This window comes from Ruegeria sp. R14_0 (assembly GCF_017743975.1).
In the GTDB taxonomy this organism is placed as follows: Bacteria; Pseudomonadota; Alphaproteobacteria; order Rhodobacterales; family Rhodobacteraceae; genus Ruegeria.
In genome coordinates, this window is sequence record NZ_JAGHRC010000003.1 from 226,577 (window position 1) to 284,247 (window position 57,671).

Here is a 57,671-nt window from a genome sequence, read left to right on the forward strand (position 1 = left end):
TCCTACATGCTGTCGGTCACGTTCAACGCGCCAAAAGAAGCGTTCGACGATACGTCCGAGCCGTTCTTTGCCGGCGGCAGCGTCGATGACCTGTTGCGACCGATGCATCTGAACGCAAAGTTCTTTGCCATGCAGCCCTTGCCGACTTTTGCAGCGTTTGATGTTATGAAGAACCCCGAGATCGAGGCGGATTTTGCCCGATTTGACGCGCATCTGAAAACCACATTTGCCGAGGTCGAACATGTCCCAGCCTGATATCCATCTTTATACCGCCGGAACGATGAACGGTTACAAACCGGTCATCTTTTTGGAAGAGGCAGGCGTGCCGTACGACCTGACTCATATCAACTTTTCCAAACAAGAGCAGAAAGCGCCGGACTATCTGGCGCTGAACCCCAACGGTAAAATCCCGACCATTGAGGACCGCGCTGAAGGGCGCGCGATCTTTGAATCCGGCGCGATCCTGTGGCATCTGGCCGAGAAATACGGGCAGTTTCTGCCATCGGACCCGGTTAAGCGTTCCGAGGTGATGCAGTGGATGTTGTTTCAGGTCGGCCATGTGGGACCGATGATGGGACAGGCCATGTATTTCCAGCATATCGCCGCGCCCAATGGCCATGACGAGCCATTCTCGATCCGTCGTTATGTGGACGAAAGCCGTCGGTTGATGGAGGTGATGAACACGCACCTTGAGGGGCGCGAATGGGTCGCCGCGGACGAATACACCATCGCCGACATGATGCTGTACCCCTGGGCACGTGCCTATGTCTGGGCGCGGGTTGATGTGTCGGACCTGCCGCATTTGAATGCCTGGTTCGACCGCATTGACGCCCGGCCCGCCGTACAGCGGGCGCTGACCATTCCCAAGGCCAACCCTCAGTTCTGGGATGCCAATGCGGATGCCAGTGCCTTCGCCAAAGAAAACGCCGCGCGCTTTTCCAGCGACGTGAAAGGAAGCTGACCGTGCAGGATCCCCTCCCTATCCGCGTCGATATCATATCAGACGTCGTCTGCCCTTGGTGCGTCATTGGTTATCGGCAACTGGCCAAGGCGGCACAGAACACTGGAAGCGAACTTGATATCCACTGGCATCCGTTCGAGTTGAACCCTCAGATGGCCGAAGGTGGAGAGAACCTGCGCGAACACCTGGCGGCCAAATATGGAACGACTTTGGAAGGGTCGATTAAGGCACGGGAGCGCCTTACGGACATGGGGGCCGCGCTTGGGTTTACCTTCAACTATGCGGACGACATGCGGATGTACAACACGTTTCGTGCGCATCAGTTGATCGACTGGGCCTCAGAGCAGGGCAAGGGGCACGACATGAAACAGGCGCTCTTTGCGACGTTCTTTACGCGACGCGAGGACGTTTCGGATATGCAGGTTCTGGCCGACTCAGCAGCCAGCATCGGGTTGGATCGCAACGATGCACTGACCATGTTGCAGAGCGGTGAGAGGGCTGACATCGTGCGCCAGAAGCAACAGTTCTGGATCCGCCAAGGCATTCAGGGCGTCCCCGCAATGGTGTTCAACCAGCGCCATCTTGTGACCGGCGCGCAAGGCGAAGACAATTACGCGCGAATCCTGCAACACCTGCAAGACAATCAGGCCGCGTGACGCCAACAGAGCGCGCGGGCTCAATCGTCCCATGGCGGACACGCGGATGCCCGGCATTCCCGTGCCGAACCATCGTCATGGGGGTTGCATGGTGCGGGTCTGCACGACAACCTTGGATTAGCACCAAAGTCAAACACAAGGTGGCCGCTTGTCGGCCACTTCTCCTTCTATCACTTTCAAGAGTTCATTCTTTATGGCCCTTCACGAACACCCCATGTGGCGAAAGCCCCAGCACCACCAAGATCTTGACCACGCGCATGACCACGTCCACTGGGCCGAGTTGTTCTATGACCTGATCCACGTTGTGACAATCTTCCTGCTGGGCAACTACCTGTCGCACCACCTTGATTTCCATGGGTTTCTTGTTTTCGCGGGAGTCTTTATCACGCTCTGGTATGCGTGGGGCGAGCTCAGTATTTTCAACTCGATCTATGTCAGCACGGATTTCTGGCACCGCCTTATCATGTCAGTGATGATTTGTACGGTGATGTTCATGGCCGCAGCGATTCCGGCCATAGATGGCAAGGGCTGGGTTTTCTTCGCATTGGGATTTGCCGCGAACCGGGCAATGATTGCCGCGTTGTATTATCGCGCCCGACGGGTCAACTCATCGGGCCAGTCGATGTCATCCGCGCAAATCCGCAACTTCTCGGTCTTTGCCGTGATTTTTGCGATTACCGCGTTCCTGCCGACACCGCTGGCCTACTGGGTGTTTGCCGCCGCAATGGTCGCCACGCAGGCGATGTATATGATCCCCGGCGTCACAGTTCTGCGCTTTGACCGGTTCGTTCCGCGCCTTGGTCATATGGCCGAACGGTTCGCCCTGCTGACATTGATCGTACTGGGCGAAGGGTTCTTCAAGCTGGTCGTCACCCTGTCGGAAAAAGGCATCTACAAAGTGTCGCCCGACGTGCTGGTCAACTTCGTCATCGGCGGGGTTTCGATGTTCGTCATGTGCTGGATCTATTTCGACTTTGTCGGCAATGCCAAACCCAAGGACAAGAAGGTGTCCACGCTGGTCACCTGGTGGCTTGCGCATCTGGTCCTGATGTTGTGCGGCGTCATGGTTGGCGTCGCACTGGCCGCCGAGGTCAAGGTCGGTTTTTGGGAGCCCTACCCCACCGAATACGCCGCCGTCGGCTGTTTCGGCCTTGCTGGCTACATCGCCATGCTTTGGGTCCTGCAGAACGTGATCGAACACCGGTTGGCTACGGATTTCGGTCGTTGGGACGTGCGCGTGTTCGGAATCGTGTTGGCAATTGCCTGCTTCTTCATCGTCCCCCACGTCCCGGCATTGGTCGGTAACATGATCTGGGGCACCGCACTGCTCTCGCAAATCGTGGTTCCTGTGGCACGTGCGTGGTCGAAGTTCCGGCATGATTAATACGATGACCGATCGGAACGAATTGCGAAAAAAAGTCTATTGGTGGCTCGAACGTCCGGACCGGGCCGCCACAGGCCCATGGTTGCTGGAAATTGCCCTGATCCTGCTGATCACGCTGAACGTCGCCGCAGTCATTTTGGAAACCGTCGATTCCATCTATGAACGCTGGGGCGCAGCGCTGCTTGTGTTCGAAGGTCTATCCCTTTTTGTTTTCGTGGTCGAATACGCGTCTCGGCTGTGGGTCGCGCCGGAAAACCCTGACTATGAGTCTCGTGCGAAATGGGCGACCTCGCCGATTGCCGTGATCGACCTGCTGGCGATACTGCCGGCGCTGCTTTATCTGTTCTTTCCGGTCGATCTGCGGTTGCTGCGCACCTTCCGCATGTTGCGGTTGCTCAAACTCACGCGCTATTCACCCGCGCTTGGCATGTTGCTGGCCGTGTTCGAGGAAGAGGCCGGAGCCTTCTTTGCCGGGTTCTTCATCCTGATGGTCATGCTCATATTTGCCGCCAGCGGCGCGTGGCTGGCCGAGCACGAGGCGCAACCCGAAGCATTCGGCTCAATCCCTGCAGCGATGTGGTGGGCGATGGCGACGCTGACAACTGTCGGCTATGGCGACGTGACCCCAATTACGGTGGCTGGCAAGATCTTCGGCGCCGCGATCACAGTGATTGGCATCGGTATGGCTGCGCTGCCCGCTGGTATCATCGCCAGCGGCTTGAACGACCAGTTGCACCGACGACGCGCAAGCCTTGAACGCGAGTTCAGAAAAGCGCTGGAGGACGGTGACATCTGCGAGGCCGACGAGGCCGACATCGAGGCCCTGCGCAAGCAACTGGGCCTGTCGCGCCGTGCCGCCGACCATATCCGCGTCCGGGTTCATGCCGAGACGGACCCGAATAAGGCACGCTGCCCGACTTGTGGTCAGCCAACCGAAAAACGACAGCCCTGACTCCATAGCGGGTCCGGGGGCCGGGGGGATTACGTCCGCGACGCCTCAAATGTGGCCCAGGCGGTTTCGAAGGCTTCGAAATCAAAACCTGGCTCGCGGGCTGGCGCGAGGATCAGCTTTTCGGTTTCCAAGAGCTTGTTGATGGCTTGCTCTAACCCATCCACAACCTCGGGCGGGATCACCAAAGCGCCGTGCCGGTCGGCGTGCACAAGATCGCCATCCTTGATCGACAGGCCAAAGATATTCACGGACGTCCCGATTTCTTTTACATGCACGAAACCATGGCTTGGGCCAACGGACCCGGCCACAACCGGAAACCCATCCGGCAAATCGCCCAGATCGCGCATCACGCCATTGGTCAGCGCACCGCTGACACCAAATCCTTTGTGAACGGTCGTGTTGATCTCGCCCCAATAGGCCCCGATGCAATGCGGGTAGTCCACGTCTTCAACAACGGTGACCGTCGGGCCTGTGCCCGTTGCCATGTGGCGATAGTAGTCCATTCGACGTTTGCGGATGACCTCGGGAGGTTCTTCAGGCGGGTTCACGGCGGCGATCTTGGCCGTTCTGGCATAGCCGACCATCGCGCCAGCGTCCGGGTCCGAACACAGCATCGTGCCTCGGGTAAAAGCATTGAACCCGCGCTTGCCTTGGGCGACCTCAATCGCATTGCACACTGTCGGGGTGTCAACGGACTTCAGAAGGTCCAGCAGGGATTGTTTCATATCGCCTCCAACCAGCGGCGCAGAGCCGCTGTTGTCTTTTCAGGTTGTTCCAGGGTGGGCAGGTGTCCGGCCTGCTCGATGATCTCAAGCCGGCTGTCAGGCACCAGTTCATGCATCAATTCGTGCCGCGAAACAGGACACAGCGCGTCATCGCGACCGCACAGAATCAGCGTCTTGCGGGTATAGTTGCGCAGTGTTTCGCTTTGATCGGGACGGTCGCGCAACGCAATGGATTGGTTGACAAATACGTCCGCCCCCAGACCCATCGCCATATCCATACACAAGTCCAGAATGGTGGCGCGATTGGGACCGTCGGTCAGGTAATTCGGCTTCATCTCCTCCGCCATCACCGTCCGCAAGCCACCTTTCTTCGCCGCCTGAATCTGCGGGGTGCGACGGGCTTTGACCTCATCCAGTTCGGCCAGAGGGTTCGTGTCCAGCAGCGCCAAGCCCGAGACACGCTCTGCCGCTTGGCGCAGGATTTCCATCGCAACGATCCCGCCCATGGACAATCCCGCCAAAGCAAACCGAGGCGGCGCATGGGCCAGCACCTCGTTCGCCAGAGCGGTCATCGTGTCGTGCCCCCCAATCGGTGCGCACAGGATCGGATAGCTGCCCGACAATGCCGCGATCTGAGGGCCGTACAGCCGCGCATCGCACATCATGCCGGGCAGAAGAACAAGCGGCGTCATTTGACCAGAGCAGCCCCTTCGGCCAGCGCGCCCAGTTTGGCATATGCGATATCGGGATCAACTGACCCGAACCCCGCAAACGTGCCAAATCCACAATCGGACCCGGCAATCACCCGATCCGCACCCACAATTCCGGTAAACCGCTCAATGCGTTGCGAAACCAGTTCGGGGTGTTCGATAAAGTTCGTTGTCGTGTCGACGACACCGGGAACCAAGACCTTGTCGTCCGGGATTTCCGCCTTGCGATCGCGGAACACAGTCCATTCATGCGCATGGCGTGGGTTTGAGGTCTCGAACAACAAGTAACGCGCCTTGGTCGACATCAGGGTGGAAAACACCTTGTCCATACCGATATCGCAGCAATGCGGCCCCTCGTAGTTGCCCCAGCAGATGTGCACGCGCACCTTGTCAGATGGCACGTTTTCCAACGCGTGATTCAGCGCTTCGACATGCATGTCTGCGACCTTCACGAAGTCTTCGTCCGACAGGTCGGTGAACAGCATGTGGCGCGACAAGGCCAGATCCGGGCAGTCCAACTGCAATTCCAGCCCTGCACCCACGATCGTCTCGTATTCCTGCTTCATCGCGTCTGCGAGCGCTTCCAAATAAGCCTCGCGCGACGCATAGAAATCGTTCTGCAGGAACAGTGAAATAACCCCCGGACTCGCGGCATTCATAAACCCGCGTTCGACCCCATGCGCGGCCATGGCAGCTTTAAGATTGTCGATGTCTTTCTGCAGCTCTCCCTGCCCCTTTGATCGAACTTCACCCACGCACATCGGGCGCGCGTATTGCGGCGTACCGCCGTCATCAGCCAGCCGTTTTAGAAAGCCTGGGAACATCTTCAGATCCGCCGGAGCATTGCGCGGGCTGTCCCCGTCAAAACCGGTGTAGCGGTCTTTGACGTAGGTCGCGTACGAGATTTTCGACGTCTCGCCATCCGACACGACATCGACCCCCGCCTCAACCTGCTTGCGAACGGTCTCGGAAACCGCCGAGGTCATGCAGGCGTCAAATGCGGCTTGGTCAAAAGGCTCCTCCCGCTCGCGTGCGAAGATGAAATCGACTACCTCCTGCGTGCGCGGAAGGCTTCCTACATGCGTGGTCGAAATGCGGGTCATATCGTGTCTCTTACCAAGTTATTTGAAGCGCCGCCCACAAAAGGCGGCGCAAATGCTTTAGCTGCCAGTCCAGGTCGGACCGGCGGGGTCGTCGGTTGCGGTAATCCGGTACAGGCCCGCATCGCCGGTCATGGACGGCGCGGCGCTGTAGCTTTCGCCCGGCAGAACCAGCGCGGTGTCTCCGTTGGACAGCGTGACTTCAACGTCATCAATCGCAATGCGCCAATGACCGCTGGCGGGCATCAGAACCACTGGCTTGTCTGCCTTCACAGGATCAATCACGCTGGAACCGCGCCCAAGGAAATCGACCTCGAACCCAGGCTTGTCCTTGATCAGGCCGTTTTCACCGATGACCGCAGCGGGCTTGTTCGACGACAGCGCCATCAGGTCCCAATAGCGGGCCACGTATTTGCCAATGACATTCTCAACGGGCACTTCTGGATAGGCCTTCAACTCTTCTTCGGTCAGCAGAGGCATCGGCTGTACATTGTGCGGAAGTTCCTGGCCTTTCTTGCTGTCATAGAGCACACCGTTGTTGCCCAGCATCAAGCCATGGGCTTGCGCGTCCTCGATGACCTGAGGTGCCCAGGTGACCCCTCCGCCTGCGTCGTCGCCGCCAAGGATCGACATGATCATGCCGTAGTCCTGACCAACGTTTTCGAAGCCGCGGAAGATACCCGTCGGGATGTTAAAGATATCGCCTTCTTCGGCAATGACCTCACCCGCGGTGCCATAGCGGCCCCAGAAGAACCGCCACCGGCCCTTGGCCACAAAAAATACCTCGGCCGTTGTGTGGCTGTGCAGCGAGTTGCGGCATTTCGGAGGTTGACCGGCTGCGCCGATGTTGAAACCGATCTTGTCGGTGATGTGGACGTGCTGATCAGGGCTTTCCGAAACGCCGCCACCGACAATGGTAAAGTTCTCTTTCTGATCCGAACCCGGCGTGTGTGCGTCGATGAACGCGGTTTTACAGGGTTGCAATTCGCCATAACGGACGATGCGGCTTTGGATTGTGCTCATATCTGTTTTCCTTCTGATTGGGATTTGATTGGTTCAAACCCCAAACCCCGGAGGACGATTGTTCAGCCGCCGGGCGCGCAGGCTGGCGCGATGGGCATGAAACCGCCGCGCCCCCTGCCCCGCATCCAGATTTGTAACCCGGCGCGGCATTCTACAGATCGCCGGACTTCAGCAGGATCTGCTTCCAGACCGAAGTTTCGTCGAACAGAGTGTATTCGCGGCGCAGCTGCGGCTGACCACCGATCAACTCACCGAATTCACCATGGCTTATGCCCAGCACATAGACCTGAGCGCCGGTCGGAACGCCAAAAGCACCCCAGCCTTCATGCTTGCCCCACAGGCTCCAGCGTACAGCTGCGCGCGGGGCCATGTTCGGGTCGTCACGGCCGATCTGGTGTTCGATCGTGAACTCGGCATTCGGGAAGCTGGCGCGCAGTCCCATCCAGAACCGGTCAACGGCATCCCAGCCATGCCCCGTCACGCCACCCACGTATTCGGATTGAACGGCACGGTCATACTCGGCTTCGATCGCGCCCATATCGGCACCCATGATGCGGGTCAGAATATCGGCATAGCGCTGACCCCATTCATTATCGTTGCCGGTGCCCTTGTAGGGGCCGGGCTGGTCGGTGTCAGGTGTCAGCGGTTTGACGCACTTGTCCGGCCCGCCCTCACGCGCGATCAGATCAGCCGCATAATCTTTGGGGTCCCACCCCATCTGGCGGACGATCGCGCCCTGATCGCGGATCAACCATTCATCGTTGATCTGATTGTCGATGGCATGACAGTCGGCCAGAATCCGATAGCGCAGCTTGGTCCCCGTCGCCTTGCCATAGACGCCATCCGACTGATGCGTTGCCGTCGAGATGATGCGGTGCGAGCTCAACATGCCCTCTTCCGGCGTGCCGGACCAGATCACATCCTCGCCCAGCAATTGCCGGTCAGGAAACTCGGCCAGCGTCGCCATGGTTGCGCCGATGACGTTCTGGTTGCCCAACACCACCGATGCGGGCGAACGCACGACAATGTCCGGCGAATAGTAGTGATGCAGCGTTGAGATACCGCGGTCTTCCCAGATCTCTTTGGTAATCCCGATAATATAGTCGGGAAAGTCTTTGAATTTGGGATCAAATCCCTTCATGTCTTCCATCCTTCAGGTATGCGGGCCGAGCCGCGAACGATCAGCGGCCCGTCGATCTCTAACCGGCGCGGACCAACGTCCGGGCCTTCGATTTTGCTCAGTAGAATGTCTACAGTTTCGGCAACCATACGGTTGGCAGGCTGGCGCACTGTGGTCAGGTCATAGGTGGGCCAAGCAGCCACGGCCACGTCATCATATCCGACAACAGAAACATCGTTGGGTACGTTCAGGCCCAACTCGAATCTCAGAGCGTCCATCACCGCAATTGCCATGTGATCGTTGGCCACAAAGACGGCGTCCGGCGGGTCAGCGGCAAACATTTCGCGTGTCGCCTCGCGCGACTTTTCACTGGAAAAGTCACCAACCCCGCGCGCGTGCAGCGCGACGCCCGCGTCTTTCAACGCAGCCCTAAATCCCGCTTCACGGTCCCGCTGGGTCGAGGCCCCCTCCCAGCCCGCGATGTACCCGATTTTCTTGTGACCGCCGGCTAGGAGAAACTCCGCCACCTTGCGGCCTCCGGCAATATTGTCGGACGACACAGCTGACATCCCCGGATCATCCTGTGCGCGGTTGAACAGCACCACCGGAATACCGGCTGCCTGACACCGGTCAGACAGATCCGACGACAAGGCCACCGACGCGGCAATGATCCCATCCACTTGGAAATCAAGAATTTCCTCGACAACCTTGTCGATGTTCTGCGCCGAGTTCGATGCCATGAAGACCAGCACGTGATAGCCGCGTTCCTGCAGCGCGTTCGTCAGCTTTTCTAGCGCTTCGGGGTAGAACTGGTTGTTCAGATACGCCACGACCAGACCAATGATCCGACTTTTGCCGGAAACAACCGCGCGGGCTAAAACGTTGGGTCGGTACCCCAGCTGATCCGCCGCCTTGCGCACTTTCTCAGCTGTTTTCTTTGACGCGGATGCGCCGGGCGTGAAAACCCGGCTGACCGCAGATTGACTGACCCCGGCCAGACGAGCAACGTCCAAAGATGTGATCTTTTGCCCAGGCATCAGTCTGCTGTCCACCCCCCGTCAATCATCATCGCGGTCCCGGTAACAAGCGCCGAGGCATCTGACGCGAGATAGACAACTGCCCCCATGATGTCTTCGATTTCGCCGGGGCGACCCAGCTTGATCTTGTCCAGAATCCAGGCACGTTTGTCCGGGTCATCGAAGGTCGCGCGCGTCAGGTCCGTCAGGATAAAGGTCGGGCAAATGGTATTGACCCGGATCTTTGCCGGACCGAACTCTAGCGCCATCGCCTTTGTGAACCCTTCGACCGCGAATTTCGAGGCGCAATACACCGCCCTTTCCCGCCCGCCGACATGCCCCATCTGGCTGGAGATGTTGATCAACGATCCGGCCCGTCCGGTCTGCAACAAGCCTTTGGCCACCGCTTGGGTCAGGAAATACGCGCCGCGAACATTGACATCCATCACGGCGTCAAAATCTTCTGTTGCCGTTTCGACCGCCTTGCCATGCCGCGCCAGACCGGCGGAGTTCAGCAAGATGTCGAACGGCCCGTTCTCTGCGACAGCAGCAGCCGTTTTGTCGACGTCCGAGACGTCGAGCTCAAGCGTATTGGCCGCCCACCCCCGCGCCTTCATCTCATCCGCGATATCCTGCAGTGCGCCAATGCGGCGCGCTGCCAAAGTCACCTCAGCACCGTGTTCGGCCAACGCAACAGCACAGGCCATACCGATGCCGGAGGATGCTCCGGCTATCAACGCGCGCTTGCCGCTGAGTTGGAAACTTGGGGTGCTGGGGAATTGGGGCATATCAGACCTCGCCGACCGGGAATGGAATTTCGCCCATTACACGAGCCTTGTTGAACTCGCGCAGACGGGCGAAGACATCTACGCCCAGTTGCCGGTACGCGTCCAGCAGGTCAACCATCACCCAGTTTTCGCGGATCAAGCCGTTTTCGAGCCGCCAGAAATCCAGCGACCGCATGGTGATCCGCTGAGCAGAGGGGGCAATTCCCATCCAGCCGTCATGGGTGACAGTCTGGATCATGTTAGGCCAACCGGTTACCGCCGCGTATTCGGCATCACCGAAGAAATGATAGGTGATGTCGTCCACGTATTTGCCGCGATCCGGCATGCCATTTAGAAACGGGATCTGGTGCCAATTGCGGAACCCGGCGATACCTCGACCGGTTCCGATACCCGCGGGCCCGTACCAGTTCATGCGCGGATGCCAGAACTTGTCCATCTCCATCACCTCTGGCCCACCCTGGCTGGGGTGCTTTTTGAGGTGATTGAGCATCTCGACAATGTGGTCGCACGAGGCTTGGGATTTGGCCTCGTCCCATGGACCGGGCACGATACCGTCCAGCGTCGCAGGGCCGGGAATGCAGAATTCCAGCCCCAAGGACGGGGCCATCGGCCAGGCATTCGCCTGCATCATGACCTCGGGGATGTCCCAAAGCGTCTGGATCTCGACGATCTGGCCGTCCTCGATGCGGTAGAACTCATGGAACCGCATGTGGGTCAGATGCCCGGTCGGCGGAATGTCCAGCCATGGCGCGACAAATGTACCGATGTAGTGCCCACCACATCCGATCCAATCGCCGCCATGTTCGGTGCGTCCGCCCATGACGATCCAGTCGCGACGTTCAAGATCAGGCATGGCCTTCAACAGCGGCGCGTAACACGTATCGTACAGTTCCTGCGGACCGGTCAGATCGCCAAACGGATGCGGCATGTGCACCACGGCATCCGAGGCGATGGCCCCCTTCAGCGCAGCCTGCACACGGACCGCATCAAAGTCATACATCGCGGCCCTAAGCGGCGCGATCAGCGCCTTGTTGGCCGTATGGACGTCGCTCATTCTGCGGCCTCTCGATATGGGGCACCTTCGCCGTAGGGAACATTGATACCGCCATAGCGACGGACCCGGACGTTGCACTGTTCGGCGTGCCCAACAAACCCTTCGAGCATACACAGGCGCGAGCCATATTCGCCGATCACGGTCGCGGCTTCGTCGGTCAGAACTTTCTGATAGCTGTGGGTTTTCAGAAACTTACCAACCCATAGACCACCGGTGTACCGCCCGGCCTTTTTGGTCGGCAACGTGTGGTTCGTACCGATCACCTTATCGCCGTTGGCAACGTTGGTGCGCGGACCAAGGAACAACGCGCCATAACACGTCATGTTTTCCAGGAACCAGTCGTCGCGATCCGTCATCACCTGCACATGCTCCGAGGCGATATCATCGGCCACCTCAAGCATTTCGTCATAGGTATCGCAGACGATGACCTCGCCGTATTCTTCCCAGCTGACTTTAGCAGTGTCAGCAGTCGGCAAAATACCCAGAATGCGGTCGACCTCGTCCAGAGTGGCCTCGGCCAGTTTGCGCGAGTTGGTCAGCAGAACGCAGGGGCTGTTATACCCATGCTCAGCCTGCCCCAGCAGGTCAGTGGCGCACAGCTCGGCGTCAGCGGCGGTTTCATCCGCGATCACCATGGTCTCGGTTGGACCTGCGAACAAATCAATGCCGACGCGTCCAAACAATTGACGCTTGGCTTCGGCGACGAATGCGTTGCCGGGGCCGACCAGCATATGAACCGGTTTGATGGATTCCGTGCCAATCGCCATTGCGCCGACAGCCTGAATGCCACCCATGACGTAGATTTCATGCGCGCCACCCAGATGCATCGCAGCGATCACCGCAGCATTGGGCTTGCCCTGAAATGGAGGTGTACACGCAATGATGCGGGGAACACCCGCCACTTTGGCCGTGGCAACGGACATATGAGCCGAGGCTACCATCGGGAACTTACCGCCCGGAACATAGCAGCCGACGGATTGTACGGGGACGTTTTTATGGCCAAGGATCACACCGGGTTGCGTCTCGACTTCGATATCCAGCATCGAGTCGCGCTGTGCCTGCGCGAAATTCATCACCTGCGCTTGCGCGAACTTGATGTCAGCCAGCTCCCGGTCGCTCAGCGAGGCGATCAGGTCGTCGATCTCTTGCTGGCTCAGACGGAAGCTCTCGGGCGAATAGTTGTCGAATTTCTCCGACAACTCTCGTACAGCCGCATCGCCGCGCGCCTCGATATCCTTCAGCGTCGCCTCGACGACGGCGCGGGTTTTGGCATCATCCTCGGCCCTGTCGGCCTCGGGTTTACCGCGTTTAAGATATTCGATTGCCATTGTCTTATTCCTCAGTTGTCGGGCCGGGGCGGTGTTTTTTCGCCCCGGTCAAATGCTTCCCAGCCTTCGCCGTTGAACACGTCCACGCCCAATTGCGCAGCGACGTGGGCGAAATCGACGTTCACCCAGTTGTCGACGATCTTGCCGTCAACGACCTTCCAGAAGTCCATGTACCGGATCTCAACCCGTTTGCCGGTCGGTGCGATCCCCAGAAACTCGCCCGAATGGGTTGCCTCTTGCCGGCCAAAGGCCGCGGCCCATTCGCCCATGTAAAGGCGCGCTTCATCAATGCAGGTCTTGTCGGAAAACGCAGCCTGAAACGGGCGCTGCCAGTTGTTCTGAAACTCTTCCAACCCGGTCTTTGTTCCACAGCCTTGGTTGCCCAGCCAGCGAAACCCTTGCGAGAAGAACTCGCCAATGTCGTCGATGCGGTGGTCGTTCAATCCGTCGACCATCCCTTCGATAACCGCTCGGGTTTCTTCGGTTTTGCTCATGTCCGTGTCTTTGGTCAGCACGGCCTGTTCGGGGCGTGAACCCTTCATGATTTTCGTCCTTGTTCTGATGCATTAGGAATTTTCTGATTTTCCGAGCGGTTTAAATCTCAGACAGAAAATCCCTCGGCATCCGGTTGAGCGCCGGGTGGCGCCCAATGGCATTATGTCGTGCAGAGGCGCTCATCAGCCTTTCACCGCCCCTGCAGTCAGACCGCTGACAATCTGGCGCTGGAAGAACAGAATCAGCACGAACAGCGGCGCGGTGGTCGAGACCACGGCGGCAACCGCGTACATCACCTTGCCTTCGACCTGGGTGGTGCCCATGAAACTGTTGATTGCCGGAATGATGGTTTCGTTGTCTGCACTCAGCAGCATCGCCGTAACGGCAAAGTCGTTATAGGCCAGCAAAAAGCTGAACAGGCCGGTGGTAATCACGCCCGGCCACATAACCGGAACGATCACATGCCAGAACGCCTGAAACCGGGTACAGCCGTCGACCATTGCGCTTTCATCCATGTCTTTCGGGATATTCTTGAAGAACGAATGCAGCATCCACAGGGTGAAGGGTTGGTTGATTGCGACCAACACAATGATCGTGGTCGGCAGAATGCCCCAGACATTCCACTCGAAGAACGGCAACAGGTAACCTGAAACCAGGGTGATATGCGGCATGGCACGGAACACCAGAGCAGCCATCAAAATCCAGAAGGCATAGCGGAAGCCGGATCTTGCGAGCGCATAACCACCGAGTGTCCCGAAGGTCAGCGAGATGACAACGGTAAAGAACACCACAATCCCGGTGTTTCTGAAATTGAACCAGAAATCCTCAAGCACCCAAGCGCCATAGTAACCCGCTCCGGTGAAGGCGCTGCCGGTTTGTTCGATTGTGTTTGTGCCCCGCAGCGCGTTCATCCAGTCGGCCTTGGACAGAAAGTCAGCCTGAACTTTAAAGCTGCCCCAAAACGTCCAGAAGAAAGGGAACGCCGCGATAATGAGCCAGACTGCAACAAAGCCATAAGAGAACAGCTTGAGCGGAGTCATGCGGGATTGTGCTTTGGTCGCCATGTCGTGTCCTCAGTGAGATTTGCGGGTGAAGTCGCGCCATGTGCGTATCAGCACGGGCGTCATCAGGATGACCACAAGGATGATCGTGATCAGCGAGGTCGCGCCCGCAGATGCGTAGAGCGGATTGCCGCTTTCGCGCAGGTCGTTGTAGATGATCCAGCTGAGCGACTGGGCATGCGCCTCGGCCTTGAAGCTGACGATCGGCTCGAACACGCGGAAGTTGTCCATGATCAGCATCAGTGTCACGAACGATACCAACGGCATCAGATGCGGAACAACAACGTGGATCATGCGCTGCCATTTGCTGGCACCGTCGATCTGGGCGGCTTCCATCGTGTCTTCCGGCACGGTCTGAAGACCAGCGTAGAAGGTGATGAAGCTGAACGGCAGGGTGTGCCAGACGCCATACACCATCAGCATTGTCCAGGTCAGCGCGGTCGAAGCCTTTAGGCTGAGGGATGGATCATTGAATATACGTTGAATGGTGGCGCCAATTACACCATCGCTGTCGACCATCCAGAACAGGATCAACGAACCGACAAGCGGGGTGACAAGAAAGGGCAAAAGCGAAACAAAGATCGCCAACCCCTTGAGCATACCTGGCAAGTTGTTGACGCCAACCGCGATGGCCATACCAAGGATCAGAACCAGCGGTGTGACGACGGCGGTGTAGGCCAGTGTGAATGCCAGCGCGCTGTAGAAGGGCAGGTTGTAGACATTGCTCCAGAACTCACCGAACGAAGCGGAACTGGACCATGCCTCACCTACCTCGGAAAAGGCCAGATGCGAACGGTTGGTATATGTCCCAAGCCCGTTGAATTGGCCAAGCGGCTGATCAGCGCGCAACTTTTCGGTGGCCTCGACATCCACCGCAGTGGCTTCAGTACACCCAAAAGGGCCGCAGTTTTCGGTTACGACCAAAACCTGCTCATGCTCGACAAACAGCGATTGAACAAAGACCGAGACAATGGGCAGCGCGATAAACAGGATCATCGCGGTGAGCGTCGGCAGAATGAACCAGAAAAAGGTACGGTGCTTCATAGCGTATGTCCCGGTCTAAATCCGAAAAGAGAGGGGGCCAGATACAGCCCCCTCAGTCGGGGAGAGTTACTGAAGGAACCCGGCTTCTTTGGCCGAGGTTCTGTATGCAGATTCAACATCCGCCAGCGCCTGTTCGGCACTCTCGTCGCCTTTGATAAAGTCCGACAGTTCGGTACCCAGCGCCGCGTGCAACAGTCCCATTTGCGGGATCATCGGGTAAGGTTTCGCCCCACCCTGCGCGGTCTGGGCAACACCTGCCGCAGCCGGTCCGGGTGTAAAGCCATCCAGCAACCAAACGGCGTCATCGTTGTTCGCTGAAACCATTTCGGGTGTCAGGGCACTGACGAGGGCCGCAAAAGTCGCCTCAGCTTCTTCATCCGATACGTTAGTGGCAATCGAGATGCCATCCCACCAAAGGGTTGCGGATGGGATCGAACCGCCTCCTACAGTCGGCGCGCCGGACAAGACGGTGTTCGATGTCACTTCTTCGGTCGAACCTTCGTCGTCCAAGATCGGCGAACCGCGCGAACCCCACATGACGCCCAGAGCAGCCTGGCCGGATTCCCACAGGCCCTGCGTTTCGTTTGACGCATGTGTCAGGTGGTCGGGATGCGCATATTCAGCAATCGCCTTCATGGTTTCCAGCGTGGCCAGACCTTTTTCGTTGTTGATCGAAGGTTCCGCCGATCCGGGCTCGAAGAACTCGCCGCCATGGCCGAGGTAGATCATGTTGAAGACTTCGGCGAGGTTCCAACCGGTCTGCATGTTGATAACGATCGGATGCTCCATGATGCCCGCCTCGCGGATCATTTTTGCAGCCTCGATCACTTCCTCGTAGGTCGCGGGGATACCCTCGAAACCAGCTTGCTCAAGGATGTCCTTGCGCGAGAAGAGATGCTGAGAGTTCGCCATGAACGCCACAGCCATAATGTTGCCGTCGATGGTGATCAGAAGGTTCGGCGAGATGTTTTCGCCATACTTCTCAACCAGATCGTTCAGCGGGCGGACCAGACCGTCATTCATCAGCTGGGTCAGGGTCGCGTTGGCCAGAATAACCGAGGAGTACTCGGACGGGTTCGGCGTCAGAGCCGCATTCATAATCGAACGCGCTTCGGTCGTGTGGTTTGTTGCAAAGTCAGACGCGCCGCTTGCACAATTGGCTTCCGCCGCGCCCGCGACGGCGTGGATCGCCGGGAAGTCGCTGGCCAGAATGCGGATGGATTGACCTTCCGGCCCACAATTGGCGGCATAAGCGGCCGAGCCCATCAGACCCACAAAGGTCGTTACGGTTGCTAGCTTTCTCAGAAACATTTCAGTCTCCCTGTTTCTTTGAGTTTTGGTTGCGTGCCCCTTACACGCAGTGGGTTTGATCCCGGGGCTTTTCCCCGGTGATTGAGCGGGGGTAATGTCAGATCCGTTGCCCGGTCTGACCGTCAAACAGATGACAAATCTCACTGGGAACCGAGATCGACACCATGTCGTCAATTTCGGCGCGATAGTTTTTGTCGGCCTTCACGGACACCAGCGCCCCGCCCACGCGGACGGAAATCATGGTCGCATCGCCCAGCAATTCCTGGGTGTAGATCGGCGCGTTGATCTGACCCTGACCGTCAGTGGCCAGTGTGGCATCTTCGGCGCGGAAGCCGAGGGTCATGGGGCCGTCAGGTGCATTGACACCGGAAATCTCGACATTCTTCGCGGTGAAGGTGCCGCCCCGCACTTCGCCTTCCATCAGGTTCATCGCAGGGTTGCCGATAAAGCTAGCGACAAAGGTGTTGGCGGGCGTGTCATAAATCTCGGTCGGGCTGCCAACCTGCTGCACAACACCGCTTTTCATCACGACCACACGGTCGGCCAAAGTCATCGCTTCGATCTGGTCGTGGGTCACGTAGATCGTAGTGACGGCCAGCTCATGGCTTAGATTCTTGATCTGGGCGCGTGTCGAAACGCGCAGCTTGGCGTCGAGGTTCGACAGCGGTTCATCCATCAAAAAGACGTTTGGTTCGCGAACGATTGCGCGCGCCAGTGCAACCCGCTGACGCTGACCGCCCGACAATTCGGCCGGTTTGCGGTGCAGGAAGTCATCCAGTTCAACCATGGCCGAGGCGCGACGGACCTTATCGTCATGCGTCGAAGGGTCAATGCCCCGCACTTTCAGCGGGAACCGGATGTTTTCGTAGACATTCATGTTCGGGTACAGCGCGTAAGACTGGAACACCATCGCCACATCGCGGTCTTTGGGTTCCATGTCGTTGACGCGCTGACCGTCAATCAGGATGTCGCCTTCGCTGGCATCCTCGAGCCCCGCGATCATGCGCATCGTGGTGGTCTTGCCACAGCCGGACGGGCCAAGAAGCACCAGAAACTCTTTGTCAGAAATTGTAAGATCGAAATTGTCGACCCCAACAAACGAGCCCCAACGCTTTCCAACATTGCGAAGTTGAATCTCGGCCATTCTGTCCTCCCTGCCGCATGCACGGTGCATACGTTTGCAAAAGCATAGACATCTTAAGGAACATCTGGCAAGAATTTTTTGCATGCGCATGCAAGCCGCCTGGATCCTTCTTGCACAGCACTGCACCTAACCGGTTAATGCACTGAAAGAAAAACAAAATGTCCTATGAAGCCGAAAAGCAGGTCGTCCTCGATTTCTATGACGCAATCGACAAGGCACAAGAATCGTCCATCGTCAGTGCAATCGCCGACCATTGCGCGCCAGACTTTTTGTGGCGCGGTTTTCATCCCTTTGACGAGCAGCACGGCGCAGAGGCCGTAGCGCAGAATTTCTGGACCCCGCTCAGAAAAAGCCTGACCCGTCAGCAACGCCGCATGGATGTATTCATGGCCGGCGCCAACGAAATGGATGGCTTCGATTCGGTCTGGGTGGCGTCGATGGGTCACCTGATGGGTCTGTTTGACACCCCCTGGCTTGGGATCGCGCCAACGGGCAAACTGGCCTTTCTGCGGTATTGCGAATTCCACAAGGTCGAGAACGGCAAAATCACTGAAACCGCAATGTATTTCGATATTCCGCATCTCATGATGCAGGCCGGTCTGCAGCCCTTCCCTCCGCAAACCGCGGCACAGCTGGTTCAACCAGGGCCCATGACCCATGACGGGCTGATGTTCACGCCTCAGCCCGCTGATGAGGCCGATCGGACGCTGGCTGCGATCAACGCGATGATTTCGGACCTGGGTCAGTGGAACAGCGGCCTGAGCCTTGAGGATGAATTGCGGCGCACCTGGCACGAGGACATGCTCTGGTGGGGGCCGACGGGTATCGGCGCGACCTACACGATCGAACGTTACGCCAAACAACACGCTGGCCCGTTCCGTGCCTCGTTCGCCGATCGGTCGAAAACCGGGCATATCTGCCGTATGGCCGAGGGGCACTATGGCGGCTTTTTTGGTTGGCCCAACTTCACCGCCCGCCCGACCGGCGGTTTCATGGGCATGCCCGCAACCAACAAACTCGGCGAGTTTCGCGTGATCGATATCTACCGCCGCGACGGCGACAAGCTGGCCGAAAACTGGATCTTCATCGACCTGCTGCATTTCTGGAAACAGCAGGGCGTCGATATTCTGGCGCGCATGGCCGAGGTGCCTAAGACATGACACACTGGATCGACGCCCATCACCATCTTTGGGACCTGAACGCCTTAAACTATCCCTGGCTGATGGCGCGCGGGGTCGAGCGGTTCTTTGGTGATCCTACTCCGATTCAGCGAGACTATCTGCTGGATGAGTTCCGGTCCGAGGCCGAGCCGTGCGGTGTTCGCGCCTCGGTGCATATTCAGGTTGGGGCCGAAAGCGGCCTGGACGAAGCCCGCTGGGTCCAGTCTGTCGCCGATGCCAACCGTGATTGGCCGATGGCACAGGTTGTGTTCTGCGATCTGACCTCGGCGGACCTTTCTACACAGTTGGACACGTTCCAGACCCTGAAAACCGTGCGAGGCCTGCGCCAGATTGTCGGGCGCGCGCCCGGAGAGGACGCGCAGACGGGGACAAACACACTTCTCGACAACGCCGCGTTTGTGACGGGCCTGCAAGAGGCCGGTCGTCGCGGCCTCAGCTTTGATCTGCAGCTCATCCCCGAACTGATGGAAAAAACCGCCCGCGTTCTGGCGCAAGCCCCCGAGACGGAGATCGCCCTATGTCATGCCGGATCGCCCCATGACCGCAGCCCCGAAGGGCTTAAAGACTGGGCTCAGCACCTGCGTACACTGTCCGCCCTGCCCCACGTGACTTGCAAACTGTCCGGGTTGGGTATGTTCGACCACACATGGACGCCAGACAGCATCCGCCCGATCATCGAAACCTGCCTTGATCAATTTGGCCCGGACCGGGTCATGTTCGGATCAAATTTCCCGGTCGATAAGCTGTATGGCGACTACGCCACTCTGGCGAACGCATATCGCGATCTGATCCCGGCCGAGGCGCACCAAGCTGTGTTCCAAGACTCTGCAGCGCGGTTCTATGCTTTGCAGCAACCGCAGGCAGACTAGAGAGGCTGTTTGATAACATCCGCCTTGACCTGAGCGTTATCTAGGCCACGTGATGCGAACGATGGCGAAACGTTTGGCGATAGTCTCAAGTGGAGTGGCTAGCCCGCTCAGCAGCGCATTGGAATTTGCCAAGCGCGCTCAGTCGCTTGGGTACGAGGTGGGTGTGTTCGCGCATCACGCCGCGCGCGAGTTGATTTTGCATTGCGACCTGCAACATATCGAAATCCCCGAGCCGCGCGTCGACGCTTTTGCACCGCTCCTGACGCGGGAAGAGATGAAGGGCCTGACCGCACAACAGCGGAAAGATGCAGCCGTGGACGCGCTGGAAGCAAAGGCATTCGCCGATGCGCTGGCTGGATTTCGACCCGACGCCCTTTTTGTCGATTGCGAGCTTCATGCGCAAATTCTTGTTGGGCTGTCCCAGGATATTCCCGTGGTCCAGTTCAGCAACATGTTCCTGTCTCCCCCCGGCCTTCGCGCCCCACCACTGAACAAACGCGCCCAACCGGGGACGGGCCTGCTCGGCAGTCGCATCGGTGTTTCGCTGATTTGGGCCAGCTTCCTTCTATGGAAGCTCAAGAAACGCCTGCGCAACAGAATCAGGTATGGCGGGGCGGAATACGGCACTGCTCTGATAGAATTGGCCGGACGCCTTGGCGTACCGCTCGCGCAGAAGCGCAGGCTGATCTGCTGGCAAATGCCCTGGACCTACCGCATTCCCACCGCGCTGTTACTGCCCAAAGCCCTGGACCTGCCCACGCGGCTGTATCCGAGTTTCACGTATCTTGGCGCGATGATCCTGCAGGATCGGCCGGAAAAACCTCATGACCCGGAATCCGCTGCGAGGTTTTGTGCACCTACAGACGGCAAAAAACGAATATTCGTTGGCTTCGGCACGATGATGCACCCCAAAAGTCGGCTTCTGTCCAACCTTTGGGCCGTTGCCCGCAAACACCCCGAATGGCAATTCCTTTTCGCGGCCGGTCGGACATGGGATGAAAGGTCTTTATTGGACCTGCCTCCCAATGTTGAAATGGTGGCCTGGGTTCCCCAGCAATCACTGCTGCACTATGCGGATCTGGCCATCATGCATGGCGGCACAGGCGGTTTTGTCGAAGCAGTTGGGGCCGCAACCCCTGTTTTACTCTATCCTCATGTTAACGATCAGCAGGGCAGCGCAACCAGGGCCGTTTTCCACGGGATCGGCCGCGCAGGACAGCAAACGGATTCGCCGGATCAGATCGAAGCGGACATTCAAGCTCTGCTCAGTGATGCTCGTTACAAAGAAAACTGTGGCGCATTGCAGGCGGCGTACCGCAAAGAGCATGATGAGGCGAGCCTGGCTGAATATTTGCGGAGTATCACCGTTTCCTAAACTTCAAAATCATTTAAAAACAAATCACTAAACTAAGAATCTGAACACACGACCACGCTGTTCAAATCGCCTTTTTTATGCGAAACGAGTGGCACCGCGGTCACGCGCGCAGCTACGCCTGACGCGCAAGACGCATCGGTCCCTCTGAATATAGTGATCCGCGCCCGTTGTGATTGCGTAACAATTACATGCGCAATTGAATACGTACGACAGTGGACCAGAAGACAAGACATAATGATCGCGACCGCAGCGGGGATGTCCGGATATTTGCGGAAACCATCCGTGATACCTCGCCCGACACCCTACGCGACCTTTGGAAGTCGGCGGGTAAAAATGGCGTGTTTCGCCATTTGGTGCCGTCCGCAGACGGGGGATCGGGCGACAATGCCCGTGCACTTGTTGAAGACATGCTTACGTTTGGGGCGCACTGCCTGGATGGCGGATTCGGGATGGCTGTTCTTTCCCAGATCCTGACCATTCAGAAACCGCTGCTTCGGTTCGCAAGCCCTGAGGCCCGCCAGCACTATATTCCGCGCCTGTTGGCCGGCGACCTGATCGGAGCCTTTGCCCTGACCGAACCCTCCTCTGGATCTGATGCATTGTCTCTGACCACCACGGCCACACCCAAAGATGGCGGGTATGTTCTGAACGGCCATAAGGCGTTTGTCGGGATGGGACCGATATGTGATTTTGCGATCGTTTTCGCGCAGACCGCACCGGACAAGGGCCGTTGGGGGTTGTCGGCCTTCATAGTGCATTCCGACGATTCGGGCTTCTTTCGGCGTGATCGGCAGGAAAAGCTGGGTCTGAATACATCCCCAATCGGCGAGCTGGAGTTCCGCGACTGCTGGATCCCCGAAACGCGCCGGATCGGGCCAGAGGGCGCAGGAGCGACCATCATTCAAACAACGCTCGACTGGGAGCGTTGCTTTATCCTGACCGCTCATGTGGGTGCGATGCGTCGTCAATTGGCAGAATGTGTTGAGTTCGCGGCATCCCGGCACCAGTTTGGCAAACCCATCTCGGCGTTTCAGTCAGTTTCAAACCGCCTTGCGGACATGCGTGTTCGCCTGGAAACCTGCGAACTCATGCTGGCGCGCGCGGCCCAGCTGTACGATTCCGGTCAACCGCTTAGTCAGTTTGCCGCCATGGCGAACCTCCACATTGCCGAGGCCTACCTGAGCTCTAGCCTCGATGCGATGCGTACCTTTGGTGGGCGTGGATACCTGAAGGGATCGAATGCGGGCGCTGACGTGACCGACGCCTTGGGCGGTGTGATCTACTCCGGCACCTCGGACATTCAGCGCGAGATCATTGCAAAGATGGAGCTTGGGCAAAGGTCCCAACCCAATAAAGTGGGAGACGGGACCAATGGCAGTAACTGAACGCGAGGCCATGGCGCGCCCAGCGCCTTGCAGCACACCTAAAACACTGGGCCTGGCAGCACTGTTTCTCTGGCTTGGCGCTTTCTTATTGACGGCCCTTGCCACTCCGGCACACGCCCACAGGGTCAACGAAACTTACGTCTATTTCGACGTAACCGAAAACACGTTGAGCGGCCGTATCGAGGTCACACTGACTGACTTAGCCCGCATTCAACAAGGTCTACCGCAGGTCGAAAGCGCACTTTCCGAGGATGAAGTGCGCGCGACACGAACCGCGTTCTTCGACTACTTCAAAGACCGGCTGAAACTGTCGGCAAACGACCAGCCCTTCCAGTTTGAATTTGACGAGATCACCTTTTTTGGCTCGTCCATCGACACATTCGCACAGTTTCATTTCAATGTGGTTGGCGTCGACAAAACACCGACCACAATCCAGATGTCCTATGACGGCTTGCTGGATGTCGATCCCGGCCATCGCGGCTTTGCGCTGATCGGCAGTAACAGCCGAAATGGGATGGATGAAAACGAGGCTTATATCTCGCTGGTGTTTGCGCCCGGGGATGGCAAGAAAGACCTGTACCTTAATGATGAACCGATCAAGGATATTGCGCGCTTATTCTTTGAAAATGGCGTTTGGCATATTTGGCTGGGGTTCGACCATCTTCTGTTTTTGATTACGCTTCTTCTGTGCGCGGTTATGCGGATCGAAAATGACCATTGGGTGCCTTCGGACAGCATCCGTGACAGCCTGTGGCCAGCCGTCAAAATCGTGACGCTCTTTACAATCGCCAATACCATCGCGCTGAGCCTTGCGACCTACGGGATCATCACCCTTCCCGTGACGCTGGTCGAAGCTGTGATCGCTTTCTCCATCGCCGCGGTGGCATTGGGCAATCTTATCCCTCGATTTCACGCAAGCGTCTGGAAGCTGGCCGTTCTGTTCGGCATCTTCCATGGGTTCGGCTTTGCCAGTGTGCTTGAACCTCTGGGTCTGGACGCCTCACGCAAGGCAACTGGATTGGCCACTTTCAACATCGGAATCGAGATCGGGCAGCTCGCCGTTGTCATGGTCCTATTCCCGATCTTCTTTATCCTGCGCCGTTTGACCGCGTACCGCGTCGTCTTTCTGCAATTTGGATCGATGGCCCTGATCGCATTTGCGATCTTATGGTTCTTTGAGCGGACCCTCGGCTGGTTCCCACAAGTCGCAGCCACCGCTTCCTCGGTGATCCAGTGATGGAGATGGACGTGTACCTGGACGATGCGCTAAAGCGTTTTGCGAAGGTGACACCCGACGCTGCCGCGATCCGGATTTTGGGTCGCGTTACGACCTACGCGGAATTCGACAACCACGTCGCCCAGATCGCCCGTGCTATGACAGATCGCGGCGTTGGCCCAAGGGACCGTGTGGTCATCTGTTCGGTCAAAAGCGTCGAAACAATCGCCTCGATCTATGCGATCCTTCGCGTTGGAGGGATTTATGTGCCCATTGACCCTGCGGCCCCGGCCGAGCGTGTCTCAGCCCAACTGTCCGCCGCTTCGCCCAAGATGATCCTGGCTGATACGGCCCGACTGCCAAAGTTCACTGACGCAGCACCCAAGGATCAACTGCTAGACATCTCGCAACCTTTGCCCAGCGATCCACGCGATTTGCCGGTCGTGAAACGAAACCCAGAGGACCCGGCTTATATCCTGATGACGTCCGGCACGACCGGAACACCAAAGGGCATCGTTCATACTCACAAAAGCGGCTTGGCTTACGCGAAGATGGCCGCCGATTTATGCGGGTTGCGCCCCTCAGACCGGGTCAGTCATCACACGCCTGTGCATTTCGATATGTCGATTTTCGACATTTTCAGTACGGCCCAAGCCGGCGCCTGCGCAGTGGTCATCCCCGAAATGCACGCAAAACTGCCAGCAAGCCTTTCCGAGCTTACCGAACAAGAGAAGATCACCGTTTGGTATTCAGTGCCATATGCCCTGATCCAAATGGCTGAACGCGGCGTGCTGGACAGCCGCGACCTTAGCGCCTTGCGGGTCGTGATGTTCGCCGGCGAGAAAATGCCTCCTGCGGCGCTGAAGGCGTTTTCTCAGCACACTCCGAATGCCACCTTCTTGAATGCCTACGGCCCGACCGAAACCAATCATTGCACCACGGCAAAGCTGACGCATGCAGATCTGGACGGGACAAGCCCAATTCCAATCGGCCGCCCCGACGCTGGTGTAACCGCGCGCATCGGCACCGAAGCAGAGGATGCCGAAACCGGCGAGCTCTTGATCGCCGCAGATCAGGTCATGCTGGAGTACTGGCGCGCGCAAACCCTGACTGACGTGTCGTTTTGCACCCTTCCTGACGAGCATGGGATCACCCGCAAGTTCTACCGGACTGGCGATATCGTGCGCCGATTGCCTGAAAAGGGGTTGCTTTTGATTGGCCGCAAAGACCGTCAGATCAAGCTCAGAGGCTTCCGGATCGAGCTTGACGAAATCGAACTGGCGCTGGTGAACACGCCCACGGTAACCGAAGCGGTCGCTGCCGTGGTCGATGACGAAATCCACGCCTTTGTGACAGGCGGCACGTCCGAGGATGTCGCGGACGTACGGTCCCACATCGAAGGCGTCCTGCCCCGCTATGCCGTGCCGCAACACATCACATGGCTTGCAGATATGCCGCGCACATCGACCGGCAAAATAGATCGGGCAAAGCTGACAGGGAAAGACGATGCACAACACGCAGCATGAAACACAACGGCAGGCTGTGCGCCACTACGTGCACGCCACACTGCTGGGCGGTCAAACGGTCTCGGACGATGAAGAGCTGTTGCTGAGCGGTATGGTCGACTCGCTGGGCGTTATGTCGCTGGTGTCGTTTATTGAACAAACATACGGCATCGAGATTCCCTTCGAGGATGTAACGCTGGAAAATCTCTGCTCGATCACTGCGATTTCCAGATATGCCGATGGTCGTACCTGACATGTCTGCTCAGTCATATCCGCTATCCGAAAGCCAGCTGAGGTTCTGGAAGGGCCATCGCCTGCAACCCGATGTTCCAATCTACAATATGGCCTGGCGGTTTGATCTGCAGTTGGACCTGGACCCCGACCTGTTTGAAACGGCGTTCCAAGGGGCCGTGCAGGACAATGACATCCTTCGCACGGTCTTTCGCGAGGGGCCGGATGGACCATATCAGGTCGCACAGAAGATGCCGGATGATCTGCTGGATCTCGTTGACCTCAGCCAATCTACAGACCCGGCGTCATTGCTGCGCGACCACCTTAACTCATGGGTTCAAGCAAGGTTTGATCTGGAGCGCGAACCGCTGCGCAGCCAGTTGATCAAACTAACCGACGCGCACTGGGTCTGGGCCATCTGCCAGCATCATATTCTTTGTGACGCACAATCCGGCGCGCTGCTCTTTGATCACGTCTCTCGCCGGTATTCGGCCTTGGTACAGGGCAAGAAATACCAGGCCGATCCCCTGCCCCGTTTTTTTGACAGCCTGTCAGACCCGACGTCGGCGGCGATCCCGGTTGCGACACCCCATGCCCCAACCGCCCCATACGGGAGTGCATCCAAACGCAGTGGGTTTTCCCAACGCATTCCAGTTACACTGGATGCCGACACGGCTGAGACGCTTGAGCGCGCCACCGAACGATCCGAATTCCGCCTGTTCACTCCTGACCTGTCGAAACTGGCGATCTATCTGACCGCCTATCTTGGGTATCTGCACAGGGTCACGGGAGATGATCAGATAACCATCGGCCTGCCTTCTCATAACCGGCTGACGGGTCATGATAAAATGACCATGGGCCCGTTCGTCGAGGTGTTGCCATTCCACATGGAAATCGGTCCTGATGAAACACTTATAGGCCTTCATGCGAAAGTGAAGGCCGAGCTTGGCGCGTTCCTAAGGAAGGCAAAGCCCGGCGCTGTGGCGGCAATGGACACCTCGACCATCAGCGCGGTGTGCAACTACATTCAGGCTGAATTCCCGGATTTTGCGGGGCATCCAGCTGACGTCCAGTGGCTGCACAGTGGTGCGCATGACGCCGCTCACGCCATGCGCCTGCACATCACAGACTTCAGCGGCGATGGTACGCAGCGGCTGTTCCTGGATGTCCACGATGAAATAGCGGAAGCTGTTGAGCCCGCAAATCTACAACAACATTTTGCGCGGTTTCTGGCGACCACGCTTGAGGCTCCTGAAACGTCGCTTGCGGCGGTGGATATGGTTGCAGACGCACAGGATCAGGCCATCGTTTTTGGCCGATCAGAGCGCGGCGACATGCCTTCAACTGTGCTGAAGTCTTTTGGCGCGCAGGTCACCAAGACCCCCGATGCCGTTGCACTGCTTCAAGTCAACCGGCCTATCACGTATGTACAGCTCAACGAAAAGAGCGACAGGATCGCTTCGTATATCGCGAGTATTGGTATCGCACGTGAATCGTCGATCGCGATCTACCTGCCCCGTTCAACCGAGTTTGTTGAGGTCATGCTGGGTGTCCTCAAAGCCGGGTGCAACTTTGTTCCAATTGCCGCCAACACGCCTTTTGCAAGGGCCGAACAGATCATAACGGGCGCTGGTGCTGCAGCAGTATTTGTCGCTCCGGCAGAGGATCGCACGTTTACTTGCCAGACTTTAACCGTCGCCACAGCAACTTCGGAAGAACCCCTTACCGTCTCGCCACCAGATGGGCATGAACGAGCCTACGTCCTGTTCACATCCGGCTCTACCGGTGTTCCCAAGGGGGTTGAGGTCAGCCATGCCGAGCTGTCGCGATACATCCACTGGGCCGCCGATACGTTCGGCAACAAGCCTGACGCAACCTACGCGTTCTTTTCTTCGGTCTCGTTCGATCTGACACTGACTTCGTTATTCGCTCCGTTGGTCCACGGTGGCACGATCCACGTCTATCCCGAGCGCGCGGATCCAGATCTTGCTGTACTGGATGTGTTCGCTGAAGACGCCGTGGATGTGGTCAAGCTGACGCCCTCACACTTGGCGCTGGCTTGCAAACAGGGCCGCCCAGTTGAGCGCATTCAAACGCTTGTGCTGGGCGGCGAGAACCTGTCGTCGCAGCTCTGCCGCAACGCGACTGAGGTCCTGTCCCCGTCTCTGACGCTTATCAACGAATACGGCCCCACCGAAGCAGTAGTCGGCGCGATGCACCACGCCTTTGATCCCGCTGCGGATACCGCAGCCTCGGTTCAAATCGGAACCCCCGCAGATGGGGTTTCAATCAGTGTTCGCGATGCCGGTATGAACCTGTGCCCCATCGGTGTGACCGGTGAAATCGTGATCGGTGGTCGGTTGGCAGAAGGCTATCTGGATGATCCATCCAAAACCGCGGCAAAGTTCCTGAACGACCCAAAGGCAATACAAGGCAGAGTTTATCGCAGCGGTGACATCGGTCGGATCAACCGAGACGGCAGCTTTGACTATCTTGGCCGCGCGGATCAGCAGATCAAGATTGGTGGCATCCGGTTCGAAACTGCCGAGTTTGATCGCGTGCTACGCCAAATCCCCGGTGTGAATGCCGTTCACGTGTCATACGGGCACCCGCCATCGGACCCGGGCGGCACTCGGCAATGCCGAACCTGCGGCCTGACCAACGCAGTACCCGGCGTTGAATTTGCAGGTGATGATTTATGCGAAATATGCGCCGAGTTCGAAGGCTATAAGGATCGTGCCCAGGCCTATTTCCGCGACGAACCCGCCCTGCAACGCCAGATCATGCGCGCGGCCGACTCACGCCGCGGAGACTACGATGCTGTGATGATGCTAAGCGGGGGCAAAGACAGCACCTATGCGGCGTACCGGCTGGCCAATTATACCTCTCGCGTATTGGCTGTGACACTCGACAACGGCTATATCTCGGATCAATCAAAGACGAATATTCAACGGGTTGTCAAAGACTTGGGCTGGGATCATCGCTATCTCAGCACAGACAAGATGAACCAGATTTTTGTCGACAGCCTGAAAGCACATTCCAATGTGTGCCAAGGTTGCTTCAAGGCGCTGTACACTTTGGCTTTTCGCACGGCCCTGTCCGAAGGCGCGCCATTGGTCGTCACAGGTCTGTCCCGCGGGCAGTTCTTTGAAACGCGCCTGACCCCGGACCTGTTCCGCAATGCGGCCCCCACTTGTGCCCAACTGGATGACATGGTCACCAAGGCGCGCAAAGCCTATCACGCCGAAGACGATGAGCTGTCGAGGCTTCTGGAGACAGAAGACCTGAAGGACGGCGACTTTCTGAAACAGGTCGAAGTGCTGGATATCTACCGCTATATTGATGTCCCCGTGTCCGAGATTTACGATTTTCTCGACACCCGCACCGCCTGGCAGCGCCCGGCTGATACTGGCCGTTCGACCAATTGCCTCATCAATGACGCTGGCATCTACCTGCACAAGTCCCGCGAAGGCTATCACAACTATGCGCTGCCCTATTCCTGGGACGTACGCATGGGCCACAAAACCCGCGCGCAGGCTTTGGACGAGTTGAATGATGAAATCGACACCCAGAGGGTTGAAGCGATCCTTGAGGAGATCGGTTTTGACGAACCCGTCGCACCGCAAAAACTGAGTGTGTATGTGGCCGGTCAGGGCATCGCGGAACAGGATGTCTGGCAGTCATTGCAGGCGCATTTCCCCCGCGCCTTGCTGCCAGACTCGGTGGCTGTTCTTCCGGATATGCCGCTGAATTCCAACGGCAAGGTCGATCCCTCCCGCCTGCCCAAAGCGCGAAACCGCAGGCGGGCGGATGCGGATTTCGTTGCGCCCAAAAACGAAACCGAACAGCGTCTGGCCAGCATTCTGGCGACCGCCATCGGCGCATCTCGTGTCAGCGTGACACAGGACTTTTTCGATCTGGGCGTCGATAGCCTGACCGCCATCGAGATCGCGGTCAAAGCCAATGAGCATGGTCTGCCCCTGCCCGCCACGTCACTGTTTGAATACCGGACCATTCGCGCTTTGGCACAACATGCCGAACAGTTGCCCAGCACCGCGCCTGACGACGTTCAGGATGAGCAATTGATTGATCTGGACGACGACGATCTTTCAAGCATCACAGAGGCGTTGAGCTGACATGGGATACCCGCAAGGCGTCGCAGATATTCTTCCCTTGTCCTCTGCCCAGCGCGGGATGCTGTTCCATGTCGAGGGTCAGGCGCAATTGCGTGGGCAATATGTTGCGGTGATCAGTTGCACCCTGACCGGCCGCTTGGACGCGCAACGCCTGAAACACGCGATGGCGGCGTTGGTCAACGCGCATGATGCTTTGCGAGCCGGGTTCATCTGGAAAGGCGTGAAGCAACCGGTTCAGGTCATTCAGGAGGAAGTAAGCCTACCTTGGACCGAACTTGACTGGACCAAACGACCAGACGCCGAACGCGGGCTGGAAGACTTGTTGAAACTGGAACAGCTGCGCAAGTTTGATCTGAAAAAACCTCCATTGATGGCCGTCACGTTGATCAAGCTTGCCAAAGACCGCTGGCACTTTGTCTGGACGATGCATCACCTGATCAGTGATGGCTGGTCGACCGGCGTCGCCTTTCGGGATCTCTTTCACCGTTACAATGGCCATCCCCAAGACGGCGCGTCACCAAGCTTCAAGACCTACCTGACCTGGCTCAAGAAACAGGGCCCACTGACGGACAAAGACTTTTGGACCGGGTATCTCTCCGATCTCGACGCACCCAGCGTCCTGCCTGAGCTGGACAACCACTCTGACGCATCAATACAGCTGTCCCATTCCGAGCTATTGGGCCAGGACTTGATGGACCGGATCGAACGCGCGGCAACCAGTCTGAAGGTGACGCCCAATACGGTTTTGTCGGGCGCCTGGGCTTTGGTGTTGCGGCGTTATCTGCAGCAGGACGATGTGGTTTTCGGCACTACTACCGCAGGTCGACCACCGGAAATTTCAAATATATCTCAGGCAGTTGGTGCGTATATCAGCACCTTGCCGGTCCGGTTCAAAATTGATCCAGACAAACCCGTGGACGTTTTTCTTCAGGACCACGCAATGGCCGAGGTCGAGCGACTGAAACACGAATATGCGTCTCTGGCCGAGGTGCAAACCTGCGCTCCGTTTCCCAAGGGAACCCCTGTTTTTGACACGGTATTTGTGAACGAAGGTGTCCAGCAGACTGGTTACGACTTTGGCGAGATTCAGGTTGCGGGCTTGAAAACGGTTCAATTCAGCAACTACCCGCTATCGCTGTTGGTGACGCCGCAAAACGATCTGGGTGTCGAGGTTTATTTCGATCCAGCGCGCATCACAATTGAGGCGGTGCGTTCCTGCATTTCCAGCTACAAACAGGTCCTGACCGCAATCGCAGCCGCACCAGACACGCAAATAAGCGACGTGATGAAAGGTCATGCGCAGAAAATCTCTGTCTCTGCAGCGCCGCCAGCCGAGACCGTTGTAGAACGTTTCTTGCAACAAGCCGACACGATGCCGGATGCCACGGCGCTGACCGATAGCGATCAGACGCTATCCTATGCTGAAACCTCTCTGCGCGCGCGTCAGATCGCATTTGCGCTGCGCCGGTCCGGTGTTCGGGAAACTGATATTATCCCGGTTGCCCTTCCACGCGGTGCCGACGCGATTGCGGGATTTTTGGGGGTCATGATGGCGGGGGCATCTTATGTACCGCTGGATCTGGATTACCCTGAACACCGCATTGCACAAATCCTCCAGGCAACCCAACCGCGCTTTGTGGTGACAACGCAAGACGCGTTTTCAACGCTGCCCGAGACAACCGCTGCGCCGGTTTTCCTCGACACTTTGGAACAGCCGATGGATCCGTCCGAGGTTGCAACCGGCACACGCGCCTATGTCATGTTCACTTCAGGATCCGAGAACCGCCCCAAGGGCGTTGAGATCTCTCACGAGGGGCTGGCAATCTCCACATCGGCGCGGGATCAGGTTTATGGCTCAACACCAGAGGTTTACCTGCTGCTTTCTTCGCTGGCCTTCGACAGCTCGGTCGCGGGCGTCTATTGGACGTTGTGCACCGGCGGACATCTGGTGATCGCCGAAAAACAGGCCGAGCAACGCCCAGCCGCGTTGGGGCAGCTGATTGCGCAACACGGTGTCACCCATACGCTCTGCCTGCCCAGTCTTGCGGGCGCGCTGCTGGCTTCGGTTCCGCCGCAGGATTTGCAATCGCTCAAGGTTCTCATTGCTGCCGGAGAGGCGCTGTACCCGAGCCTGCCGCGTGACTTGCGGCATGTGGTTCCGCACTGCAGATTGATGAACGAATACGGCCCGACCGAAGGCACCGTGTGGTGCACGGGTTTCGACGCGACGGGGTTCGACGGCGGATCGGTCGTGCCGATCGGAACCGCCATTCCGGGCACTTGGGTTGGGATCTTCGACAGCGACGATTGCCCGGCCGCACCGGGCATTGTAGGTGAAATCATCGTGGCAGGACACACCGTCGCGAATGGGTATCTCAACGATGAAGCGCAGACCAAAGACCGTTTTTTCCAAGTTGGCCCAGTCAGAGCTTACAGGACCGGCGACCTTGGTGTTGCGGATGATGCGGGCTGCATCACGTTTTTGGGCCGTAAAGACAAACAGGTCAAAATTCGGGGCCACCGCGTTGAATTGACCGAGATAGAAGCCGCCGCGCAAGTGGTGACAGCCAACCGCCGAGTGACTGCGCTTGCGATCGATCGCGCAGGCTCGAACACGATCATTCTGGCCATCGAATGCCCACCGAACGACACCATGTGCGAGGCGGCCGCCCGGCATATCCAAGCCAGCCTTCCAGACCCGTTTCACCCAAGCGCCGTCCTCGGGATAGATGAGTTTCCGACCCTGCCCAATGGTAAGTTGGACCAAAACGCGCTGCGAACCCTGATTGCGGACCAAACCCTGTCGCAAACCGGAGCAGCGCCCAAAGATGGGCTGGAAACTCAGATCGCCACGATTTTCGCAGAAACGCTAAGTACCGAGTGTCAGACGCGCGACGCGAATTTCTTTGATCTGGGGGGGAACAGCCTTGCCACGATCACCGCTTACACCAAAGGTCAGGAGCAAGGCGTTCACTTTGAACCCATAGATTTGTTCAGCTGTCCCACGGTGGCAGAACTGGCCAAACGCGTAGCAGATCGGCGCGCCGGGGCTGCATTCTCAAAAACCGAAAGCACCGTTCAGATTTCGAACCCGGGTCCGGGCAAAACGACAGTGGTGATCGCGCATTGCTCGGTCAAGTTCAGCAAGTACATGGCACGCAGTTTGGGCGATGATCATTCCGTTGTGCACATCCCCAGCCACCGCACCGAAGGCACTCCTGTCCCCTTTGACAAGTCGTTTGAAGAGCTGGCGGATGAGGCAATCTCGCGCCTGAAGCAGACTGGAAACACCAGACCGTTTGTGCTGTGCGGCTATTCCGCCGGGTGTCCGATGGTGATGGAGATGGCTCGGCAACTGGGGGATGAGGCCGTACTGGGCATGATCCTTCTGGACCCGCCGTTCAAGATGGTAGGCGCCGAACCTGCGCTTCAACCCTTGTATTTTCGCAGTTACAAGCGGCTGAGATACGTCATCAAAGGCTGGAAACGCCACTACAGGGCGCGGCGTACGCTGCCGGACATCAAGCGCATATTGGCAGAGCAAGCTGACGCCGAAGAAACGCGGATCAGGGGTGTAGAGATCGTCCATGAACTGGCAGTCAGCGATTTTCGAGTGCCCCGGTTTGACCGGCCCGCGCATGTGTTTTTGTCGCGGGGCAACCCGTCCCTCACACCGGGCGATGTTCTGGATACGCATTTGCGGGACAAGCGGTGCCACAGTCTGGATATGGAACATGTCGAGCTGATGAACCGGCCAGACGTGTTCTCAACCATTGCCTCGGTTATTGCCGATGTAAGCAATCCATAAGTCCGGTGGGGCTAGCGCGGCGCTAATAGGCGGTTAGAACCGCCCCCAAACACGCTGGTCAATTTTGCAGGTTCTGAGAGGCCGTTGAGAAATCCGACAGCGCCTTTTGATAGGCTTCAATAAACGTACGATCGGTAGGCTTGTGCGCCAGCGTAGGGAAGACAACGTTTTGCAGGCCCAGCTTTTCCGCGGCTTCGATCGCTGCTGCGGGCGGTTCGGCTTCCCAAATCAGAATCTCCGCGCCCGTCTGGTTTCGTAGGGCGCTCAGCTCCGCAAGCTGATCCGGGTTGGGGGCTTCGCCCGCCTCCCAATCCAGTGAGGAAACCGTAAGCGCATACCGTCCAGCAAGGTATTGATAACGCGGATGAGTGGCGATCATCGGTACAGATGCTAGGGTTGCAAACACATCCTCAGCGGTTTGATCCAAAGCGGTCAGGTCTGCGCGAAGCTGTTCAAGCTGATCTTCAACCTGACCCGCAGGGGCGATGTCGCGGGCCGTGATCGCCGCAGCAATAGCCTCGGCCTGCGCAGCGGCCAGCACCGGGTCGAGCCAGACGTAAGACGCAAGCCCTTCATGCGAATGCTCGCCACCGTCACCGTGGCTGTGGGTAATGCTCTCGGTGACGATGAACTGATCTTCGATGGCTGCCGAGCTGTTGATCACGCGGGACCGAGGCAGCGACACGCGGTCAACCCATGTTGCAAACTTTGCGCCGTTCAAAAGGATCAGGTCCGCCGTCTGAACCTCGCTGACATCAGCAATGGACGGCCGCCAGAAAGACGGGTCCACGTCAGCGGGGACCGGGAATACAACATCTGCTGCGTCACCCACCAACCGTTCGGTAAAATACTGCAACGGATAGTTGACGGTCACCACCTGAGGTCGTTCCTGCGCTGCCGCAGCCGTCACCACCATCTGTGCCAGCAGCACCGCTGTGACGCCATTGAAGAACCGTTGCATCGTCAACTCCCACATTTGCGTGCGATGTCTTCTGGGGTCACAATCCAGTAGTTGTCATGGCCCCCGGTATCAACCTCGATCACCAGACCTGTCGCGTGATTCACGCTGGCAAGTGGCACCCGTGCAGTCCCATCGCCGCTCAGCTGCAACGTTGTCTGCAACGAATTCTCCCCGTCCAGCACGCGCACTTCACCCTGCTGGGCCGGTTTCCCGTTGGAAAACTTGGCTTCTACCGTGACCGCCTGGCAATCAACCGAGGCAAAGACGACCAGCTGATGCGCAGCCGCTGCCACAGGGGCAACGGCCAACAGCGTGGTCAAGCCAACGGCCCGGATCACTGGCCCGTCCATTCTTCGAAATGTACCCAGATCACCGCGCCCAGTTCGACGGCCTTGTCTTCGCCATCCTGCGGCAGAGTGTAATCCGCCGTGTTCAGCGCGGCAAACCCCCACCAGCCATCCGACGGCGCGGCATAGGTGAACACGCCGTTCGCGTCGGCCTTGACCGTCTGCGTGATCATCAGCTCATCCGGCACCGTGGCATTGGTGCCGTCGTTCAGAAACTCGACCTCGACCTCGGCATAGGGCACGGCTTCTCCATCCATCTTCACGATCCCCTGGAACACGTTGCGTTCCCACAGGCCGAAAGGTTTAGACAGGGGTACGATTTCGGTCTTGAGGCCCAGCTCGGTATCCCAACCTTCATCGTCGCCGTAAGCGGTCACATAGGTCTTGGTGTAGTGGATGATGAACGCGTCTTCGGCTGGTTCCCAATAAGGTTTGGGCTCCATGGCAAAAACGTAAGTTCCGGGACGTTCCAGCGGAAATTCGAGCGTATAGCCCTGATCATCCATGACAGTGGCGTCCTGAAGGTCACCCAGCAAATCCGTGGTGCTGCCTTCGTGCGTTACCGTAAACCCCTCAGGCCGGTCCAGCATCATGCCGTCCATTTCGAACGGGTGCGAAAACGACATGGTCAGCGAGACGTTGCGCCCGTCTTCCTGACTGATCATCGGATCGTTTGGAATGATCATGCCATAATGCGCCAGCGCCGGTGTAACCGCGAGGCTGCCTGCCAAAGCTGAAATTAGAAAATGCTGTTTCATATATCTCCCTTTCTTATGCGCCAAGCGAGAGTAGCCAACCCACCCAAGTCTCAGCATTTCGTGAAACCAACGCGGCGCCAAGGGCCGCAATACACCCTGAAATCAACAATAGGGTCACCGTCTCAGCCGCCAGCAGGCGCACCACCATACCCCGCCGCGCGCCCAGTTTTACCGCAGTCGCTACTTCGCGAGCCCGCAGTCGGTAGCTGAGGAACACCGCCAACCCAACGGCGGCAAGGGCCGCTACTGCGATGATCGCCGTCACAACATCCAGCAGTGACTTGATCCGAAAGATGCGATCCACCAGCCCTTGGATCACCCCGGCGGGTTCGATCAACTGACTGGGGTTCTCGCTATCCAGATAACGCCCTTTCAGGATGGTCGCGGCGCGTATGTCCGCTGGCACGACAATGACTGCAGTGGCCGGAAAATCATCTTGCGCCCCGTGAAAGTGAAAGCTGTCGATATTGTCGGGGGTGATACGCTGAAACTGCACGACAGACGCATTGGCCAGCGTCTCTGTGCCCGAGGCGATATCGGCGGCTGTGACAACGTCTTCGTGGCCGTGCCCAATTCCCTGGATCACCCAAGCCGTTTTGATATCAACGAAAATCGCTTGGTCGTCTGGGGTGTTCGTCGGGGCAAGAACACCGACGATTGGCATTTCCAACGGGTAGACACCGTCAAGATCGAACAGGTTTTCCGGCGACGAAACCAGAGTATCGCCCACCCCCTTGCCCAAAGCCTGCGCCACATCCGCACCGATCACTGCGTCACCCAGCAAGGACAAGCCCCGCCCCTCGGCAAACATCAGATTGCGAAAGTCAAAATAGTCCAACGATGTGCCAACGATCCTGAACCCACCGGATGAAAACGCCGTATGCACCGGGATAGGCACAGCAAGACCGCTGTCCCAAATCGCTTCGACCTCGCCCATCGCAATCGGATCCGGGCGTTCGTCGGAAAAGTAAAGCGCGGCCATTGTCAGATCCAGCTGTGAACCGCGGCTACCCAGAAGCAGCGGTGTCGCTTCACCACGGGCCACAAGCGCCGTCTGGCTGGTGGACAGAAGTATCTGAGTGGCCGCGGGCACGAACAGGATCAGTGCTGCAACGACCACAAGCACCAGGCTGCGCGCCCAGTGAAACCGCAGATAGGCAAAGGCAAGGTACCACGCGTTCATGCCGTCGCCCCTTCGCGATATTGCGCAAAGTCGATCACCCGTTCGAACCGCGGCAAAAGCTCGTGATCGTGGGTTACGGCCAGCACGGTCGCGCCTGCTTCGGTCGCTTGTTCGAACAGTAAATCCAGGATACGGCCCTTACTGTCAGGGTCCAAATTGCCTGTTGCCTCGTCCGAGAGGATCAGCTTGGGCTGCGTAACCAAAGCACGGCAAATCGCAACGCGTTGCTGTTCGCCCTGGCTCAGAGCGGTGGGATGCCGGTCCAACTTATCGCCAATGCCGCAGGCCTCGGCCAGCGCCTGCGCGCGATCCCGCGCTGCGGCATCCAGTTTCAGCGCCGGAGTGATCCGGTACGGGTACAGGATGTTTTGACGACCGGACAAATAGTCCAACAACGCAAAGTCCTGAAACACAAATCCGATGTGACTGGCACGAAATTGACGGCGTTCGGCATCTGACAAGCCGGTCACTTCGGTTCCGTCGACCTCGATCCGCCCACCATCCGGCAAAAGAATACCGGCGATCAAGTTCAGGAGCGTTGTCTTGCCACTACCGCTTGGGCCTACAATCGCCAGCCGCTCGCCCTGCTGTAGTGTCAATTCCGGGACGTTCAGCCGGAAGCCACCCGCGCCGTATCCGAACGAGACTGAGCTGACCCCAATCATTGGTGATCCTCTTGCGATATCTCGAACGTCTCACCCGCCGCGTCCCGGTTGACATCGCGCAGCGTGAAATCGGTGATCCGCCAGGCCCCCTCGACAGGAGATACCGACAGATCCGCGCTGTAGGTATTGCCGCGCACATGCAGGTGTTCTGCATGGCCTACGGTACCGATCACTTGCCACGTGGCATCGATAACCAGTTCGGCACCATCGCGCGTGACAGTGCTGTCCAAAAGGTTGATTTCGTGGATGGTTTGGTCGGCCTCATCCAACCCGCCCCCAGCCATCGCGCCGACCCGTTCAAGGTAAAGGTACTCCAGGGCATCACCGTGGGTCACACTGGCAAGCGTGTCGTAAATCTCGTCTTCCTGGGTTTTTCCGAAGGCGTCATATACGACCAACAGCAAGGCCGGGGTCAATTCTCCCGACAATTGCTGAGCAACAGGTACCGTCATGCCCGGCATACCCGGGACAGAATAAGCCTCGGTCTCGGAATCGCGCGTCTGACCGCCCGATGACAGAAACACAAGGCCCGCGATTATGCCCACGCCCAAGGCGAAGACTATGCCTAACAGAACTTCTTGACGCACTAGCCTCGATCCCAATTTGACTTAAATACGCGGTCGTCAGACATATGGATCATTTTTTGAGCCGCAGACTGTTCGTCTGCAGCATTGGACGCATGGGACAATGGCACTTGCAGGTGATTTTTTTGCCGCAGGCGCGGCTTGAGTTATCAACTTCACCCGATCCGACAGGCCTTTGATGTTGGGTCGAAAATTCACACTGCAGGCAGCATTTCCGGTCTCGGCAGCGGAAAACGGTACATAAGCCTTACCTTGTCATATGCCTGACAACCGGACATGCTGCACTTGCAGCAATTTTGTTTGTTCTGCTCATTGAGTCGCTTCCATGTTTGAAATGCACGGCAAGAAAGCTCTGGTTGTTGGCGTAGCCAATGAAAACTCGATTGCCTGGGGGTGTGCTAAGGCTTTCAAGGCTTTGGGCGCCGATCTTGCAATCACATACTTGAACGAAAAAGCAGAACAGTCTGTGCGACCGTTGGCTCAAGAGCTGGGGGCTGAGATTATTCGTCCGTTAGATGTCCTGGACACCGATCAACTGGACGTCCTGTTCGAAGAAATCACCCAACGATGGGGACAGCTGGATACGCTTTTGCACTCCATCGCATTTGCACCACGCGACGATTTGCACGGGCGCGTTATCGATTGCTCGGCCAAAGGCTTTGGGCTGGCCATGGACATTTCGGTGCATTCCTTTCTGCGCATGATCCGCAAGGCCGAGCCGCTGATGCCAAAGGGCGGAACCTGCATGACTGTGTCGTTTCAGGGCTCGACCCGGGTTGTCGAGCATTACAACATGATGGGTCCGGTCAAGGCCGCGTTGGAATGTGCTGTGCGCTATGCCGCGGCCGAGCTGGGCCCCAAGGGGATTTCGGTCCATGCGTTGTCGCCGGGTCCGCTGATGACGCGGGCCGCCAGTGGGATAGACGAATTTGACGAACTGCTTGACGCAGCCGCACAGCACGCACCGACGCACCAGCTGGCCACAATCGAAGATGTAGGGGCCTATGCCGCGTTTCTGGCGAGCCGCGAAGCTGCGAACGTGACCGGTGGCGTACACCAGATAGATGGCGGCTATAGCATCGTCGCCTAACGCAAAAGGAGTCAGCGATGACACCGAATTTTATCGACGAAAGCAATGTCAAATGGCTGTTCGGCACCGAGGCGGCCCAAGCCGTGACCGAAAACCTGAACGCCCAGCCCGCCACCGAGATGAAAGAGCTGGCGGAACTATTTGGCGAGGCTGCGACAACTGCGGAATTGCTGATGCGTTCGGCCACGCGTCAGGGCAAATCGATTTCCGAAGAGCATACGCAGCGTGTGCGCAATCAGATGGAAGACTTGTCCAGGATCGCAGGCACCATGGCGCAAGCAGGCAATGGTGTGACTGACCACTACGCGACTTATGTGCAAGACGCCGCAAAGCGCTGGCTTTTGACACTGGATGTGCTGCGTCAGCGCGGTGACAATTTCGTCGAACACGAGGCTGCCGGCTGCCCTCCGGTTTTGATTTACGATTATGAGGTCGTCGTCGATGGTCGGAACCTTGATCGGCCCTGCAATTATCAGCTGTTGCGCATCGTGCCGCCCCAAGGCACCGAAGTGCATGACTGGAAGCGTCCCTATATCATTATCGACCCTCGGGCCGGGCATGGCGGAGGTATTGGCGGATTTAAAACCGACAGTCAGGTTGGCGTGGCCTTGCATGACGGGCACCCGGTCTATTTCGTGAATTTCACCCGTGACCCGGTACCCGGTCAAACCCTGGCCGATGTCACCAACGCCGAGGCCGAGTTTGTCCGTGAGGTCCAACGCCGCCACCCTGACAGCGCCAAGCCGGTCGTCACCGGGAATTGTCAGGGCGGTTGGGCAACGCTGCTTTTGGCGGCAACCAACCCTGATCTGACCGGGCCCATCGTTCTGAACGGTGCGCCGGTACAACCTTGGTCTGGTGAGGTCGGCAAATACCCGATGCGCTATAACGGCGGTGTTCTGGGCGGAGCATGGCAACCGATGCTCTGGTCCGATTTGGGTGGTGGGCAGTTCGATGGCGCACATCTGGTGTCCAACTTTGAGATGCTGAACCCCGGTCGAAACTTCTTTGCAAAATACTACGACCTCTTTGCCAACCCGGACGGTGGCAAGGATCGTTTCCTGGAGTTCGAACGCTGGTGGGGCGGTTTCTTCATCCTCAACGAGGCCGAGATCAAATGGATCGTCGAGCAGCTGTTTGTTGGCAACAAGCTGGTCAAGAACCAGGCGCAGCTAGAGCCCGGTCAGGCAGTTGATATCAAACACGTCAAAGCGCCGATCATCGTGTTTACCAGCTACGGCGACAACATCACCCCGCCCCAACAAGCGCTCAACTGGATCGTGGACAGCTATACGGATGTCGACGAAATTCGTATCCGCGGGCAACGCATCATCTACATGATCCACGATCAGGTGGGGCATCTGGGTATTTTCGTCTCGTCCAAGGTCGCGAAGAAGGAACATACCGAAGTCACGTCCACCATGAAAACGATCGAAGCCCTGCCGCCCGGTCTTTATGAGATGAAGATCGACAGTTTCGAAGGACACGGGCAGGACAAGAGCTTTACCGTCAGCTTTGCCGAACGCACGATCGATGACCTGCGCAAGATCGATGACGGGCGCGAAGAAGAGGCCGGATTTGCCGCCGTTGCTCGGATGTCTGAAATCCAGTCCGAAATCTATGACATTGTGGCCCGTCCTGTTGTGAAGTCCATGGTCAATCCCGCGCTCAGCGAAACCATGCGAAAGCTGCATCCGCTGCGCCTGCAACGCGCGCTTGTATCCAGTGTCAATCCGTTCTTTGCGATGCTCGAGAGCGCGGCCCAGCAAATGGAGCCACGCGCGCCTGTCTCGGACAGTAACCCGTTTGTGCAAGCAGAACGGCTCTGGGCTCGGATGGTCGAACAGCAAATGGATTTTGTGCGTGATACGCGCGACGCGCTGTACGAAATGACGTTTCTTTCGCTTTGGACCAACCCGTTGGCGGTTGAATTTGGCAAACCGCAGGCCATTGGCCGGACCCTCAAGAGCGAAACCGAACTGCGCGCCCTGCCCGAGGTCGAAATGGCCTTGGCGCATGTTTCCTCAGGCGGGTTTGTCGAGGCGGTGGTCCGTATGCTTGTTCTGATGGCAGATAGTCGCGGCAATGTGCGGCGCGACCGGCTTGAACGCTCGGCTTCCGTGATGACACAGGATGACCCCTTCAAATCCCTGACCATGGACGAACGCACGCGGATCATTCACGAGCAGACCTTGATCGTCACATTCGAGCGTGACAAGGCCATCGCTACCCTGCCCGATCTGCTGCCCAACAAAAAGGATCGCGAACAGGCGGTGAAGGTTGTGCAGTTCATCCCCGGCAAGATCGAAGAAATGGCCCCTGACACACTGGAATTACTGCAGCAATTCCACAAGGTTCTGGGGTTAAAACCCGTCACCGAGGATGTTCTGGAGGATCCTCTCAAGAAAACGAAACCCTCAACGGCCGCTGAGTAGGCAAAGCTTCTGGCCAGGTCGCTCAGACGCTTTTGGTGGTTTGCCGCAGCACCAATCGTGTCGGTGTTCGCGCCAGTTGGGCCGGGGTTTCCGCATCCTGTAACCAGGACAAGACGGTGTCGGCCACACGCTCGCCGAACTCTGGCACGCCGCAGTGTACGGTGGACAAGGCTGGCCAGCATTCCGACGCTTCTTTGATATCGTCAAACCCGATGATCTGAAAATCGGCCCCGATCCTGATCTGCGCAGCGTGGCAGGCATTGATCATCCCGAACGCAACAAGATCATTGAAACAGAGGGCGGCGTCACAATCGGGATGTTCTTTGAACAAATCGACGGCCGCAGCGTACCCGAAGGAGCGGCTGGATTCCCCGGTTTTGACGATCGGCTCCAGCCCATGGTCTTGCATCGAACTGATGTAGCCACACAGCCTTTCTTGGGTGACCTCAGCCCCGGCCAAGCCACCGACAAACGCAATGCGGCGGGCTCCGGTCTGGATCAGGTGTTGCGTCGCCTCTCTCCCTCCTGCCGCATAGTCCGGCGCAACGAATGGGACCTTCGCGTCTGCGTCGTTGACTTTTCGCAAGACCTGCATCATCGGGATGCCAGCCCTTTCAACCGCCGCCAGCGTGTTGGACACATCGCCATATGCGGGCGACAGGATCAGGGCCGATACCCCGTGTTCCAGCATCGCGGCCACCACCTGGTCCTGCAACACCGCGTCTTCGTTGGTGTTCGCCATAACAACGGCGTACCCGCGCGACCCAAGGGCCATCTGTAACGAGGTCGCAAACTCGGTAAAGAACGGGTTGGTCAGATCGTTGATAACCAGTCCGATCAGCGCTGTCCCCGTCGACCGCAGGTTGGCGGCAGACCGGTTGTAGACATACCCAATCTCTTTCATAGCGGTGTGAACCAGCTTGCGCGTTTCCTGCTTGACCTGCGGGCTGCCTTGCAGAACCAGGCTGACCGTGGATTTTGAAACGCCCGCCGAGTTGGCGACATCTATGATCGTGGGTCTGCGCATTCAGGTTATTGTTCAACTCCATGCAGGCTGAGAAGCGTGGTCATCCGTGCTTTAGCCAGTTCCGGGTCCGAGAGCAAACCAGCCTGATCCGCCAGCTTGAAGACCTGCGCGTAGTGGCAGATATCGCGGCTGGACTGGAACCCGCCCGGCATGATGAAATGGGACTGCGACCCGTTCAGCCACGCCAGATAGGCGATCCCGGCTTTGTAGAACCGTGTCGGGGCCTTGAAAATCTCTCGGCTGAGGGGCACGGTCGGGGCGAACAGTGCGTTGTAGCGGTCCATGTCACCCATCGCCAACGCCTCAAGCGCTTGACTGGCCGCAGGGGCGATAGCGGCGAAAATACCCAGTAACGCATGCGAGAAATGCGTGCCGTCCCCGGCAATTAGGTCCGCATAGTTAAAGTCGTCGCCGGTGTAGAGGCGCACGCCGTCCGGCAGTCGCGCGCGGAAGGCTTCTTCGTGGGCTTGATCCAACAGAGAGATCTTGATCCCGTCCACTTTGGCCGGATTTTCATTGATCAAAGATAGAACGAAATCGCTGGCGGCATCGACATGCGCACTGCCCCAATAGCCGGTCAAAGCGGGATCGAACATGTCGCCCAACCAATGCAGGATCACCGGCTGAGCCGCGCCATCGATCAGTGCGCGATAGACATCGTGATAGGTATCCGGGCCCGCGTTGATCGCCGGGAAAGCGCGCGAGGCCATCAGGATCAGTTGGCCACCGGCGGCCTCGATCGCTTCGGCCTGATGCTCGTAAGCCGACAGGATTTCACCAGCGGTGTTCAAGGCGCTCAGCGGCAGGTGATCGGTCCCTGCCCCACAGGCAACACGGGGTGACATTGGGTGCGCCTTTGCGGCCCTCATGGTGCGCTGGATCAGCTCCAACGCAGTCGCCCAATCCACACCCATCCCGCGCTGAGCCGTGTCCATCGCCTCTGCCAGGCCCAAACCTTGTTCCCACAGCCCCTGTCGAAAACGCAGCGTTGCGTCCCAATCCACCGCTGGACGGCCATCCCAGGGGTCGCGTTCCGCCAACGGGTCCGAGACCACGTGCGCCGCCGCAAATGCAGTTCGGGTCAGCGGCACTTTTGGCGCTCGCGGCACCAAAGGCGTGCCGGTCAGCGCATAGGGTTCAAGTTGCCCCTCTGGATTTGGCAAAATCAGTTTCATCGTCTCAAACCTCCAAATCCAGAACCAGAATGCCGTCGATGCCGTCCACAGCGTTCTCGACCAGTTGCGCACCCAGCGCCTTGTGCGTTTCGTTATTTTGATAGACCTCCAGCGCGGCCCAATCATCGAAGTCGATCACGAACCCATGCATGTATCCGCGTTCGATCTGCTCGGGGCTTTCACTGCGGCCACCGGTGAACCCGCTGGCCCCTGGCAAGGTATGAGACACGTCTGCAAGGCCTTTATAGATGGCCCCGATTGTCTCTTCGGTCACGTCGGAGCGGAACTTGGTCAGTACAATATGGCGGATCATGTTTAGAAACCTTGATCTTGTTTGATCATGTCAGCGGCTTTTTCGCCGATCATGATTGTAGGAGCATTGGTGTTCGAGGAATTGACCGTCGGCATGATCGACGCGTCGGCAACGCGTAGCCCTTCGATCCCGTTAAACCGCAGGCGCGGGTCCAGCACGGCTTCGGCATCGCTGCCCATCCGGCAGGTACCGGCGCAGTGGTGCGAGGTTTTGGAATGCACGCAGATAAAGTCGAAATACTCCTGCTCGGTGCGCACGTTTGGCCCCGGCAAGCGTTCGGCCAAGACGTACGGCTTCAGTGCATCCTGCGCGAGGATGTTCTGCACCAGCTTCAGCCCCCGAATGGACATCTCGCGATCATAAGGGTCCGCCAGATAGTTGGGATCGATCAGCGGCATCACTGCGGGATCAGAGCTTTGCAGCCGAACCGTTCCGCGCGACCTCGGTCGCAGGAAACAGGCGTTCAGGGTAACCCCGCCGTTGGGCATCGCCTCGACCCCTGCCTCGATACCGGTACCAAGCCCAAGGTGCATCTGAAGGTCCGGCGAGCGCGCATCCGGGTCGGCGTACCAGAACCCACCTGTTTCAAACAGGCTGGACGCAACCGGCCCTTTGCGGGTGAAGAGGTACTGCAGGCCTGCGAAGGCTGACAGGTGCAGCTTGGCAAAACGGTCATAGGTGTGCGGCCCGGTCACCTCACAGATCGAGTACAGATCCAGATGGTCTTGCAGGTTCGCGCCGACCTGAGGCTGATGATAAATCGCGTCGATGCCAAGACTGTCCAGGTGATCCGCCGGACCGATACCGGACAGTTGCAACAGGCGTGGCGAGCCGATGGCACCCGAGGACAGAATGACCTCTTTCGCGGCGGTGATCTTATCGCCGTTCATCATCTCGATGCCGGTCGCACGGCCCTTGTCCACCATGATGCGACGGACCTGAGCGCCAGTTCGAACCGTCAGGTTTGGGCGACTGCGGTTCGGTGCAATAAACGCCATCGCGGCGGATGAACGCCGCGCGTTGCGTTGGGTCAGTTGATAGTACCCCGCGCCGTCCTGTTTAGCCCCATTCACATCGCGAGTTTCCGGAATGCCCACCTGCCCCGCGGCCTTGATATAGGCGTCGCAGATCGGCAGAGGCGCTGCGGGCATGGACACGCCCAGCGGACCGCCCTTACCGTGGAACTCGTTATCGTAGGTGTCGTTGTCCTCGGACTTTTTGAAGTAGGGCAGAACGTCGGCATAGCTCCACCCCTCGCAGCCCATCTGCCGCCAGTCGTCGTAATCCTGCGCTGCGCCACGAGTATAGATCTGCGCGTTGATCGCTGATCCGCCGCCGATCACCTTGGCTTGTGTATAGTTGAAGACCTTGTTCTGCATGTGCTTTTGCGGAACCGTAGACCAACCCCAGCTGCCGATGCCCTTGGTCATCTTTGCGAACCCGGCTGGCAGGTGAAAGAACGGGTGGCGGTCGGTGGAACCGGCCTCTAACAACAGCACTTTTGCCGATGGTTCTTCGGACAGGCGCGCGGCGATGACTGAGCCTGCCGAGCCACCTCCGACAACAATGAAATCGTATCCTTCAGACATTCTGATGTGCCTTGCGTTAAAGACGTGAGATCGACAGGCCGCCATCCACGGGGATCGCGGCACCAGTGGCAAAGTGCATTTGCCCTTGAACCAGCGGGACGACGACGGAACCGATGTCCTCTGGCTCACCCCAACGGGCGGCGGGGACAAGGCCGCCTTCGATACGGTCGGTGTATTTGTCGCGCACGCCCGCAGTCATCTCAGTCGCGATGATGCCGGGCCGCAGCTCGAATACGCCGATACCATGCGGGGCCATACGTACTGCGAAAAGCTGAGCCATCATTGCGGCAGCTGCTTTGGACACGCAGTATTCAGCCCGTTCAATCGACACCATCGTCGCGCTGACCGAGGTGACAAATGTGATAGACCGATACGCATCATCTGGCTGGTCCAGCATCCGCCGCGCCACTTCTTGCGCCAGAAAGAACGCGCCGCGCAGGTTGATGTTTTGTACGAAATCCCAATTCTCGGGCTTCAATTCCAGCATGTCGCCCCGCACTGGCGCACCGACACCGGCGTTGTTGATCAGGGCGGTGATCGGTCCCAACTGGGCCTCGACCTGATCCAGCAACGCGGGCACGTGGCTGATGTCGGTGACGTCATGCTGTACGTAGATCGCGTCTTGGCCAAGCTCGGCCAAGGCGGCTTGAACAGCAGGTTTGTCGGCATCTGAACGCGAAGCCAACGCAACTTTGTACCCCGCCGCGATCAACGCACGCGAGACGCCAAGGCCGATGCCCTGCTGGCCGCCTGTCACCAAAGCAATTCCGGTCATGCCGCGAACTCCGTTTCGATAATGTGCCGCCCCGCCCGCAGAGCAAGCGCTGCAATGGTCAGGGCCGGGTTCACCGCCGCCGAAGTCGGCAAAACCGAGGCGTCGACGATGAACAGGTTGTTGTGGTCGTGGCTGCGGCAATAGGTGTCCACCACGCTGCTGGCCGGATCGTTGCCCATCCGCGCTGTGCCGCATTGATGCGACGGCGTGCGTCGGTCAAAGGGCCGGGACAGAACGATAGGAAACCCGGCCTGGCGCAGATGCTGTTTCAGCTTTGCAACCAGCGCCTCATGCGCGGCCCAATTCGAGCGTTTCCAATCCAGCCGTATCTGACCTTGTTCGACGGTCACACGGCTGTCGGGGTTGGGAAGGTCCTCGGACATGGCGTAGAAATCAAAGCTGCGATTGGCAATCATCGCAGCAATCGGCCCCGGCAATGGCGATTGCGAGGCCAGGATCGGCCCGGTGATTTTGCCCAGCATCTGGATATTACCCAATGGCAGGCCGCCCTGCCCGTCATCGTTGTAATAGTCGTTGAACATCAACGTCTTTTGATAAACGGCCCGATTTCGACGCAACGGATGCAAGGCCAGCACGGCCGAGCAGTTGTGGTTCATGAAGTTCCGACCAACCTGATCGGACCGGTTGCCCAGACCTGTCGGGCAATTGTCGTTCGCCGATTCCAACAACAGGACGGACGATTGCACCGCCCCAGCGGCCAGAACGATGACCGGCGCATCTAAGGTACCGTGCCCGTCGACTTGAACGCCGGTTATTCGGCCATTGCCGCTGGCCGTCAGTTTCCGGGCCTGTGCGCCGGTTAACAATTCCACATTCTCATAGTTCAATGCTTCGGCGAGCGCGCGCGTTTCCGCATCCATTTTTCCGCCGCAGGTATTCGGAAACGCATCCCAGGTCGTTTGACCCGCAGCCAGCCAGGTGTCGATATCAACGCCCAGCGGTACAGATGACGGCGTCAAACCCGTGCGACTAAGGCGGGCCCTGAGGTCAGCAATGTCCGCTTCGTCTGGCACCGGAGGGTATGGGTATCCCTTGCTGTGCGAAGGCTCAGTCGGATCCTCGTTTGGAGTTCCGCGCGCCGCATAGAGTTCTTCGGCGGCTGTGTAGTCTGGTTCAAGCTCGTCGTACGAGATAGGCCAACCGGGCGAATGGCCCCCCATATGCTGACGCGGCTGAAAATCCTCATTGCGATAGCGGATCAAGGCCGCCCCGTAGAACTTGGAATTGCCGCCAACGCAGTAATAGTTCCCGGGGTTGAACGGATTGCCAGCCCCGTCCAGCCACGTTTCATCCGGGCGAAAATGCCCATTGGCAAAGATTGCCTGCGGGTCGCGATCCTGTGCTGAGGGCCGCAGATGATCTCCACGTTCCAGGATCAGGATGCGACGACCGGACGGCGCCAATGCCGCCGCCAGGGTCGCGCCCCCCATTCCTGATCCGATGATTATGACGTCGGCCTGTGTCACGGAACGATCCGCATCTCGCTTTCCGGATCAAAGGCCACGGCCTTTTCCATGTTCACGGCAAAGGCAAAATCCTGACCCGGTGCGACCTCGGCATCCGAGCGCATCCGCGCGATCACATCGCGGCCACCCAACTGCATCGACACGAAGGTGTCCGACCCGGCCGGTTCTGTCACCACGATGCGGTTGGTCATCTGCGCGATGTTCGAGGATTTGCGGTCTGCCCCGTCCATGTCTGTGATCGTCTCGGGCCGGATACCCAGCAGGATATCCCGGCCATCCCAGGCGGCCAGATTGTCCTGACTGAACGGCAGTTGCGCCATCGACCCATCATGGACTGCGACCTCGGCATGAGGACGGCCATTCAAAACGACAACCTTGGCGGGCACCACGTTCATTGCTGGGGATCCCATGAAGGTTGCCACAAAGATATTGGCCGGCGTGTCATAGATCTCCTGCGGTGTACCCAGTTGCTGAACGTACCCGCCGTTCATCACAGCGATACGGCTGGACAGCGTCATCGCCTCGATCTGGTCGTGGGTCACGTAGACGATGGTGGTGCCAAGGTTCTGGTGCAGCTTCTTGATCTCGGTCCGCATATCCACGCGCAGCTTGGCGTCGAGATTCGACAACGGTTCATCGAACAGGAACACGTCTGGGTTCCGCACCAACGCGCGGCCCATTGCGACGCGCTGACGCTGTCCACCGGAAAGCTGTCCCGGCTTGCGATCCAGCAACTGCTCGATCTGCAACAGCTTGGCGACCTCTGACATCGCCTTGTCGCGTTCTGGCTTGGGAACGCCGTGCATCTCAAGGCCAAAGGTGATGTTCTGTCCCACGGTCATGTTGGGGTACAAGGCATAGCTTTGGAACACCATCGCGATGTTCCGATTGGACGGGTGCACCCCGTTCATCACCTGTTCCTTGATACGTATTTCGCCGCTGGTGATCTCTTCCAGCCCCGCGATCATGTTCAGCAGAGTTGACTTGCCACAGCCCGACGGGCCGACAAGCACCAGAAACTCACCCTCCTGCACTGAGATATCGACCTTGTGCAGAACCTCGACCGCCCCGTAGGATTTGGTCGCGTTGTCTATGTCCAGAAAACCCATCAGGCCTTATCCTTTCACGGAACCCGCCATCAGGCCGCGGACGAAGTACCGTCCGGCCACGATGTAGACGAGCAAAGTTGGCATGGCCGCCAAAATGGCGCCTGCGAAATGAACGTTGTATTCCTTCACACCGGTTGACGACTGCACCAGATTGTTCAGCGCCACCGTCATCGGCTGACTGTTGGCATCGGCAAAGGACGCGCCGAACAGGAAGTCATTCCAGATGTTGGTGAATTGCCAGATGATCGACACCACGGCGATCGGCCCGGAACTGGGCAAAAGGATGCGCCAGAAGATCTGGAAAAAGCCCGCGCCGTCGATCTGGGCCGCCCGGATCAGCTCGGTCGGGAACACGGCGTAGTAGTTGCGGAAATACAGCGTGGTGAAGCCGATCCCATAGACCACATGCACCAGTGCAAGGCCCCATGTCGTACCCGCCAGCCCGATGATGCCCAGCATTCGCGCCATCGGAATCAGCACGATCTGGAACGGGATGAAGCAGGCGAACAGCATCAGGCCGAACAGGATGGTGTCATACTTGAAACGCCATTTGGTCAGCACGTAACCGTTCAGCGCGCCAAGTATGGTCGAGACGATCACCGCCGGAACCACCATCTTGATGGAGTTCCAGAAGTACGGCTTCAGACCCGTCGGATCGACACCGATCTGAGCCGAGGACCAGGCCTTGAACCAAGGCTCTAGCGTGAAGACCTGCGGCAGGTTCATCATGCCGCCGCCCGTGATCTCTTCCAGCGGTTTCACCGAATTCACCAGCATCACGTAAAGCGGCAGCAAGTAGAACAGACCGAACAGCAGCAGCACCAGATAGATCAGCGTACGCGTGACGCGGCCGGTGCGGATTGCGGTATCCTGAGTTGCTTGGGACATCAGCGTTTCTCCCGCAATTCGGCGTAGAGATAGGGGATCATGATTGCCGCAATGGTCATCAGCATGATCGTGGCCGAGGCCGCACCGATCCCCATCTGGTTCCGCGTGAAGGTGTAGGAATACATAAAGGTTGCGGGCAGCTCGGTCGCACGGCCCGGCCCACCACCGGTCAGGGCGATCACAAGGTCAAAGGTCTTGATTGCAAGGTGGCTGAGGATCACGAAGGCCGACAGGAACGCAGGACGTAGCTGCGGGATGATGATCCGGCGATAGAGGTTCCAGTTCGAGGCCCCATCCATCTGCGCGGCCCGCAGGATTTCATTGTCGATCCCACGCAGGCCAGCCAGAAACATCGCCATCACGAAGCCGCTGGTCTGCCAGACCGCTGCCATGACGACCGTGTAGATTGCGTAATCCCGGTTCTTGATCCAGTCGAACTCGAAACTGGTCCAGCCCCAGGTGTGCATCACGTTTTCCAGCCCGATGCCGGGGTCCAGGAACCACTTCCAGGCGGTACCGGTCACGATGAAGCTCAGCGCCATCGGGTACAGGTAGATCGGGCGCAACAGACCTTCGCCGCGGATTTTCTGATCAAGGAAGATCGCCAGACCAAGACCGATGCACGTGCAGATCACGATATAGAGGCTCGCAAAAATCCCCATGTTGATCAGCGAGGTTTCCCAATGGCTTAACCGCCAAAGCTTATCGTAATTCTCCCAACCTACCCAGCCATAAGTTGGCAGGATTCGGCTGTCGGTAAAGGACAGGTAGACCGAGAACAGAATGAACCCGTAAACAAAGACCAGCATCATCGCCAGCGATGGTGACAGGACCAGTTTGGGTATCCAGTTCTGAAGGCGTGTCTTGATATCCGCGTCGGCTGATCCAGCCATGGCGCGCCCTCCTCGTTCGAGTGGTGGTATGTTGGAGCTTTTGCGCCCTCTTGGTGACAGGGCGGCAGACACGCCGCCCCATCGGGAGGATCACTGTCGGATCACTTGGCGATCGAAACCGCGTCGACCAGCTCGACCACTGCGGTCTCGCTGTCATACTCGCCGTTGAAATGCGCGGTGACGACGTCATAGACCGCGTTCTTCACCGATGCCGGTGCCGCGTGGCCGTGAGCCATCGAACCGAACAGGTTGCCCGAGGATGCCGCAGCGGCCAGATCCTTCATACCCTGCTGACCGCAGGCATCCAGATCGCTGCCGTCCACATCGGTACGCGCAGGGACCGACCCCTTAACCTTGTTGAAGGCAATCTGGAAGGATGGCGACAGAATTGCGCTCGCCAATGCAGCCTGTTCAGCCGAAACCGCGCCGCCCTGATCGAACATCATGAACTGGTCGGCGTTGAACGTGACCTGATCCTGTGTGCCCGGGAAACGGAAGCACAGGAAGTCCTGGCCCGGCACTTTGCCAGCGTTCAGGAATTCGCCTTTGGCCCAGTCGCCCATCATCTGGAAACCGGCCTCACCATTGATGACCATGGCGGTCGCCAGGTTCCAGTCGCGACCCGAGAAGTTCTCATCCACGTTGTCGCGGATAAATGCCATACGGTCGAACGCTTCTTTCATGGCGTCGCCACCAAGCGTTTCCTCGTCCAGGTCAATGAACGCAGCCTTGTAGCCATCCGGACCCAGCGTGGACATCGCCACCGCGTCGAACACGGTTGCATCCTGCCACGCCTGACCACCATGTGCGATCGGGGTGACACCGGCTGCCTTCAGCGCCTCAACAGCCGCAACGAACTCGTCCCAGTTGGTGGGTTGCGCGATGCCGTTTGCATCCAGGACTTCTTTGTTCGCCCAGACCCAGTTGGTCGAATGCACGTTCACAGGGGCCGAAACCCATTTGCCGTCATGCTTGGCGAAAGCCTTCAGCGCGTCCGGCACAACGTCGTCCCAGCCTTCTTTGGCCGCTACATCGTTCAGGTCCGCCAGTGCGCCCTGATCGGCCCAGTCCAGAATGTCAAATCCCAGCGCCTGCACGGCTGTCGGAGCATTGCCCGCGGTGACACGCGCACGCAGAACGGTCATGGCCTGTTCGCCACCACCGCCGGCAACCGGCATGTCGGTCCAGCCAATGCCCTGACCGGACAGATCGTCCTTCAGAACGTTCAATGCAGCAGCTTCACCACCCGAGGTCCACCAGTGCAGAACCTCAACCTCTTCAGCTTGCGCCATGCTGGTCGTGCTCAGCAGACCCGCCACAATCAGCGATTTTGTATTAAGCAGTTTACGCATTCTTGTTTCCTCCCTTAATGCGTTCTTCTTATTCGGGACCGATCCGGTGCCCGGTCTTAATCTTGCGGAACCCATGGCGCGCGGCTGTTGCCGATGCGCATGACCACTGATTTCACTTCGAAAAATTCCTCGAACCCGTAGCGTCCGATTTCCCGCCCCTGCCCGGACTGCTTGAACCCACCGAAGGCAACCTCGGGGAACCCGTCCATCCAGGTGTTGGTCCAGACCGTTCCCGTTTCTGCACGACGGGCGAATTCCAGGCAGGTATGGACATTCTCGCTCCAGACCCCTGCCGACAGACCGTAAGCGCTATCATTGGTCAGCGCGACGGCTTCGTCCAGTATTTTGAACGTCAGAACGGATAGAACCGGGCCAAACACTTCGTCCCGCGCAATCGGCATTTCCGGCTGAACGTTCGTAACGATGGTAGGCTGATAGAACTGATCGCCCAGCCCTTCGACCTGCAGCGGCGCACCGCCCAGGGCGATGGTGGCACCTGACGCCTGCGCCTGTTTAACGTAGGCATCGATTTTCGAGTTATGCTCGGGCGTGACAATCGCGCCAACCTGCGTTGTTGGATCCAGAGGATCGCCAAACTTGACCTTGCGCGACAGTGCAACGACACGTTCGCGGAAGTCATCGGCAATATCTTCATGCACGATGATGCGGCTGCTGGAGTTGCAGCACTGACCGACATTGAAATAGACACCGAACACGACAGCATCCGCAGCCGCGTCCAGATCAGCGTCCGGAAAAATGACCTGCGGGTTCTTGCCCCCAAGCTCCAGGGCAACCTTTTTGAGCGTGTCCGACGCAACCGCGCTGATCGTCTTGCCTACGGCGGTCGAGCCCGTAAAGCTGACCATGTCCACGCTGTCGTGGCTGGACATCAAACTGCCAACTGGAACGCCATAGCCCAAAACGATGTTGCAGACACCTGCAGGCAGTCCGGCCTTAACCAGCAGCTCGCCAAGCATCAGGGTTGTCGACGGAGTCATTTCGGATGGTTTGACAACAACGGTGCAGCCTGCGGCCAGTGCAAAGGGCAGTTTCTGGCTGAGAATCCAGAATGGGAAGTTCCAAGGTGTGATGATCGAAACGACTCCGATGGGTTCCTTCAGCACGACGCCCATCATATCAGCGCCCAGCGTATTGTGACTGTCACCGTGGGTGCTGCGCGCCAATGAGGCCGCGTAGCGCCACAGGTCGGCGGCGCCGCCAACTTCGCCTTTGGATTGGCTGATCGGCTTGCCGCTCTCCAGCGTTTCGATCAGGGCGATGCGGTCGACATTCTGTTCGATCAGGTCCGCAACTTTCAGCAGAACGGTGGCGCGTTCCTTGCCCGAAGCCCGGCTCCAGATACCGCTGTCGAATGCTTGACGTGCGGCTTGGATTGCGGCCTCGGTCTCAACCTCGCTACCCATGGCGGAACGGCTGACGATATAGCCGTGCGAGGGTGAGCGACGCTCGAACGCATCGCCCGACGCGCTGTCCTGCCACGTGCCATCAATAAGGTGCCGACCTTCAAACAGAGGCGGCAGCTCGAACGGGATGGCAGGGTTGATGGTGATGTCTTTCATATCGTCAAAGGCCCGAAAATGTGGGGTTTCGTTTTTCCATGAACGCCGCGACACCTTCTTCGCGGTCCGCCGAGGCGGCGATTGCCGCACTGCCAAGGGCTTCGACCACGGCATGGGTGTCTTCACCGACCGCAGCATGGATCATGTTTTTTGAGATTTCGGTCGCGCGGGGCGAGAGGCCGCTCAGGTCGGCAGTGATCTCAAGCGCGCGCGCCAGAACGTCGTCGGTCACCTCGGTCGCATAGCCCAGAGCCAGCGCGCGGTCGGCACCGATCCGGCGTCCGAATAGAGCCATCTCCTTCACCGCAGCCTCAGAGATCAAACGGGTCAATCGCTGCGTCCCGGACCAGCCCGGAACGATCCCGACCTTAGCTTCGGGCAAGGCAAGCGTGGCGCGCGGGGTCATCAGACGCAGGTCACAGCAACTGGCCAGTTCCAGCCCGCCACCAAACGCGTGTCCGTTGATTGCAGCGATCGTTGGCTTGCCGATCCGTGCCAGACGGTCAAAGATTCGATGCCCGTCCCGGACCCAGTGGCGCGCGAATTCGGCAGGGCTTAGGCCGCCCCATGCTCCGATATCGGCCCCGCAACAGAACGCTTTTTCCCCTGCGCCGGTCAGAACAAGTGCGCGAATGGACGTGTCACGCTCGACCTCTTGCAGGCGAGCCTCCAACGCGTCCAGCATGTCCGTGGTCAGAGCATTCAGCTTGGACACGTTGTCCAAGGTCAGGACGGCGGTCGCACCCTCGGTATGGAACCCGAGACTGCTCACAAGGTCATCCCCATCGGCCCGACCGCGAACAGGGACTTGGGCATCTGAACCGCGTTTTCCGCGACTTTGACGCGACCACCCGAAGCATCGACAATATCGCGCTGCGCCTCGATCCCGGGCATGATTTCCGTCGCAACCAAACCCTGATCCGTCAGACGGATGACGCAACGCTCGGTCACATAGAGAACATCCTGACCAGTTTCGCGGGCGCGACGGCCCGAGAATGTGACGTGTTCAACCTGATCTACCATCTTGGTGAACTTGCCGGGCGCATTCACGCGAATACCGTCATCCGTCAGATCGATCTTGGCACCGGCTTCGAACCAGCCCGAAAACACGATCTTCTTGGCGCGTGCCGTAATATCGACGAACCCACCGCATCCTGCTGTCAGGTAAGGCTTCTTACCCAGCTTGGAGACGTTCACGTTGCCTTCGATATCGACCTCGAGGAACGAGAGGAACGACATGTCGAACCCGCCGCCCTGGAAGTAGATAAATTGCTGCGGGGACGGCACGAAAGCATGTGCGTTGGACGCGCAGCCAAAGGCAAAACCGGTCAATGGAACGCCGCCAACGGCGCCCTGCTCGATCGCCCATGTCACCGCCTGAGGGTGCCCCTCTTCCAACAAGACGCGCGGCACCATCGCGCTGATTCCAAAGCCCAGATTGGCGCTCATCCCGGTGCGCAGCTCTTGCGCGGCGCGGCGGGCGATGACCTTTTCGACGCCATGCTCGGCCAGCGAAAAGCTGTCCCAAGGGCGCATGATCTGGCCAGAGATCGCAGGGTCGTAAGACGTTTCGGTCGTTTGCATCTGCTCGGGATCTTCAACGATCAGATCGACCAGATGCCCCGGCACGCGCACATCATGAGGCCGCAAGCTGCCCTCGGCAGTCACCCGCTGAACCTGTGCAATCACAATCCCACCGTGGTTGCGGACGCAGATCGCTTGCTCTAGCCCGCCCAGATAGGCGCCTTCGTGTTCGTAGGTCAGGTTACCGAACTCATCTGCCGTGGTCGCGCGCAAGACGCAGACGTTTGGGTTGATATTTGGGAAGTGGAGCCAGGTCTGCCCATCGAATTCTTTTCTTGCCACGATGGGCGCAGCAGACCCGCGCGCGTTCATTGCGCACCCCTCACGCACCGGATCGACGAAGGTTTCAAGACCAACTTGCGTCAGAACACCGGGGCGATGCGCTGCAGCCTCGCGGTGCATGTCGAACAGAATGCCCGATGGCACGTTATAGGCGGCGACCCGATCCTCAACGATCATCTTCCAGATTTCCGGCATATCAAGGCTGGACGGCCCCGACGGGTACGACCCGGCAAGGACGCGGCTGAGCAATCCGTCCTGCGCCAGATAGTCCATCCCCTTCACGCCATACATATCCCCGGCGGCGATCGGGTGAAGCGTGGTGATGTTGCGTGGATGACCCTCTTTGCGAAACCGCTCACCCAGCGCCTTAAGAACAAGGTCAGGACAGCCCAACGCTGAGGACGACGAAACGGTGACGACCGCGTTGTCCGGGATGTGAGATACGGCCTCGGATACGGAAACAAGCTTGCCCATCAGAAGCCACCATAATCTACGTTGATACGCTGACCGGATGCTGCGGCCTCGCGCACGCTCAGTGCGACGGACAAGGATTTCACTCCGTCAGGTCCGTCTGCTGCTGGGCGACCTTGACCTGCGGCCGCGGCAACAAATTCGGAAACGCCCTGGATATAAAGCGAGTGATCCGAGAACGGGATTTCCTCGCGCCCTTCCTCAGTGACCAATGTGATCTGACCGACCGGGCGCTGCGTCATCACGCCCTCGGCAAAGATCGACCCCTTGGTTCCATGCACCTGCAGGCCCGACCCGGCAAACGGGTGCGTAAAGCTTTCATGCGTCATGACCATCGCACCAGAGGGCATCGTCCAGACGGACATGCACGAATCCTCGACCCCCTGCCCCATGCCCGAGCTGGTCATTTGCGCGACCACAGAGACCGGGTCTTCATTCAACAGGAAACGGGTGACATCTGCATCATGTACAACGATGTCCGGGATAACGCCGCCGCCGGCGTCTGCGGAATTGATCCGCCAGCCTTGCAGGTTCCCCGGCAAATGCACCGCATGGTGAATTCGCAAGGACAGAACATCACCGACGCGCCCACCCGCAATAAGGTCACGAATGGTGCGATGGCTGCCCGAACACCGCAGGTGGTGGTTTGTCCCAAAAGCCACGCCCACCGCCTCGGCAGCACGGACCATTTCAGCCGCTTCAGCTTGTGTCATCCCAAGCGGCTTTTCGCACAGCACATGTTTGCCCGCCGCGATCGCCGCCATAGCCTGAGAATGGTGCTTTTCGTTGGTCGAAGAGATGTAGACCGCCTGCACGTCTGGATCCGAAAGTGCCGCGCTCAGATCGGTTGTAGCATTTGGAATGCCATGCTCCTTGGCCCAGACCTGCACCCGGTCCGGCGAATTGCTTACCACCCAGGTGACGTCATTGCCGACCTGCTGACGCACAGCATCCAACATATACTGCGAAGCTATCGTGCTTGCCCCAACAAAGACCCAGTTCATTTTCCCACCCAGATTTTGGAACGTTCCAAACGTGTAGTGGAACGTTCCAAAATTAGCAAGGAAAATCTACTGGCAGCAGCAACAGCTCGCGCAAGGCATCGGCTTTGAGGGTTTCATACGCTGCGATTGAAGTTTTCCAGCTGAGTCCGGCATGTCGTAACCTACGTTCGACGCCCAGTCGTTCAGCCCCTATTCAGAATCAGTGCGACAAACCTTTCCGTTGACTTTCGTTGCAGATGAAACGATATTGTTGCAAATGTAACGAACCAGTCGACATTGCTCCGACTGCATCGCATCTTTGGAGGGCACTCATGGCCAAGGCATTCGCGTCCCAAGGGGACATGTCGGAAAAGAAAATCTCGTTCACCGAGGTCGGCGATGGTCTTTACGCCTTTACCGCCGAAGGTGATCCGAATTCTGGCGTGATCATTGGCGATGACAGCGTAATGATTGTCGAAGCGCAAGCGACCCCGCGCCTGGCCAACAAGGTGATCGAATGTGTGCGCTCTGTTACTGACAAACCGATTACGCATGTAGCCCT

Annotated in this window: 51 protein-coding genes (2 of these 51 running past the window's edge); 17 read left to right on the forward strand and 34 right to left on the reverse strand. The window is 58.3% G+C overall.

Going from position 1 to position 57,671, the window contains the following annotated elements; genetic code table 11:
* The 5 genes from J7416_RS10895 to J7416_RS10915 all read left to right on the forward strand — a co-directional run.
* On the forward strand, nucleotides 1–255 hold the 3' end of the coding sequence (locus J7416_RS10895) for an NAD(P)H-dependent oxidoreductase (RefSeq protein ID WP_209224793.1). Its footprint begins 354 nt before the window's first position; only the last 255 of its 609 coding nucleotides appear in the window; its start codon lies off the left edge, out of view; its stop codon occupies nucleotides 253–255.
* A complete protein-coding gene (locus J7416_RS10900; RefSeq protein WP_209224794.1) occupies nucleotides 242–961 on the forward strand; it encodes a glutathione S-transferase N-terminal domain-containing protein in 720 nt (239 codons plus the stop codon). The genes J7416_RS10895 and J7416_RS10900 overlap by 14 nt, the downstream gene beginning before the upstream one ends.
* On the forward strand, nucleotides 958–1,617 hold the full coding sequence (locus J7416_RS10905; RefSeq protein WP_209225078.1) for a DsbA family oxidoreductase: 660 nt from the start codon (nucleotides 958–960) through the stop codon (nucleotides 1,615–1,617). Before J7416_RS10900 ends, J7416_RS10905 begins: the two co-directional genes overlap by 4 nt.
* Before the next feature lie 193 nt (nucleotides 1,618–1,810).
* A complete protein-coding gene (locus J7416_RS10910) occupies nucleotides 1,811–3,001 on the forward strand; it encodes a low temperature requirement protein A (protein WP_209224795.1) in 1,191 nt (396 codons plus the stop codon).
* A 4-nt stretch (nucleotides 3,002–3,005) separates the two neighbouring features.
* Nucleotides 3,006–3,953 carry an ion transporter gene (locus J7416_RS10915; protein WP_209224796.1) on the forward strand — a complete coding sequence of 316 codons (948 nt, stop codon included), beginning with the start codon at nucleotides 3,006–3,008 and terminating at the stop codon, nucleotides 3,951–3,953.
* A 29-nt stretch (nucleotides 3,954–3,982) separates the two neighbouring features.
* Here the strand turns inward: J7416_RS10915 and J7416_RS10920 are convergent, their stop codons facing one another.
* From J7416_RS10920 to J7416_RS10985, 14 genes are all read right to left on the reverse strand, one after another.
* Nucleotides 3,983–4,678: an RraA family protein gene (locus tag J7416_RS10920; protein ID WP_209224797.1), complete on the reverse strand. Its 696-nt coding sequence runs from the start codon at nucleotides 4,676–4,678 to the stop codon at nucleotides 3,983–3,985.
* The gene (locus J7416_RS10925; protein ID WP_209224798.1) at nucleotides 4,675–5,370 is read right to left on the reverse strand and encodes an alpha/beta hydrolase; all 696 of its coding nucleotides are present in this window, start codon (nucleotides 5,368–5,370) and stop codon (nucleotides 4,675–4,677) included. Before J7416_RS10925 ends, J7416_RS10920 begins: the two co-directional genes overlap by 4 nt.
* Nucleotides 5,367–6,491 carry a cobalamin-independent methionine synthase II family protein gene (locus tag J7416_RS10930; RefSeq protein ID WP_209224799.1) on the reverse strand — a complete coding sequence of 375 codons (1,125 nt, stop codon included), beginning with the start codon at nucleotides 6,489–6,491 and terminating at the stop codon, nucleotides 5,367–5,369. The genes J7416_RS10925 and J7416_RS10930 overlap by 4 nt, the downstream gene beginning before the upstream one ends.
* A 57-nt stretch (nucleotides 6,492–6,548) precedes the next feature.
* Nucleotides 6,549–7,511 carry a cupin gene (locus J7416_RS10935; protein WP_209224800.1) on the reverse strand — a complete coding sequence of 321 codons (963 nt, stop codon included), beginning with the start codon at nucleotides 7,509–7,511 and terminating at the stop codon, nucleotides 6,549–6,551.
* A gap of 151 nt (nucleotides 7,512–7,662) precedes the next feature.
* Nucleotides 7,663–8,652, reverse strand: coding sequence for an ester cyclase (locus J7416_RS10940; RefSeq protein WP_209224801.1), 990 nt, complete (start codon nucleotides 8,650–8,652; stop codon nucleotides 7,663–7,665).
* Nucleotides 8,649–9,668: a LacI family DNA-binding transcriptional regulator gene (locus J7416_RS10945; protein WP_209224802.1), complete on the reverse strand. Its 1,020-nt coding sequence runs from the start codon at nucleotides 9,666–9,668 to the stop codon at nucleotides 8,649–8,651. Before J7416_RS10945 ends, J7416_RS10940 begins: the two co-directional genes overlap by 4 nt.
* The gene (locus tag J7416_RS10950; RefSeq protein ID WP_209224803.1) at nucleotides 9,668–10,435 is read right to left on the reverse strand and encodes an SDR family oxidoreductase; all 768 of its coding nucleotides are present in this window, start codon (nucleotides 10,433–10,435) and stop codon (nucleotides 9,668–9,670) included. Before J7416_RS10950 ends, J7416_RS10945 begins: the two co-directional genes overlap by 1 nt.
* 1 nt (nucleotide 10,436) lies before the next feature.
* Nucleotides 10,437–11,489 carry an ester cyclase gene (locus J7416_RS10955; RefSeq protein ID WP_209224804.1) on the reverse strand — a complete coding sequence of 351 codons (1,053 nt, stop codon included), beginning with the start codon at nucleotides 11,487–11,489 and terminating at the stop codon, nucleotides 10,437–10,439.
* Nucleotides 11,486–12,817 carry a histidinol dehydrogenase gene (hisD, locus tag J7416_RS10960; protein ID WP_209224805.1) on the reverse strand — a complete coding sequence of 444 codons (1,332 nt, stop codon included), beginning with the start codon at nucleotides 12,815–12,817 and terminating at the stop codon, nucleotides 11,486–11,488. Before hisD ends, J7416_RS10955 begins: the two co-directional genes overlap by 4 nt.
* Before the next feature lie 11 nt (nucleotides 12,818–12,828).
* Nucleotides 12,829–13,359 carry an ester cyclase gene (locus J7416_RS10965; RefSeq protein ID WP_170464392.1) on the reverse strand — a complete coding sequence of 177 codons (531 nt, stop codon included), beginning with the start codon at nucleotides 13,357–13,359 and terminating at the stop codon, nucleotides 12,829–12,831.
* Between the two features lie 135 nt (nucleotides 13,360–13,494).
* Nucleotides 13,495–14,376 (reverse strand): carbohydrate ABC transporter permease, encoded by an 882-nt coding sequence (locus J7416_RS10970; RefSeq protein WP_209224806.1) that lies wholly within the window; start codon nucleotides 14,374–14,376, stop codon nucleotides 13,495–13,497.
* A 9-nt stretch (nucleotides 14,377–14,385) separates the two neighbouring features.
* A complete protein-coding gene (locus tag J7416_RS10975) occupies nucleotides 14,386–15,417 on the reverse strand; it encodes a sugar ABC transporter permease (protein WP_209224807.1) in 1,032 nt (343 codons plus the stop codon).
* 66 nt (nucleotides 15,418–15,483) lie between these two features.
* Nucleotides 15,484–16,728, reverse strand: coding sequence for an extracellular solute-binding protein (locus J7416_RS10980; RefSeq protein WP_209224808.1), 1,245 nt, complete (start codon nucleotides 16,726–16,728; stop codon nucleotides 15,484–15,486).
* Nucleotides 16,729–16,825: 97 nt separating this feature from the next.
* Complete coding sequence (locus J7416_RS10985) at nucleotides 16,826–17,872, reverse strand: ABC transporter ATP-binding protein (RefSeq protein ID WP_209224809.1); 1,047 nt, start codon at nucleotides 17,870–17,872, stop codon at nucleotides 16,826–16,828.
* 158 nt (nucleotides 17,873–18,030) lie between these two features.
* Here J7416_RS10985 and J7416_RS10990 point away from each other — a divergent pair, with 158 nt between their 5' ends.
* The 9 genes from J7416_RS10990 (at nucleotide 18,031) to J7416_RS11030 (ending at nucleotide 33,578) form a co-directional block, all read left to right on the forward strand.
* A complete protein-coding gene (locus J7416_RS10990) occupies nucleotides 18,031–19,032 on the forward strand; it encodes an ester cyclase (RefSeq protein ID WP_209224810.1) in 1,002 nt (333 codons plus the stop codon).
* Nucleotides 19,029–19,922, forward strand: a complete 894-nt coding sequence (locus tag J7416_RS10995) for an amidohydrolase family protein (protein ID WP_209224811.1) — start codon at nucleotides 19,029–19,031, stop codon at nucleotides 19,920–19,922. The genes J7416_RS10990 and J7416_RS10995 overlap by 4 nt, the downstream gene beginning before the upstream one ends.
* 61 nt (nucleotides 19,923–19,983) lie before the next feature.
* Nucleotides 19,984–21,297, forward strand: a complete 1,314-nt coding sequence (locus J7416_RS11000; RefSeq protein WP_209224812.1) for a glycosyltransferase — start codon at nucleotides 19,984–19,986, stop codon at nucleotides 21,295–21,297.
* Nucleotides 21,298–21,509: 212 nt separating this feature from the next.
* Nucleotides 21,510–22,682, forward strand: a complete 1,173-nt coding sequence (locus J7416_RS11005) for an acyl-CoA dehydrogenase family protein (protein ID WP_209224813.1) — start codon at nucleotides 21,510–21,512, stop codon at nucleotides 22,680–22,682.
* Complete coding sequence (locus J7416_RS11010) at nucleotides 22,669–23,919, forward strand: HupE/UreJ family protein (RefSeq protein WP_209224814.1); 1,251 nt, start codon at nucleotides 22,669–22,671, stop codon at nucleotides 23,917–23,919. Before J7416_RS11005 ends, J7416_RS11010 begins: the two co-directional genes overlap by 14 nt.
* Nucleotides 23,919–25,424, forward strand: coding sequence for an amino acid adenylation domain-containing protein (locus tag J7416_RS11015; protein WP_209224815.1), 1,506 nt, complete (start codon nucleotides 23,919–23,921; stop codon nucleotides 25,422–25,424). The genes J7416_RS11010 and J7416_RS11015 overlap by 1 nt, the downstream gene beginning before the upstream one ends.
* Entirely contained in the window at nucleotides 25,405–25,656 is a 252-nt protein-coding gene (locus J7416_RS11020; RefSeq protein ID WP_209224816.1) for an acyl carrier protein, read from the forward strand. The genes J7416_RS11015 and J7416_RS11020 overlap by 20 nt, the downstream gene beginning before the upstream one ends.
* Nucleotides 25,643–29,770, forward strand: coding sequence for a non-ribosomal peptide synthetase (locus tag J7416_RS11025; RefSeq protein ID WP_209224817.1), 4,128 nt, complete (start codon nucleotides 25,643–25,645; stop codon nucleotides 29,768–29,770). The genes J7416_RS11020 and J7416_RS11025 overlap by 14 nt, the downstream gene beginning before the upstream one ends.
* 1 nt (nucleotide 29,771) lies before the next feature.
* Complete coding sequence (locus tag J7416_RS11030; RefSeq protein ID WP_209224818.1) at nucleotides 29,772–33,578, forward strand: non-ribosomal peptide synthetase; 3,807 nt, start codon at nucleotides 29,772–29,774, stop codon at nucleotides 33,576–33,578.
* A gap of 58 nt (nucleotides 33,579–33,636) precedes the next feature.
* On the opposite strand, the gene J7416_RS11035 is transcribed toward J7416_RS11030, so the two are convergent.
* From J7416_RS11035 to J7416_RS11060, 6 genes are read right to left on the reverse strand one after another with little or no spacing between them, the layout of a single operon-like run.
* The gene (locus tag J7416_RS11035; protein ID WP_209224819.1) at nucleotides 33,637–34,539 is read right to left on the reverse strand and encodes a metal ABC transporter substrate-binding protein; all 903 of its coding nucleotides are present in this window, start codon (nucleotides 34,537–34,539) and stop codon (nucleotides 33,637–33,639) included.
* A gap of 2 nt (nucleotides 34,540–34,541) precedes the next feature.
* Nucleotides 34,542–34,877: a hypothetical protein gene (locus J7416_RS11040; RefSeq protein WP_209224820.1), complete on the reverse strand. Its 336-nt coding sequence runs from the start codon at nucleotides 34,875–34,877 to the stop codon at nucleotides 34,542–34,544.
* Nucleotides 34,874–35,644, reverse strand: coding sequence for a DUF4198 domain-containing protein (locus J7416_RS11045; protein ID WP_209224821.1), 771 nt, complete (start codon nucleotides 35,642–35,644; stop codon nucleotides 34,874–34,876). Before J7416_RS11045 ends, J7416_RS11040 begins: the two co-directional genes overlap by 4 nt.
* A gap of 13 nt (nucleotides 35,645–35,657) precedes the next feature.
* The gene (locus tag J7416_RS11050) at nucleotides 35,658–36,827 is read right to left on the reverse strand and encodes an ABC transporter permease (protein WP_209224822.1); all 1,170 of its coding nucleotides are present in this window, start codon (nucleotides 36,825–36,827) and stop codon (nucleotides 35,658–35,660) included.
* Nucleotides 36,824–37,492 carry an ABC transporter ATP-binding protein gene (locus J7416_RS11055; RefSeq protein ID WP_209224823.1) on the reverse strand — a complete coding sequence of 223 codons (669 nt, stop codon included), beginning with the start codon at nucleotides 37,490–37,492 and terminating at the stop codon, nucleotides 36,824–36,826. Before J7416_RS11055 ends, J7416_RS11050 begins: the two co-directional genes overlap by 4 nt.
* Nucleotides 37,489–38,079: a hypothetical protein gene (locus J7416_RS11060; RefSeq protein WP_209224824.1), complete on the reverse strand. Its 591-nt coding sequence runs from the start codon at nucleotides 38,077–38,079 to the stop codon at nucleotides 37,489–37,491. Before J7416_RS11060 ends, J7416_RS11055 begins: the two co-directional genes overlap by 4 nt.
* A 322-nt stretch (nucleotides 38,080–38,401) precedes the next feature.
* Between J7416_RS11060 and fabI the strand changes: the two genes are divergently transcribed.
* On the forward strand, nucleotides 38,402–39,166 hold the full coding sequence (gene fabI / locus J7416_RS11065) for an enoyl-ACP reductase FabI (RefSeq protein WP_209224825.1): 765 nt from the start codon (nucleotides 38,402–38,404) through the stop codon (nucleotides 39,164–39,166).
* A 17-nt stretch (nucleotides 39,167–39,183) separates the two neighbouring features.
* Nucleotides 39,184–41,601 carry a DUF3141 domain-containing protein gene (locus J7416_RS11070; RefSeq protein ID WP_247744240.1) on the forward strand — a complete coding sequence of 806 codons (2,418 nt, stop codon included), beginning with the start codon at nucleotides 39,184–39,186 and terminating at the stop codon, nucleotides 41,599–41,601.
* A gap of 22 nt (nucleotides 41,602–41,623) precedes the next feature.
* Here the strand turns inward: J7416_RS11070 and J7416_RS11075 are convergent, their stop codons facing one another.
* From J7416_RS11075 to J7416_RS11140, 14 genes are all read right to left on the reverse strand, one after another.
* Nucleotides 41,624–42,628 carry a LacI family DNA-binding transcriptional regulator gene (locus tag J7416_RS11075; RefSeq protein ID WP_209224826.1) on the reverse strand — a complete coding sequence of 335 codons (1,005 nt, stop codon included), beginning with the start codon at nucleotides 42,626–42,628 and terminating at the stop codon, nucleotides 41,624–41,626.
* A 5-nt stretch (nucleotides 42,629–42,633) separates the two neighbouring features.
* Complete coding sequence (locus J7416_RS11080; protein ID WP_209224827.1) at nucleotides 42,634–43,803, reverse strand: dihydrodipicolinate synthase family protein; 1,170 nt, start codon at nucleotides 43,801–43,803, stop codon at nucleotides 42,634–42,636.
* Between the two features lie 4 nt (nucleotides 43,804–43,807).
* Complete coding sequence (locus J7416_RS11085) at nucleotides 43,808–44,116, reverse strand: Dabb family protein (protein ID WP_209224828.1); 309 nt, start codon at nucleotides 44,114–44,116, stop codon at nucleotides 43,808–43,810.
* A 2-nt stretch (nucleotides 44,117–44,118) separates the two neighbouring features.
* On the reverse strand, nucleotides 44,119–45,705 hold the full coding sequence (locus J7416_RS11090; protein ID WP_209224829.1) for a GMC family oxidoreductase N-terminal domain-containing protein: 1,587 nt from the start codon (nucleotides 45,703–45,705) through the stop codon (nucleotides 44,119–44,121).
* Between the two features lie 16 nt (nucleotides 45,706–45,721).
* Nucleotides 45,722–46,480, reverse strand: a complete 759-nt coding sequence (locus J7416_RS11095; protein WP_209224830.1) for a 3-ketoacyl-ACP reductase — start codon at nucleotides 46,478–46,480, stop codon at nucleotides 45,722–45,724.
* Complete coding sequence (locus J7416_RS22835; protein WP_209224831.1) at nucleotides 46,477–47,967, reverse strand: GMC family oxidoreductase; 1,491 nt, start codon at nucleotides 47,965–47,967, stop codon at nucleotides 46,477–46,479. The genes J7416_RS11095 and J7416_RS22835 overlap by 4 nt, the downstream gene beginning before the upstream one ends.
* Nucleotides 47,964–49,076: a sn-glycerol-3-phosphate ABC transporter ATP-binding protein UgpC gene (ugpC, locus tag J7416_RS11105; protein WP_209224832.1), complete on the reverse strand. Its 1,113-nt coding sequence runs from the start codon at nucleotides 49,074–49,076 to the stop codon at nucleotides 47,964–47,966. The genes J7416_RS22835 and ugpC overlap by 4 nt, the downstream gene beginning before the upstream one ends.
* Before the next feature lie 6 nt (nucleotides 49,077–49,082).
* The gene (locus tag J7416_RS11110; RefSeq protein ID WP_170614506.1) at nucleotides 49,083–49,964 is read right to left on the reverse strand and encodes a carbohydrate ABC transporter permease; all 882 of its coding nucleotides are present in this window, start codon (nucleotides 49,962–49,964) and stop codon (nucleotides 49,083–49,085) included.
* On the reverse strand, nucleotides 49,964–50,857 hold the full coding sequence (locus J7416_RS11115; protein ID WP_209224833.1) for a sugar ABC transporter permease: 894 nt from the start codon (nucleotides 50,855–50,857) through the stop codon (nucleotides 49,964–49,966). Before J7416_RS11115 ends, J7416_RS11110 begins: the two co-directional genes overlap by 1 nt.
* 101 nt (nucleotides 50,858–50,958) lie before the next feature.
* Nucleotides 50,959–52,209: an ABC transporter substrate-binding protein gene (locus J7416_RS11120; RefSeq protein ID WP_209224834.1), complete on the reverse strand. Its 1,251-nt coding sequence runs from the start codon at nucleotides 52,207–52,209 to the stop codon at nucleotides 50,959–50,961.
* Nucleotides 52,210–52,265: 56 nt separating this feature from the next.
* On the reverse strand, nucleotides 52,266–53,789 hold the full coding sequence (locus J7416_RS11125) for an aldehyde dehydrogenase family protein (RefSeq protein ID WP_209224835.1): 1,524 nt from the start codon (nucleotides 53,787–53,789) through the stop codon (nucleotides 52,266–52,268).
* A gap of 4 nt (nucleotides 53,790–53,793) precedes the next feature.
* Nucleotides 53,794–54,561 carry an enoyl-CoA hydratase/isomerase family protein gene (locus J7416_RS11130; protein WP_209224836.1) on the reverse strand — a complete coding sequence of 256 codons (768 nt, stop codon included), beginning with the start codon at nucleotides 54,559–54,561 and terminating at the stop codon, nucleotides 53,794–53,796.
* On the reverse strand, nucleotides 54,558–56,129 hold the full coding sequence (locus J7416_RS11135) for a CoA-transferase (protein ID WP_209224837.1): 1,572 nt from the start codon (nucleotides 56,127–56,129) through the stop codon (nucleotides 54,558–54,560). Before J7416_RS11135 ends, J7416_RS11130 begins: the two co-directional genes overlap by 4 nt.
* Nucleotides 56,129–57,130 carry a Gfo/Idh/MocA family oxidoreductase gene (locus J7416_RS11140; RefSeq protein ID WP_209224838.1) on the reverse strand — a complete coding sequence of 334 codons (1,002 nt, stop codon included), beginning with the start codon at nucleotides 57,128–57,130 and terminating at the stop codon, nucleotides 56,129–56,131. Before J7416_RS11140 ends, J7416_RS11135 begins: the two co-directional genes overlap by 1 nt.
* Nucleotides 57,131–57,441: 311 nt before the next feature.
* Between J7416_RS11140 and J7416_RS11145 the strand changes: the two genes are divergently transcribed.
* Nucleotides 57,442–57,671: the 5' end (the start) of an MBL fold metallo-hydrolase gene (locus tag J7416_RS11145; protein WP_209224839.1), read on the forward strand. The gene runs 721 nt beyond the window's last position; only the first 230 of its 951 coding nucleotides appear in the window; its start codon is at nucleotides 57,442–57,444; its stop codon lies off the right edge, out of view.

Excerpts from the sequence above, each read along its gene's own strand:
- J7416_RS10900 (WP_209224794.1), top strand. The coding sequence starts at position 242 with ATGTCCCAGCCTGATATCCATCTTTATACCGCCGGAACGATGAACGGT.
- J7416_RS10910 (WP_209224795.1), top strand. The coding sequence starts at position 1,811 with ATGGCCCTTCACGAACACCCCATGTGGCGAAAGCCCCAGCACCACCAA.
- J7416_RS10915 (WP_209224796.1), top strand. The coding sequence starts at position 3,006 with ATGACCGATCGGAACGAATTGCGAAAAAAAGTCTATTGGTGGCTCGAA.
- J7416_RS10920 (WP_209224797.1), bottom strand. The coding sequence starts at position 4,678 with ATGAAACAATCCCTGCTGGACCTTCTGAAGTCCGTTGACACCCCGACA.
- J7416_RS10925 (WP_209224798.1), bottom strand. The coding sequence starts at position 5,370 with ATGACGCCGCTTGTTCTTCTGCCCGGCATGATGTGCGATGCGCGGCTG.
- J7416_RS10930 (WP_209224799.1), bottom strand. The coding sequence starts at position 6,491 with ATGACCCGCATTTCGACCACGCATGTAGGAAGCCTTCCGCGCACGCAG.
- J7416_RS10935 (WP_209224800.1), bottom strand. The coding sequence starts at position 7,511 with ATGAGCACAATCCAAAGCCGCATCGTCCGTTATGGCGAATTGCAACCC.
- J7416_RS10940 (WP_209224801.1), bottom strand. The coding sequence starts at position 8,652 with ATGAAGGGATTTGATCCCAAATTCAAAGACTTTCCCGACTATATTATC.
- J7416_RS10945 (WP_209224802.1), bottom strand. The coding sequence starts at position 9,668 with ATGCCTGGGCAAAAGATCACATCTTTGGACGTTGCTCGTCTGGCCGGG.
- J7416_RS10950 (WP_209224803.1), bottom strand. The coding sequence starts at position 10,435 with ATGCCCCAATTCCCCAGCACCCCAAGTTTCCAACTCAGCGGCAAGCGC.
- J7416_RS10955 (WP_209224804.1), bottom strand. The coding sequence starts at position 11,489 with ATGAGCGACGTCCATACGGCCAACAAGGCGCTGATCGCGCCGCTTAGG.
- hisD (WP_209224805.1), bottom strand. The coding sequence starts at position 12,817 with ATGGCAATCGAATATCTTAAACGCGGTAAACCCGAGGCCGACAGGGCC.
- J7416_RS10965 (WP_170464392.1), bottom strand. The coding sequence starts at position 13,359 with ATGAAGGGTTCACGCCCCGAACAGGCCGTGCTGACCAAAGACACGGAC.
- J7416_RS10970 (WP_209224806.1), bottom strand. The coding sequence starts at position 14,376 with ATGGCGACCAAAGCACAATCCCGCATGACTCCGCTCAAGCTGTTCTCT.
- J7416_RS10975 (WP_209224807.1), bottom strand. The coding sequence starts at position 15,417 with ATGAAGCACCGTACCTTTTTCTGGTTCATTCTGCCGACGCTCACCGCG.
- J7416_RS10980 (WP_209224808.1), bottom strand. The coding sequence starts at position 16,728 with ATGTTTCTGAGAAAGCTAGCAACCGTAACGACCTTTGTGGGTCTGATG.
- J7416_RS10985 (WP_209224809.1), bottom strand. The coding sequence starts at position 17,872 with ATGGCCGAGATTCAACTTCGCAATGTTGGAAAGCGTTGGGGCTCGTTT.
- J7416_RS10990 (WP_209224810.1), top strand. The coding sequence starts at position 18,031 with ATGTCCTATGAAGCCGAAAAGCAGGTCGTCCTCGATTTCTATGACGCA.
- J7416_RS10995 (WP_209224811.1), top strand. The coding sequence starts at position 19,029 with ATGACACACTGGATCGACGCCCATCACCATCTTTGGGACCTGAACGCC.
- J7416_RS11000 (WP_209224812.1), top strand. The coding sequence starts at position 19,984 with ATGGCGAAACGTTTGGCGATAGTCTCAAGTGGAGTGGCTAGCCCGCTC.
- J7416_RS11010 (WP_209224814.1), top strand. The coding sequence starts at position 22,669 with ATGGCAGTAACTGAACGCGAGGCCATGGCGCGCCCAGCGCCTTGCAGC.
- J7416_RS11015 (WP_209224815.1), top strand. The coding sequence starts at position 23,919 with ATGGAGATGGACGTGTACCTGGACGATGCGCTAAAGCGTTTTGCGAAG.
- J7416_RS11020 (WP_209224816.1), top strand. The coding sequence starts at position 25,405 with ATGCACAACACGCAGCATGAAACACAACGGCAGGCTGTGCGCCACTAC.
- J7416_RS11025 (WP_209224817.1), top strand. The coding sequence starts at position 25,643 with ATGGTCGTACCTGACATGTCTGCTCAGTCATATCCGCTATCCGAAAGC.
- J7416_RS11030 (WP_209224818.1), top strand. The coding sequence starts at position 29,772 with ATGGGATACCCGCAAGGCGTCGCAGATATTCTTCCCTTGTCCTCTGCC.
- J7416_RS11035 (WP_209224819.1), bottom strand. The coding sequence starts at position 34,539 with ATGCAACGGTTCTTCAATGGCGTCACAGCGGTGCTGCTGGCACAGATG.
- J7416_RS11045 (WP_209224821.1), bottom strand. The coding sequence starts at position 35,644 with ATGAAACAGCATTTTCTAATTTCAGCTTTGGCAGGCAGCCTCGCGGTT.
- J7416_RS11050 (WP_209224822.1), bottom strand. The coding sequence starts at position 36,827 with ATGAACGCGTGGTACCTTGCCTTTGCCTATCTGCGGTTTCACTGGGCG.
- J7416_RS11055 (WP_209224823.1), bottom strand. The coding sequence starts at position 37,492 with ATGATTGGGGTCAGCTCAGTCTCGTTCGGATACGGCGCGGGTGGCTTC.
- fabI (WP_209224825.1), top strand. The coding sequence starts at position 38,402 with ATGTTTGAAATGCACGGCAAGAAAGCTCTGGTTGTTGGCGTAGCCAAT.
- J7416_RS11070 (WP_247744240.1), top strand. The coding sequence starts at position 39,184 with ATGACACCGAATTTTATCGACGAAAGCAATGTCAAATGGCTGTTCGGC.
- J7416_RS11075 (WP_209224826.1), bottom strand. The coding sequence starts at position 42,628 with ATGCGCAGACCCACGATCATAGATGTCGCCAACTCGGCGGGCGTTTCA.
- J7416_RS11080 (WP_209224827.1), bottom strand. The coding sequence starts at position 43,803 with ATGAAACTGATTTTGCCAAATCCAGAGGGGCAACTTGAACCCTATGCG.
- J7416_RS11085 (WP_209224828.1), bottom strand. The coding sequence starts at position 44,116 with ATGATCCGCCATATTGTACTGACCAAGTTCCGCTCCGACGTGACCGAA.
- J7416_RS11090 (WP_209224829.1), bottom strand. The coding sequence starts at position 45,705 with ATGTCTGAAGGATACGATTTCATTGTTGTCGGAGGTGGCTCGGCAGGC.
- J7416_RS11095 (WP_209224830.1), bottom strand. The coding sequence starts at position 46,480 with ATGACCGGAATTGCTTTGGTGACAGGCGGCCAGCAGGGCATCGGCCTT.
- ugpC (WP_209224832.1), bottom strand. The coding sequence starts at position 49,076 with ATGGGTTTTCTGGACATAGACAACGCGACCAAATCCTACGGGGCGGTC.
- J7416_RS11110 (WP_170614506.1), bottom strand. The coding sequence starts at position 49,964 with ATGTCCCAAGCAACTCAGGATACCGCAATCCGCACCGGCCGCGTCACG.
- J7416_RS11115 (WP_209224833.1), bottom strand. The coding sequence starts at position 50,857 with ATGGCTGGATCAGCCGACGCGGATATCAAGACACGCCTTCAGAACTGG.
- J7416_RS11120 (WP_209224834.1), bottom strand. The coding sequence starts at position 52,209 with ATGCGTAAACTGCTTAATACAAAATCGCTGATTGTGGCGGGTCTGCTG.
- J7416_RS11125 (WP_209224835.1), bottom strand. The coding sequence starts at position 53,789 with ATGAAAGACATCACCATCAACCCTGCCATCCCGTTCGAGCTGCCGCCT.
- J7416_RS11135 (WP_209224837.1), bottom strand. The coding sequence starts at position 56,129 with ATGGGCAAGCTTGTTTCCGTATCCGAGGCCGTATCTCACATCCCGGAC.
- J7416_RS11140 (WP_209224838.1), bottom strand. The coding sequence starts at position 57,130 with ATGAACTGGGTCTTTGTTGGGGCAAGCACGATAGCTTCGCAGTATATG.